Origin of the sequence: Methanofastidiosum sp. (genome assembly GCA_035362715.1) — an archaeon.
Classification (GTDB): domain Archaea; phylum Methanobacteriota_B; class Thermococci; order Methanofastidiosales; family Methanofastidiosaceae; genus Methanofastidiosum.
On record DAOSDU010000007.1, the window covers coordinates 57672 to 100895 of the forward strand.

A 43224-nucleotide genomic window follows, 5' to 3' on the forward strand; every position below is an offset into this window, starting at 1 on the left:
GTGGAAATAATGCCGGGCATACAATAGTAGTTGGGGATAAAACATACAAGTTTCACCTAATGCCATCTGGGGCAGTGCACAAGAAATCCCTTGTTCTTGGAAATGGGGTAGTAGTTGATCCAAAAGTACTGATTGAAGAAATTGAAAAATTAAAAAAAGATGGATTCAATCCAGATATATCAATCAGTGACAGAGCAAATATAATAATGCCCTACCACAGAATCTTAGATGGTATTGAAGAGAAAATGAAAGGAGCCCTTGCAGCTGGAACAACAAGAAAAGGTATAGGCCCTTGTTATTCTGACAAAATATCTCGTTTTGGGATTAGATTTTCTGACTTATTAGATTTAGAAGTCTTTAGAGATAAACTTAATTTAATTGTTCCAATTAAACAGAAAATATTTGATGCATTTGGTGAGGATGTTAATCTTAATATTGAATCCATATTTAATGAATATGTATCTTATAGGGTTTACTTAAAAGACTACATAAAAGATACCTCCGTTTTCTTAAATAATGCCTATGATCAAGGCAAGAATATACTAATGGAAGGAGCGCAGGGTACACATTTGGATATAGATCATGGCATTTATCCGTTTACTACTTCCTCAAATACAAATGCCGGAGGTATATGTACGGGCAGTGGAATATCTCCTAAAAAGATTGATAGAATTGTAGGCATAACGAAGGCATATACTTCTAGGGTGGGAGAAGGACCTTTTCCAACTGAACTTCTCGATAAAGAAGGAGAATATTTAAGGGAAAAAGGAAAAGAATTTGGGACAACGACTGGCAGACCAAGACGATGTGGATGGCTTGATTTAGTTTTAGTTAAATATTCCTGCCTCTTGAATAATTTCTCAGGACTTGCAATAACTAAGATAGATGTATTAACCGAAATGAAAAAACTTAAGATCTGTTACGCTTACGATTATAAGGGGAAAATTATCCACGATTTCCCGTCAAATATGAAAATACTATCGGAGTGTAAACCTCTCTACGCTGAATTTGATGGGTGGGAAGAATTTGATTGGAAAAAGATAAAAGATGCGAAATCTTTGCCAACACAACTTCAAGCATATACCAAATATATTGAAGAGCAGACTAAAACACCCATTTGTATGATCTCTTATGGCCCAAAAAGAGATGAAACTTTAATAATAAAAGACTTTTTTAGGGGAGTTTAATTGTTTGGCCTTTTTGACAAATTTAAATATAAAATGGCAATTGTTGTTAGAGATGATTTGAAATTATCAAAAGGAAAATTATCTGCTCAAGTAGCTCATGCTGCAGTAAGTTGTGCAATAAAATCAGAGAATAACAAAAATAAATATTTTTCTGAATGGTTTTCTGAAGGGCAAAAAAAAGTTGTTTTGAAGATTGATGATTTAGATTCACTCCTTAAAGTATTCAATGAGGCAAAAAGCGTTGGCCTGACAACTGAACTAATCAAAGATGCGGGATTAACAGAAATCCCACCTGGAACAATCACTGTTTTGGGTATAGGGCCAGCCCCAGAAGATGAAATTGATAGGATAGTGGGGGATCTGAAACTTCTATAGAATACCAATACAAAAGCTTATATAAATATTTTTTAAAAATTCATCTTAAGCAGTATTGGAGGTAAAAAAATGAATAAAATAATTATGGTCTTATTAACATTGATATTTGCGATATCTCTATTTGTTTCCCCTATATTGGCCGCAGAAAATACGTCTCCAGAACTTCAAAACGGAGTTCTTTTGTACACTTTCAAGAATAACACATTTTCTTATAAATTTCAAGTAGAATATAAAGACGCTGATGGAGATCTACCCAGATATATGTTTGTCTTTATAAATGGGTCAAGAAGAGAAATGATTAAAGCAGATATAACTGATAACAATTCGAAGGATGGAATATTGTATATCCTGCCTATGTCTGAAGATGAACTTTTCAAATTTGCGCCAAAGGCAAAAGAATGGGATATAGAATATTGGTTTAGAACAAATGATGGGAAAGGTCCAGTAAGTACTAAAATATCCAAGTTATTTGCATTAGACACTGAATCAATGGGGCTAAGTACTAGTAATTCTGCGGGTGGCGGAAGAGATGGAGGATCATCTAGTGGCTGTGGTTGCGTAAATAAAAACTCCAACCAATAATTTTATATATCTTTTTTTTAAACCAATGACAAGGTGAAATTATGGAGTTCTATATTTTCATAGCGATTGTAATAGGTTTGATAGCATTATTTGCAATAATAGAGGGACTTAGCAGGAAAAGAAATACTTTGAGTAAGCCTCCGTTAAAAGGCAACGAAAGAAATACCCAGTATGTACCACAATCAATTCCAAAAAAATAAAATAAAATATTATTTTTTTACTCTTTTCCTGATATATTTTGCTATTACGTATATTATTCCAAGAAGGATTAATATTGGTATAAAGAATCCGCCCAATATTATTATTCCAGCAACTGAAACTATGAATGCATCTATGGCTCTATCAAATGTGTTCTTTATGCCCCACTCATGGACAATCTTTTCAGGTTCATATAGATTTATATAAAATGTACCAAAAGTTGTTGTATTATCGAGATATTTTAATCTTCCCTCATAACTTTCTATCTCGCCTCTGATTCTCCCAAGTTGGACTTCAATTGCAAGAACGTCTTGTACATCCTTAGCCATATCTAGAAGTTCTGTGTACCTTTTTTCCTGATTTTTCAAGTTTTTTAATCTTGCCTGCAAATCTATATACTCTTCAGTAACATCGTATCCCGAAGTTTCTTTGGATTTAATCTTTCCAATTTGAACTAAAGAATCGCTAAACTCTTCAAATCTTTTTTCCGGTATCTTTATTGTAATATTACCGCTTTTTGTTTCTGAATCAGAAATCCACATATTCGAGTTTGTTACGTATCCTTCGTATTTATTGGCCAGTTCTTTAATTTTTGAGATAGAAGAATCAAAGTTTTCAACTTCTATATTTGCATTCCCATTTTTGACAACTTTTCGATCATTTGAATTTAATTCACTTGATTCCGTAGAACTCTGGTAAACAGTTTTTGAATAGGTATCGGTCTGAGGGGCACCACCGTAGCCTGGAGAGTAAGCAACACCTTCATCGTAAATAACTCTCTTGGAGTATATATTTGGTCCTAAAAAAAAAGTTCCTATAAAGAATCCTGAAATTAAGATTGCAATTACCCCAATTGCACCAAGTATCATAAAGGATTTTTTCATTTCATCACCAATAGAAACTTATAATGCTCTATATTTATATATTTCGATATGGTTCAATTTATATTGAACCTTTACTATTTAATTTTAAAGTCTTAAAGAAGTACTCCGATATAGTATCCCCTACTATTTTTACTAAAATATCCTTGTCTTCACTATAACCAAAAGCCCCAAGAGATATCTTTGCAGCGGCAAAATTCATATGCCCTCCTGCAGAACCCATTTTAGAAAAAGCCTTTGTAATTATCTTGCTGATATCAATAATCTGGTCCCTTGACCTAGCAGATACGTATACATAATCTTCAATTATCCCAATAACTATGGATACGGTAATACCTTCAAGTTTCAATAATAGATCTGCAGATTGAGACAATGATTCCTTATTACCTACATATCCAACATTGGAAATGACATATTTGTCGTAAAGCTTCTTGTTATTTATCGCCTTAGACAAAACATCAAGAGTATCTTGAGAAATATTGGGATTTTCAATAATATTCAAAAGTTCTTTATTAATCTTGGGTTTTAAATAATATACGGCCTCGGTATCTTCCTTCTCAAAATTTCGTTTAAAGTTATTAGTATCAACAAGAATCCCATACATTAATCCTGTGGCTAATTGCTCATTTACTTCGATACCAAAATCTCTCAAATAAGAAGTCATAATAGTGGCAGTTGCACCAACTTTAGGCCTTATATCCATGAATTCTGCATTTATTTTTTCTTCTTCAGTATAATGATGATCAATTATAATATCTGGTTTTATTTCTGATGGGAATATAGTCGTATTAGACAGATTTGGCATATCGATTAATGCAATTTTATCATACTCTCTTAAGACATATTTCTTATGTTCGGCTATCTTCTTGAAATCCCATTTCAAAAGTTCAACCATCAATTTGTTTCCTTCGTGACCAATTTCGCCACCATAATATATATCTACATTTACCTTCAAACTTTCTGCAATTGCTTTAAGGGCATAAGCGCTTGACATTGCGTCTGGGTCAGGATTATCATGCATTACAATTGCTAATGACTTGGATTTCTCAAGTATTTTTCTTAATATGTCTTTATTTCTCCAATAATTTGAGAGTTCAAGCTGGTTTATTATTATTTGTGCCATTGATCTATCTGGAGTAACAACAAAATCTGCCCCTAATTTTTTAATTCCTGAGATATGTTCTGAACTAGGGGCGTTAACAATTATCAAAGCTTCTTTATTGAGCTCTCTTGAAATTTTCAAAGCTTCAATATTGGTCTTATGGTCTGAAGTAGTTATAATTATTTCTTTAAATTTTGAAATATTTACCCCTATAAGGTTAAATGATTTAGTAAAATCAAATAGATAAGTTTTACAACCAATAGTTTCGGCCCTGCTCAAAGCCTGCATATTTTTATCTATGACCACTACTTCTTTGCCTCTCTTTTTAAGTACTAAAGATACGGCATATCCTATTTTACCGGCCCCAAAAATAAGAGACATAAGTCTAATTATGGGATGAAATATATATTCTTAACTGATTTAACCAAAATAATTATAAATGATACTAATATTTACAAGTTGAGGTATGTCTTTGGAAGGTTCAGTAGACGATGAAATTATAAAAATTTCACAAGAATTAAAGGCTTTGGAATCTGAGGCGGAATCATATAAAAAAGAGCTTTTGGCCTTAAAGCAAAAAAGAGATGAAAAGAACGCTCAAGTTTCTGATCTGATTAAGAAAGGCAAGGAAAACAAGGAACTTAGAGATAAAGCTAACGAGGAAACAAAAAAATATAAGGCACTACGTGAAGAAAATAGCTCTAAACTAAGAGTAATTTATGAATCTTTGAATAAAATTAAAGAAGCTACAAAGAACAAGGATATTACTTCCTCTTCAGAGATTGAAAAAAAGATTGACAATATTGAATGGAAACTCGAAACTGAAGTTCTTTCACTGGATAAAGAACGACAACTTGTTGACATCATAAAGGACTTAAAAAAAGACCTTAAAGAATCTAAAAATTATGAAGCTCTTTCCAAAGAAGCCCGCTTTTCTCGAAAAGATTTAGATACGTTGAAAAAAAATTCTGAGGAATACCATAAAAAAGTCCTAGAGCTTTCAGATGAATCCACTAAATATCATGAGCGTATGATATACTATTTCAATAGTTCTGAAGATATCAAAAAAGAAGCAGATACAACACACAAGAACTATATTGAAAAGAAAAAATATGTTGATGAACTATACGACAAAATAAGAGAACTAAGGGCTAAAATCAAAGGATTAGAAATTAATTCAAGAAAAACTGAGAAACAGGAAAAAGAGAAAAAGATAAAAGAAAAGAAAATAGAACTATCAAAGAAAAGTGAGGATATCTTAGAGAAATTTAAAAATGGAGAAAAACTCACCTTGGACGAACTTAAAATTCTCCAGGCTGGGGGAAATATTTGATAGCGGAAATATCTTTTGTCCCTATTGGAGTTGGAACATCTCTTAGTCGTTATATCGCAGTAGTTATAAAAAACATAGAAAAAAGTGGATTAAAATATCAACTCACACCTATGGGTACAATTGTAGAAGGTGAGTGGAATGAGATATCCAAGTTAATCGATTATTCGCATGACTTAATATTTGAAATGGGAATAGAAAGAATTATAACTAACATAAAGATTGATTATAGATTAGACAAGAAGTCTTCTATGCAAGATAAGTTAGACTCAGTCAAAAAGAAGATGGTAGAAACCGATGTTTGAAAAGAAAATATTGGTGCTCTCAGTTGATAGAGATAATGACCTGGGGGTAAAAACGGGTATCCAAGGGCCGATTATAGGAGAAAAAAACATCCTAAATGCAGCCATGGAACTTGGTATAGCCGATCCTACAGAATCAGATACAAATGTTCTTTTTAGGGCAATCCAAGTCTTTCGAAAATTGAAAAAAGAGGACACACCTTGTGAAGTCGTAGCCCTTACCGGTGATATAGATGTTGGTGTAAAATCTGATATAGTGCTATCCGATCAACTTGACCATGTTCTTAAAAAAATAAAAGTAAAAGGTGTAATTCTTGTTACAGATGGGCGTGAAGATGAGAATATCTTACCGGCCATTCAATCAAAGGTGCAGATAATATCCATAGATAGGATAGTTATACAACAAAGTGAAACAATTGAAGAAACATACTTTATTCTTCATAGATATATAAGGGAGGTCATGGAAGACCGAAAACTTGCAGGGCTTTTACTAGGGGCGCCTGGACTAACCTTCCTTCTTTTTGGCGCAGCTTTTTTATTGGGAAAACCTCAGATAGGTTGGTTTGGATTTTTATTTATTCTAGGAATCTATCTGTTCTTCAAGGGATTTGGGATTGACAATTTCTTAAAGAAAGAGTTTTCTCCAAAAAGGGTAGGATTTGTTTTTTACCTAATTGCTGTATTATTAGGTATTATTGGTGTATGGCAGAGTTATTACTATCTCCTTCAATTTCCAACTTGGCAAAGTATACCTTTAGTAATTGCGACAATTCTATCAAGAATCGAACTCATTTACGTTGCTTTTGCAATAGCGATGTTCGGTAGATTTCTAGAAGCTTACTCTACAAATAAGAAGGAAGTAATGAGTACACTTGCACTAACATTTTTCACAGCAGTATTCTCATTTATCCTATATCAATCTGCTAAGTTTATCCTAGGCTCTATATCCCTAGAAATTCTAATGGTTTATCTGTTTATAGCAGGCGGATTGACTGTCTTATTCATGAGATTAACTGGGAAATTAAAACTAAAAATTATGCCTGAAGCTTGCAGTTAGCAAGTTCTTGTAATTTTTCTATACCACTTTCCATGCCAATACCATAGAGTATATCCCCTTCGTTCAATTTGAAGTTTTTCTTTGGGGAGTAAATGTAGTCTTTATCTCTCTTTATGAGAAATATGTATATGCCTGTCTTACTTTGTAGTTTTATTTCTTGGAAAGTTTTATCTATAATAATGGAGCCTGAGCATATCTTTACCCTAGCAATGATCTGATCAGTTTCTTTCATTGCCTCTTTAAATATTGGGTGAGCATCAATTCCCCTAGTTACAATATCGGCTATTTCAGAAGCTGCGTCAGCAATAGCTTCAGTTGCTTCAGTTATATGAATCAGACTTAGTAGGTCTTCAGGATTACTGACCTTAGACGCCTTTTGAAGTATTTTTCTACCCATTTCATAGTTCAGTTTATCTACAATCTCTTCAAGTTCCATTACTTCCTCTGCAATGTATTTATTATTGTATAGAAGGGCAGTATATGATAGGGCAACCATCAATTCTGAATTATTTTTCATCTGCGTTAATATATCTGCCATACCAGTTTCCATTATATCACCACTTTGTTTTTATGCCACTACATATACTCTTTAATATTTCAAGACCGGTATTACTGCCCCTTGCAATGAGTATATCTCCATCTTTAATAACAAATCCTTTAGAAGGGTTATATTTGATGGAATCTTTTCTTTTTACAGCGATTATATATGTTCCTATTTTAGATCCCAGTTCTGCCTTTTTTAATGTCATGTGCGATAGTTTTGATTTAGGAGATACTTCATATTTTTCTATTTGTTCTTCAGCGTCTTCAAGCGCCTCGTAAACGATTGGATGTATTTTCATATCTCTTAAGATAATATTGGACAAATCTCCAGCTGCATTTGATATTTTTTCGGAGGCAGAGGCAAATTGCAAAACAGCTGAAATTCTCTCTGCATCTTCAACGCTTCTAGCGGCTAGCATTGCTGTTATTCTTATCCTATAATTTAGCTCATCCATCCTGCTCTCAAGTTCGGTAACGTCCTCTGCTATTTCCTTATTTTTGAAAAGGATTGAAGAATAGGCTAGGTCGACCATTAGTTCAGAGATATCTTTCATCTCAACTAAAAGATCCTTTACACTTACCGGCTTATACTTAAAAGGTTTTGATACTTTGCGTCTTTTGCCCATTATTTTTCTCTCCTAAAAGAGTCTAAACTGGTTTATTTTAATTAATATTTAAGGATTTCGAATATATTTATAAATTCTCATATAGAGATTCTACAGGGGGCCTGTGGTCTAGTGGATATGGCGCAGGGCTTCGGACCCTGAGATCGTGGGTTCAAATCCCATCAGGCCCGCCTTGTTCCATTAAACTCATATTTTGTCTTCTTCTTTTGAAGCGACAATATTCATATCGTCTTCAAGTTCTTTTATTTTCTTTTTGTCCTTAATTATGCCTGCAATTATTATGGAAAATATTGCAACTCCTAAGGCATTTGACAGTGTCATAGGTATTATTACTATTTTTACAGTTTCTAATGCCAAATCAAAAGGTTTTGCAAGGATTAATGTAATCCCCATGTGATATAACTCTACTATAGCCGCAATAATTGTGGCTTTGTATGCCCCAATAAATTCCTTTTTTTTGTATTGATAGATTAATCCGCCAATAAGACCTGCCGAGATGGTGGCGACTGAACAAGGAAGAGCTGTAAAGCCACCTCCATAGAATCTGTTTATCCCACCTATTAATCCTGCGCCAAGACCAATAACTGGTCCACCTACTAAACCTGCAACTAATGGCCCTATATCCCTTATATTTGCTATAGCGCCAGAAGGAAGTTCTATCCCTGAATAGTTCCCAAATATTGAAAAAGAACCAAATATGAGTATCATAACAATCTGATTCTTATATGTAAATCTTTTATCTATAACAACTTCTTTAAAATGATTAACGGAACTCACAACCACGGCTATTACAGTAACCATGACTGATACCTCGTTAATTAAAACAAAAAGAATATCCATGATTTCTTCAGGGTTCACAGTGATAAAAACAAAAGTCAATTTAAAAAACTTATTGTAATTTTTGCAAGTTTCGTAACCTTTATGTTAAAAAATAGTAGTAACGAATGGATACCAATATATTAAATAATATATGGCATTAATTTAATATTTTGTGTTAAGTAATGCAATCTTTTCAAATATCTTTTTTTCAGTTTCTATTCTATTATTGATATCCGTTATTTCAAAATACTCTATTATGAAATCTTTATCATATTTTCCGAGGGGAACGGGCTGGCCTAAAATCTGGATAATCTTCTCTTTTTTTTCTTCATTCAATATAATTCCTATCTTATTAAATCCATTTTTTATACCAAACGTTAAAGCTTTAGATATCTGTTTTTCTCCAGATAGTCTGATCAAATACTCAAGTGAAAAATCGTCAGCAAAGTTTGATTTATTCTTAAATGCTTGAGTTGTCTGGTACAAAGCCATAGTTATATGATTGACTCCATATACTTTACTTACGTCAAAAATAGCATCTGCCCCATTTTTCTTTAATATTTCAATTAGTTTTTGTGCATCTTGAATTTGGGATTCAAATACCAGTAACATGATTATACTATCTTCTCTTTTCTTAAAAAATTATCGTTGTGCATTGTTAATAAAGTTTATAATTGGTAATACTTTATGGAAATCTAAAAGAAGTATTGTTTATCATTATTAACCGAAAACTATATATAGTAGTTAACAAAATTAGTATTTACTGGATAACCCACATGAAAGACAATGATTATCCATAATGATAATCCGTGAGCGATATTACAATACCACTATTGAAGTATCCAGACAATAGATATGAAGTGTCCATATAATATCTGAATAATATTATGGGGGTATAAGGATAATACAAGAAACACATCAGGAAGATACCCAGATAGGTTATAAGAGATATCTGGATAACCGAAACTCTTATATAGATATATCTCCTAAGTATTATACAGATGCTAGAGGGACACTAATGAAACTCATATCAGTACAAATACCAGAAGCATATATGAACGGGTTGGACGAGTTGGTTAATTATGGATACTTCCCTAATAAGAGTGAAGCCATAAGATCAGCGATCAGAGACATGCTAAAGAACGAACTTGGTGGGTTTAGATCACTTAGAAATGAAGGCATATCTGGAAAAATAAAGTAAATAATAAAAAATAATTTATATAATTGGGGGTTTTATATGAAAGGCATCTTGGAAAATGCTTCAAGATATACTCAAACTAATAACTTTGAAGAAACTGCAGCGGAATTAGAAGGCATTGGGCACGCTAGGATAATATGTGCAGGATGTGGCGGTGCAGGCAATAATACAATAAATAGACTTTCAATGCTCGGAGGAGTAATGGGCGCCGAAACAATTGCCTTGAATACCGATAGGCAGCACTTAGAAAATATTCAAGCTGACAAAAAGTTTGTTATTGGAAAAGAGCTTACAAAAGGTCTTGGAGCAGGGGGAGACCCTAGCATTGGCTGGGAAGCCGCTCAAGAGGATAGGCATAAATTAAAAGATCTTTTTAAAGACGCAAATTTAGTTTTCGTCTCTGCAGGTATGGGAGGCGGAACAGGAACGGGGAGTGCCCCGGTAGTTGCTGAAGTTGCTAAAGAATGTGGCGCGTTAGTTGTGGGGGTAGTAACCTTACCTTTTAGAATGGAAGGATCTCACAGATTTGAAAAGGCAATTCAAGGACTTGAAGCCTTTAGGCGATATGCAGATACAGTTATCACACTAGATAACAATAAGCTACTTCAACTTGTTCCGAACATGCCAATTGACTATGCATTTAGCGTATCTGACGAAGTTCTTGCCGAGATGGTTAAAGGAATCACAGAGACTATTACACAACCAAGTCTTGTTAACTTAGATTATGCTGATGTAAGAACAATCATGCAAGATGGTGGAGTTGCTGTAATCGGAGTCGGTGAATCTAATACGAAGAATAGAGTTGAGGAAGCAGTCCACGAAGCAATGACCTGCAAACTATTGGATGTTGACTATAAGAATGCAAAAGGTGCACTTGTTCACGTTTCAGGCGGTAGCAATATGACCTTAAACGAGGCCAACAGAGTCGGAGAAATTGTTAACTCAATTATGGATCCTGAAGCAAAGATTATTTGGGGTGCAAGAGTTGACGAAGGTCTAAAAGATTCGATGAGAGTAATGCTCATCATGACTGGAGTAAAATCACCGTTCATATCTGGAAGAGCTGCAGATGGAGACATAGAACTACAACCGTTTGAGAGAGACGCAAGAAGGAAAAGAGTGGGCGGCGGAGAAAGCTTTGGGCGAAGCATCGACTGGGCTAAATATGGAATAGATGATCTATTTAGCTAAAATAGTTATTATTTCATTTTATTAAATATATTCTAATTTTCTTAATTATAAAAAAATTTTATTTTAATAGATTTAACGACCTCCAACGCCGCCTCCACCGAAGCCACCGCCACCACCAAATCCGCCTCCGCCTCCAAATCCTCCACTACCGCCACCGCCACTGCTGGGGGGCGCGTAGGATGAAATTGGAATAAAAGACCTATTTATCGCATGGTAAGGAACTACATTTACGTCTTGTATGTTTACATTCAGAGCTTTCATTGCAGCTTCTACTTTATCCCCTACTCCAAGTGCAGTTCCATATACAAGCCATTCTCCCCACATGAGGATATCATCTGGAGAATATTTTCTCATCAATGCGAGGTCGGATAAGAACTTAGTAAAAGCATCCCATTCAAGTTTTTCTTTATAGCTGTCATTTTTCCATAACCCAAATAGTGTTGTTGGAAATGCCATAGCGATTATAGATTGGATAACAATTATTATGGAAGCAATAAGAGAACTTGATGCATTAGTTGCAAAAGGTATGAATATGAGCATAATAATAGAAATGACTACAAAGAGTATCCCAAAAAGCAATACTGGGAGAGGTCTAGTTCTTCCCTCAACTATATAGTTTTTAATAATCATTCTGTCAGTAGATTTCACATTTGTAATGCCGTTTAGGGATGATTGATAGCTTAACATAGTTTTTTGGTTCATAACATCCTTTCTTGCACTCTTAGCTAGGGAGGATATTGTTTCAGTATCAACAACTCCATCAGACCCTACTTTTTCAATAAACTCAATTACCTTAGTTTCAAAATGATCTAGGTCAGTTTTATCTTTGAGTTTAATTGTGATATATTTTGGATTCTCCTTCTCTTTTATCTCAATTTTATGTCTTTTATGAAGGTCCAAAAGTGTTGCGTAGAAAGCATTCATATCAAAAGTATTTGCCTCACCTTTAAACAGAAGATTGACTACCCAAGGTTTCAATTTATCGTTAGGAACAAAGCTCAAAAATTCCGGCACTGTAAAGCTTTTTTCTTTTCCACGTCTGTAATAAATATATAAGAATATGAATGGAACTATTATAAGCAGTAGACTTGTTAAGGCGTAAAGAAACTTTGCCGCATAAAATGGTACAGTATAGAGTAAATTAGCCATTTCTGTTTTCTGTCTAACTCCACTTATATTTTCTGGGAAACCGTTTATGGTATTAATATATTCTGGCTTTAAGAGAAGTTCGATTTCTAAAAGTTCATTCTCTGGAGAAGTTCCAGTAATAATAATATAGTTTTGATCTTCTGAAACTTTTAAATTAGGTGGATGTGGATAGACTTTTACTATACTTTCTTTTGCAATCATTATCTTAAAATTTTTTATTGGTATATGTTCTCTCTGGAGTTTTAGATTCAAATGACTGACTTCACTATCGTATTGAATAGGTGGGTGAAGGATGTAAGTGTATTCTATCTCATACTTGCCTTTATTAAAGTATGAAGGATTGTATGCGCCCACTTCATTTGTATACGCCAAAGAGTCTATGGTATAACTGTGGGATTCATCTCCAAATAATCTCACATCACCTTTGTAATCTTTAGCATAACCGATAGTTCCAGAAGGATACTTTACGTTTACAAATTCAATATAGGACCTTCCAAGTCTTTCAAATGAAAGCATGTCATCCCAGTATCTGAAAAGCATCCTATACTGCCCAGAATTTTTTACTTCGTATGTATATCTCTCAGATAAAGTGCCATCTGAAAGAAAAGTAACCTCATAGTTATCCACTACGAGGTCGCCCTCAAAAATGATTGGGCCTTTAGGCAGTAGCAATAGTGCAGTTGCGCCTATCAAAAGCGTAACTAGCACTAGTACTGTAATCTGTTTTGATTCAGCCATATTTCCATCTTCTAAAACTCAATTTTTGGCCTTGTTTCAATAGCCTCTTCAAATTTAAGGTATTCTAGTTTTATGAGTCCGATGATTCTTCCAACTATGTTTGAGGGTATTGTATCAAGCATAGTGTTAAACTGTTGGGCTATGTTATTGTAGGTATACCTTTGTCTTGCAATTTCATCTTCTACAGTTTTTACTGATTCCATTAGGTTAACTACTGTAGTTGAAGTTTTAAGATCTGGATAGTTTTCTGCTACTGCAATAAGTCTTCCCAATATGCCCGCACTTTGACGATCAATTTCACTTATTGCCTCAGGAGAAGCGCTTCCAATACTTGCACGGTATTTTGTAATATTCTCCAATGTTTCTTTCTCAAACTTTGCGTAACTCTTTACAGCACCCAATAGCTGGTCAATCATATCAAGACGCTTTTTTAGGGCGACTCTTATCTGCCCAAGAGTTGCTTCAGCTGAATTCTTCAATGCAAAAAATCTGTTGTAGATGCCAACAAATATCCCAATAAGACCAATTGCTATAACAACTACAACTCCAAGTATTAACAAAATTGATAAGTCCATAAAATCTCCAACTACACTTTGATTATGGTATTTAAGTATCTTTCGGAGAATAATTCTTAGTAATTTCAAAAAATAGAACGGATTATGGTATTATTTCAGGCCCAAAATATTTTTCATATTCAAAGTCTTTGTAGCTGATTAGCTCTTTGTCAATAAGTTCTTTAATTTCAGGCATTTTATTTTTTAGCTCTATTACAAGATGTTTAATTGTATTACATATTAATGCATTTCCATCTTCTGGCCATAATTTTAGGTGCTGCCAGTAGAGGCATCTCCCGCCACAAATATTCTTAATCTCACAATTCTTGCATCTTTCTGCCATTGGAAATTTTTTTAATTCTGTGGGGTCAGAATCTAAATCACCACAAACAAAATCTTGAATCCAAGTCATGATTGGGCAAGCCACCAATTTTCCATCTGTGCGTATAGCATACCCACTATGGCCTGCACCACATCTTAGAAATGTTTTCTCGCCTTTGAGAAGGCTCTCAACTATTCCAATGAATGGATAAAGTTTTAGGACTTTTTGAGTCCTCATCTGACTTACCCAATAATCGATAAGCTTTGTGATAGAACTGTTGTATTCTTTTACAAATAAACTAAATTTTTCTTTATCATAATCATATGCGTAAAAGCCTGCATCTATCTGCCAATGGACGGATGAAAAGCCACTATCAATCAAATGTAAGACTTGTTCAAAAATATCTGGTGATTCTGGGTTTAAAGTCATCCTGCCAATAATCTCTCCAGAATAACCTTTTTCTTCTATTTCTGAAATATTCTTCATTACTAAGTTGTAAGTTCCTTTACCTCTATTCGAATCAGTTCTCTCTTTATCGCCATCAATAGAAACTAAAATCCTACCAATTTTATCTAGATATTCTATCGGAAGTTTGTCCAAAAGCTTTCCGTTCGTCTGCATTCTAAAAGGCACATCAATATTATCAATGATTTCCTTGATTTTATTTATTTGGAGGAGAGGTTCCCCTCCATAGAAGATAATTACAGGATTTTTATCCTTATTAATAAATTTCTTAAGAGCATTCACATCGATTTCGCTAGATTCAGGTGCAGATAAATCAAGAGTGACTTTTTGTTCAATATCTGCATCAAAATCATTCATTGATTTTTCGTAACAGTATCTGCACTGTGAATTGCATTTCGTTGTCAGTATGATGTGATAATGCATAGGTCAAATCTTAATTAATTCGTTTAAATTACTAATGTATACAAAATTATAAGGATAATATTCACGTTAATTTTATAATGAATGTTTCTACTAATAAATAAAGATATCATAACAGTGTTAGCATGAGTAGAAAAAATTCAAGAATCAATATAAAGAAAATAGTTCCATTAGGATTACTTAACAAAATCAATCGAAATCAATTTGGGTATAAGAGTCTTGGGATTATATTTTTCTTTGGATTAATCACTTTTTTAATATGGCTCTTCAACAGGATGGGTGGGAATTTTCAATTCTTATTAGTTATTGCTAAAGTATCGGCATTGATTGGAATATGTTTATTATCTTTAACAATTTTTTTATCCCTAAGATGGCATTTCATGGAATCATTTTTTGGGGGCCTCGATAAAGTCTACAAAGCTCATCACTTTTTAGGGCAGATTACAATGATTGTGATACTACTGCACCCTCTTTTTTTAATTATCAGAGTCTTTCCCAACCTGAATTTAATATCAATATACATTGTCCCTGGATTGAATATTCCTTATACGTATGGGATTGTTTCTTTTATCCTCCTTGTTATTCTTTTGGTATTTACTCTTGTAATAAGGCTACCTTACAAAATCTGGCACCTCACACACAAGTTTATGGGAATCGTTCTAATATTCGCTACCTGGCATGCATTAGTTGCAGGGCGAGATATAATTCAATATCCAGTACTTAGAATATGGATTCTTATGTTCTCATTAGTCGGAATTATTTCATATTTCTATATGCTATTTTTCTATCAATTAATTGGCCCTAAAGTAAGGGCCGAAGTTAAAGATGTCAAGATCATGGGGGATATAACTGAAATTAAATTTGAAACACTTGGCAAAAAAATGAATTTTAATCCTGGTCAATTTATCTTTATCAAGTTTTTAAATCTTGAAAAATCATTTGAAATATTTCCATTTTCTATATCAAGTTCTACGAATGATGAGTTGATTAGAATCTCGGCAAAAAAATCAGGAGATTTTACTTCTTATCATCTACCAAAAGTAAATGTTGGGGATAAGGTATATTTATACGGGCCGTATGGTAGATTTGGCGAGAAATCTCTTTTTGAAAAAAAGGATATGATATGGATTGCAGGCGGGATAGGAGTAACTCCTTTTCTTAGTATGTTAAAATATAAAGATTTACCAAAAAATAATAAGATTGATTTTCTATGGTCCTGTAAAGATGAAACGAATGCAATCTACGATAAGGAAATAAAAGAAATTATCAAAAATAAAAATAACATCCGATATAGGATATGGGCCTCAAACGATCTCGGAAGACTTTCTGCACAAGATATAATTCAATTATCAGGTGCCAAAGAGAAAATCACTAATAAATTAATTTTTATATGTGGCCCCAATGAAATGATGATGGAACTTGCAGATCAATTTATCAAACTGGGCGTTAAACCAAGAAATATAATTTTTGAAGACTTCAATCTTATTTAGGATTTCATGCTAGACGTGGAGACTTTAAATTTTAGTCTTTTTAACTTTTAAACTAATCTAGGAATTATTACAAAAGAATTCTATTATCCATCGCTTTATTTCGTCTCTAGATTTCCTAAAAGCATTTAATTTATCTTCATTTGTTCCTTCTACACTGGAAGGGTCTTCAAATCTTTTGTGCATGTAATTTTTCGCACCAGGAAAAAATGGGCATGTTTCTTTAGCATTATCACAAACTGTAATCACGTAATCAAATTGCATGTTCATAAAATCTTCAGTACTTTTTGAATAATGAGAGGATATGTCAATTCCTATTTCTTTCAAAGCTTCAATGGAGAATGGATTTATCCTAGTAGGTGCCGAGCCTGCACTATATGCCTCAAAGGCGTTCTCACAAATATTATTCAATAGGCCTTCAGCCATTTGTGATCTAGCTGAATTATGTGTGCAAACAAAAAGAACTTTTTTCTTCATATTAATCCAACAATAACTAATCTAACTAATGTATTATAAGATTATTCAACGTAAAATATATATTGCTATGAGATGATAATCTTAAGGATCAGTATTATTTATTCAAGGGCCAACTGGCACTGTTTACAATATGTAGCTGAACACTCAGGATTATCAAATTTCCATTTAAGGCCCCAATCTTTAATTTCTTGAATTATGTGGATAAAATCTTCTCCACTTTCAGTTAGAGAATACTCACATTTTATTGGTACTTTAGAATTATCTATATTTTTTTTGATAAGTCCTTGATCTTCTAGTTCAGAAAGCCGTAATGAGAGAATTTTAGGCGTTATTCCTCTTAAACCCCTTTTTAATTCATTAAATCTCTTATCTTTAGTCTCACCTCTATATAACTCTAATAAAATTAGAAGAGACCATTTTTTGCCCACAATATCAAGTGTTTTGAAAATAGTGCAGTCGATCATGGTATCAAACCAGAAACTTACTAGTTTATATAAGTATCTATTATATACTTAGTATAGAAAAGATATTGGTGTTAAAATGGTAAAGAGAGAAATAATCAATATTAATGAGGAAAAATGCAATGGATGTGGGATTTGTGTTCCCAATTGCCCTGAAGGAGCGCTTCAAATAATAGATGGCAAAGCGAGATTAGTTAGTGATCTATTTTGTGATGGACTTGGAGCCTGCATTGGAAACTGTCCAGAAGGTGCTATATTTGTTGAAGAAAGAGAAGCTGAAGAATACGATGAAAGAAAAGTAATGCAGAATATAGTAAAACATGGAAAAAATACTATCAAGGCTCATCTTCAGCACTTAAAGGATCACGGTGCAGATAAATATCTAAAACAGGCAAAAGATTTCCTTGAAGAGAAAGGTATAGAAAATCCTATTAAGGAAGAAAGTCATCTACATAGGACATCTTGTCCAGGTTCAAAAATTATGGAATTCTCAAAAGAAGAAAATAAAGTAAATGAGACAGGAAAGAGGTCCTCTCAACTTAGACAATGGCCAATTCAACTTCATCTGGTCTCACCAAATGCACCTTATTTTCTTGGCAAGGATGTTTTACTTGCCGCAGATTGTACAGCCTTCTCGATAGGTGATTTTCACAAAGATTTCCTTAAGGGTAAGACATTAGTAATAGCATGCCCAAAACTTGATTCAAATAGAGATGTCTATGTAGAGAAAATAAAAAAGATGATAGATGAGGCAAAGATTAACACATTAACAGTTTTAGTAATGGAAGTCCCGTGTTGCTCTGGTCTTCTTCAAATAGCCAAGAAGGCTTTAGATAGTGCAACTCGAAAGATTCCGATAAAATTAATAGTAGTTGGGATCAAAGGAGATGTAATAAAGGAGGAATGGATATAATGGAGAAAGGATTTTGGAAAGATTTGAACAAAACTATGCAGTTTCCAAAAGAGGGCATTTTTAGTACTGTATTGGCATTGTCCAAAACATACAACTATACATTGATGTGTCTATCTGCTGGGACAAATATAGACACACATACTTCAACTAAGGCGGGGATTGTACAAGTTTTAAGTGGAACAGGTACCTTTACACTTGTTGATGAAGAGATTGAAATGACCCCGGGGGTATTTATTTTCATGCCTAAGAATGCACCCCATTCTCTCAAAGCTAAGGATAATCTGGCAATATTATTGGGTTTAACAGATTAATTTATTTTTCCTTTTTGTAAAGAAAACCTATATATAATAATAAAACAAAGATATTTGCGAGGAGTAAAAATGGAAGGCGATAGAGTATCTCATCATGAATCTGTAAAAAAAATGTATAAGAAAATTAAAGATGACAATATAACAAATATTTGGGATAGATACGAGGCTCAAGGATTTGGGGGAGACCCAGATAAAAGATGTCCTTTCTGCCAAGGTGGAGTTCGATGTGACCTTTGCTCAAATGGTCCATGTCGTTCTGACGCCTCAATTGATAAAAGAGGGGTCTGTGGGATTACCGCAGATGGCATGGCAATGAGAATGATGCTTTTGAGGAATGTATTGGGTACTTCGACTTACCATTATCACACCGAACAAACAATAAAAACTCTAAGGGCAACTGCCAAAGGCGAAACTCCTTTTCAAATAAAAGAGCCAGAAAAATTAAAATCATTTGCTAAACGACTTGGAGTGGATACAAGTGGAAGCATTAACGAAATTGCTTTAAGATTTTGTGATTTTGTTGAAGAGGACTTTAATAGAAAATATTCTGAGCAAAGCAAAATTGTAGAAATATTAGCTCCGCCAGAGAGAAAAAATGCATGGAAAAAACTTGGGATATTTCCAGGGGGCGTCCATGGAGAAATGATGTTTGCCACGAGCTCATGTTTAACAAATGTAGATGGATACTATGTAAGTTTAGCCTTAAAAGCAATGAGAATTGGAATAGCCATGGCTTACCAAAGTCAAATCATAAATGAGTTTACTCAAGACATTCTTTTTGGGATTCCAAGACCTCATAAAATGAGGGTAGATCTGGGAATTTTAGATCCAGACTATGTTAACGTTTTACCCAACGGCCATGAACCCTTCTTGGGATTTGCAATGATTCAGCTTGCAAGAAAAGAGGAATGGCAGCAGAAGGCAAAGGCTGTAGGTGCCAAAGGTCTAAGAATAATAGCAAATATTGAAACAGGCCAAGAAATAATCCAGAGGTGGGAGATGGACGATGTTTTCTATGGATTCACTGGCAACTGGATTATGCAGGAAGCAGTAATGGCAAGTGGTTGCATTGATATATTTGTGGCAGATATGAACTGTTCAATGCCTATTGACCCGATATATGCGAAGAAATACAAATTCAAATTAGTACCTGCAAGCGAAGTTGTAGCATTTGAAGGCATTACTGAAAGAATGGATTATCTCCCAAATGAAGCAGAGAATCAGGCTGCATCACTTTTACAAATGGCAATTGACAACTTCAAGGAGAGAAGGAGTTCAATTGATCCAGTTGTAGGCCTCCCAACGAAAGAAGCTATAGTTGGATTTTCAACTGAAAGTATAGTTGAAGCATTAGGTGGAACAATTGAACCTCTATTAAATGCAATTAAAGATGGTACAATAAGGGGTGTCGCTGGAATGGTTTCATGCACTTCTTTGAGGGATTCAGGCCAGGACGTTCACACAATAAAAATGGTAACTGAGTTGATAAAGAGGGATATACTAGTTTTATCTCTTGGTTGTGGAAATGCTGCGGTACAGGTTGGTGGGCTCTGTAGCTTAGAGGCTAAAGACAAGGCAGGCCCAGGACTAAAGAAAATATGTACTCTCTTGAATATCCCTCCAGTATTAAGTTATGGAACATGTACTGACACAGGAAGGCTTGCAGATTTAATTGGTGTAATTTCTAAGGCTTTAGGAGATGTACCTGTACCAGATTTACCCGTTGCTGCAGTTGCACCAGAATATATGGAGCAGAAGGCAACTATAGATGCGATATTTGCATTGGCATTTGGATTATATACCTATGTCAACCCAGTTCCTCCTGTAACAGGTGGCCCAAATCTTGTAAAACTTTTGACCGTCGACTGCAAAGATATTACAGGCGGGATATTAAACGTTGAGAAAGATCCGATTAAAGCATCTGACGCAATCCTTTCTCACATTGAATCGAATAGAAGAAAACTAGGGATATAACATTAAATACTAAAATTTTTATATTTAATTATCCTTTTATTTTTGGATGCAAGATGATAAGGATATTCCGGTAATTACAAAAAATTCAAAAGAGACACATAAAGTCTCGACTCCTGAAAGAAAAAATGTTCAAGGAAGAAGGGATTCGTGGCTAATAAAACAACTTGACTACTATGAACTCAACTATGCTCAAAGCGATATAGACGAGATAAAGAAGAGAGTTTTTCTAATTCAGGAAAATATAATTCCCATACAAAGATTACTTCTTGATTACCCTGAAAGATGGCCAAGAATTTATAGTACTTTAGAGCTGTTCAGAGAAAAGGCAAAAATAGATTGGGAAAAAAGAAACGATGAAATGGATTATCATGTTATATCTGATAAAGAAAGAGAATACTTAAAGAAATCTTTGATGCTCACAAATCTTAAATTATCAAAGCTCAACGTTCCCTTGCCTTCTTCCATATTCAATGCAATTTATAGATTTATTGAAGATAAAGACTTTGAATATCTTTTAGATAAAAAATCGATATCATATATTTTAACACTCACAGAAAGAGAAGACCCTCCGCCAAACTGGGATAAAAAGCTTTATAGATTCTTGAGAAAATATTTTAGAAAAGAAATCATGAGATAAATATCTTAGAAAGCGAAAGTTATTTAATCGACTGTCTTTTTTATTGGTCAGATTTAAATGACCAAAAAGAATCTTAATGTTCTTGTGTTTTCTATTATTAGTTTTTTTATAGTATTATTATGGTTTATTGCGTTTCCAATCGATACCTCATTTAACGGGGGCAAGCTATTATTTGAAGGAACTTATCTTTTCTTAGTTGTAGTAATGCTATTTCATGTTCTTAAATTGAATATCCGAACATTTACATTTGGTTGGGCAATGTTTTCTTATGGATTATTGGTGGACTTTCTAGATGAATTCACTATAGAATCTGAACTCTTCAATACTTATCTAGAAGGAATCTTAATTTCTATTGGTCTTTTCATAGTTGTATTTGGATTTTTTAAATCTGTTACAATAGAAAAACGAGAAACAGATGAAATAAAGGATTTGAACAATACATTGAAGCTCTTAAATAAAATATTAAGGCACGATATATTAAATAATATTTCAGTGACTCTGATGTCATTAGAGATGCTAAATACTAAAGATACAAAACTCAAAGATAAGGCCATTAAAGCAATGAATAAGAGTGTAGACCTGATCAATAAGGTACGGGAATTTGAAAATGACATCTCTTCTGATAATGATATTAGTACCTATAATCTGAAAGAGATAATTGATGAAGTAGTAAAGAATTACGATGTTAATATTAATCTCCACGGCAACTTTAAAATTAAAGTCAAGAATACATTTTCTTCAGTTATAGATAATATTATTAGAAACGCCGTTGTTCATGGAAAGGCGGATAAAATTGATATCTATTTTTCTAAAAAGGGTGATTATGAGATAAAAATAGTAGATAATGGAAGGGGCATTCCAGACGATAATAAACAAAAGGTCTTTGATGAAAATTTCAGTTCCGGTGAAAATAAAGGTACTGGTCTTGGTCTTTACATAGTAAAAGAGCTTCTCAAAAGATCTAACGGCGAAATTAAGGTAGAAGACAATAAACCAAAGGGAACAATTTTTACAATTAGTATTAAATCTGATAATATCAAATAGAAGATTAATCATCCATATTAATTAGCTGTATGCTGCCTTGATCATAAATCAGGTAATGGTGGAATCCTCCATTTTCTTCGGTTGTATGCAGGGGGGACCCTCCGCCCCCAGTGATTATATATCTAGTATTGTCTCTTATAGTTTGATAATACATATGAATATTACCAGAAAAAACATTACTAATCTTATTATCTTTCATGATTTGCATAAATTCTTCTCCATCTTTCATATTGTGTGATCCAGAAGGTCTTGGGTCAAAAGGAGGTACATGTAAAAAGACTAATTTATTCCCATCATATTTTAATTCATTTTCTAGAAATGATATATTCTCTTGATTTAAGGTATCCGTTGAATCGTCGAGAATAATAAATTTTGTGTCCATATAAATAAAACTATAGAACGTCTCACCATAATATTCTTTATACAATGAGCCGTTTTGAATATCGCTATCATGATTTCCTATTACGGTATAAACAGGAGTGTCATAATATCTCATTAATTCTTCAAATTCTTCAAAATATTTCTCTTCTTCATGGATTACAAAATCACCGACATGCATTACGAAATTAACGTTTTTAGAATCTATATCTTCCATAATCTTCTTGAAGGCTCTAGGGTATGGGTCCTTGGAACTGTCTTGTCTTGAATCACCAACAACTGCAAATCTTAATGTATTTGATTCTGGTAATTTGATAACGTAAGAGTTTCGAGAGAGAGGCGTGAGGCTTAAAATTATTTTCTCATTTGGATTAATTAATCTAGATTTGCCTTTGCTTTGGATTATACTATCTTTTTTTATGTTTAATACTATAATCTCTATTTTTTTTGGAAGGATAGAATTGTTATTTATGCTGAGTGACATGGAAGGCGATTTAGACCAGATTACATTATTTTCTCTAATAAATCCTCCCTTTACGTCTAATAAACCCTCTCCTAGAGTTATTGATCTGTAGCCTATTGAAACTGAAATTATAATAATTGCTAAGATTAAAAAAATTAGTATTTTCTTCACGATACTATTTGCGATTACATATATTAATAGTTTTCCTATGCCATTACTCTATAATTATAAATTTAATGGCCTAAGATTTACAAAAATGGATTTATACGATAGGGTTATATTGCTGAATTTGTATTAAGTTGGATAAGTACATCAGTCATACTTTGAAAGTCTTCTCCTCTTAGCTTCAAAACTTTCGTTGCATGAAGTCATCACATGGTCTTTGTAATAAGTTCTAAGTTTATCTAAATCTTTTTTCTTTTCTTCAATCTGTTCCTTTATAGACGGGTCCTGTTTTGAAAGATATTCATTTTTTAACTCGATAAGTTCCTTTTCAGCATCTTTTATTTTTTGTAAAGTATCCGATACAATATGGTCTGATTTCATTTTATCACTTATCTGCTTATTTTATTTAAAAAATATTAAAATAAGATAAAATAAGAAATTTATATATTTTTGGGAGAAATTTAAGGGTTCAATGTGTCAGATTATCTATTATATTTCATCCATGCGTTAGCTAGTTTCATCCCAGTCTTCAATATATCATCTAGATTATCATTTGATGCTTTAGTCTTTGAACTTGTTCCTGTTGCACCCAACAGCTGGCTTAGAATGTCGTTGGATTGGCTAGATCTAGAACTTCTAGTCGATGTTTGCAATCCTGAATTCAATAGTAGATCTAGGATGTCATTTGATTGAGTATTTTTTGAACTTGTTCCAACACCCAACAGCTGGCTTAGAAGGTCATTAGATTGGCTAGATCTAGAACTTGTACCTGTCGCTGCCCCCATTAGCATACTTAGAAGATCATCCGATTGAGTATTTTTTGAACCTTGAGTAGACATTTGTAAACCTGCACTTATTAGCTCACTTAGTATATTTTCTTTTGTTACATTTGATGCCCCAAACTTCTGAATAGCCATCTGCACACCTATTTTTATTAGTTGAGCTAAGATTGCTTCTTTTAACGTTTTGGATTGGACTACTTCTTGAGTTTGTGCTGAAGAAATAGCATTAGATGCAATATTTTTTATAATAGCTTCAATGCCAGCTTCGTTCATTATGCCAGCATCGTCTGCTGCGGCCATAATAGAAGATAGAAGTTTTTCTCCATCAAATTCCTCTTTTTTTCCATTGCTTCTAATAACGTATGTCATACACATATGGTAGGAATTCAATACATTTAAACTTAATGGATATATTTCTAATCACTATTTCTTAAAAAAAAATATATTTAATAGATAATACATATATATTTTAGTATTTCTAGAAATATTTACTGCTTTGCTCTATCAAACTCTCTCCATGTGTCAGATATTCTCTTTTCAACTCTGTCTAAGTCTGCCAGAATCATGTCTTTCAATGTTTTTGTTTCTACTTCCTTTTTACCTCTTGAAAAGGCTATGACTGTAGCAGAAACATTTTCGATTACATCGTCTACCCATCTTCTGTTCATTAAGCCTGCTTCTCTTGCCGCAGAAACAATCGAATCCTTTAATTTCTCTTGATCAAATCTTTCTCTTCTTCCATCTTTTTTAATAACATTTGTCATACATCCATAATTAAATACTTTAAATTATTTAAATTTTACGATGTGTTAACCTCTAACAAATGAACAAAAGTAATAAATTGATTTAGGAATATTTAAATAGAATAGTTGATACATAAATTATCAAATAAGAGTGGTTAAATGAAAAGAGAAGTATGGAACAGCAAGATAGGTTTTTGGCTTGCGGCCACAGGTTCTGCAATGGGGTTGGGTAATATATGGCGTTTTCCATATATCACTGGGGAAAATGGGGGTGCGGCTTTTGTTTTAATCTATCTAGTCATCGTTTTCACTATAGGTGTTTCAGTGATGTTAGCTGAATTTGCAATTGGCAGATCTTCAAAGCTCAATCCTGTAGGGGCATTTATGAAATTAAAAGGAGGGACTTGGCCAATTGCAGGTTGGATGGGCGTATCTGCAGGATTCATTATTCTTTCTTATTACTCAGTAATCGCTGGATGGACTATAAAATACTTCATAAGCTCATTTACAGGTTTGATATCTCCAAGCATAGATACTACAAATTATTTTCAAGAATTTATTGCAAATGGCCCCCAAGTTGTTTTATTTCAAGCAATTTTTATGATAATTACAATATATGTTGTTTACTTGGGAGTTGAAAAAGGAATTGAAACCTGGTCTAAAATTCTAATGCCCACACTTGTTTTAATCATATTATTGTTAGTAATTAGGGGAATTACATTGCCAGGGGCAGCTGCAGGGATTAACTTTTATTTAAATCCTGATTTCTCAGAGATATCTGGGAAAACTGTATTGGCAGCTCTTGGTCAAGCCTTCTTTTCTCTTTCTCTCGGTATGGGGGCAATGATAACTTATGGGAGCTATATACCACAAAAAGTGTCTTTACCAAAGTCTGCATTTGCTGTTACATTCCTCGACATGTTAATTGCATTTCTAGCTGGATTTGTGATATTCCCTACTGTATTTACTTTTGGAATAGAGCCCGGGGCTGGTACAGGACTCATTTTCATAACATTACCTTCAGTATTCGGATTGATTCCAATAGGTCAAATTTGGTCTGGCTTATTTTTCTTATTATTATTTATTGCAGCTCTAACTTCAGCAATAGGGTTACTTGAAGTTGTTGTGGCTTATTTTATAGACGAAAGAAATTGGTCAAGAAGAAACGCATCTTTAATATTAGGTCTTGCGATATTTGTTTTAGGGATTCCTTCTGCCCTTTCAAACGGTGCAGTTCCTCTTAATATATTTGGAATGGGATTCTTGGACGCAATGGATTTTTTAGCATCTAGTATACTTTTACCTCTTGGAGGGATATTTGTTACTTTATTTGTAGGTTGGGTAATAAAAGAAACAGCAATAAAAGAAATAAATTTAGAAGGTCAATTCAGATTGGAAAAAATCTGGATTTGGATATGTAGGATTATCGCACCCATATCCATTCTTTTAATATTCTTGGCTGGATTAGGCCTATTCTGATTATATTCATTGATTTTATATATTTTTGTGATTTTTTGTTTATTATTTTTTTTTATTAAGATATTTATAATATATACTGCGATTTTTTCAACATTAATAAAAATACTTATAAATTCTTTTTTTATTATTTACTGCAAGGAGGGTTATAATGGAAAAAATAAAGTTGAAACATAAATTATCTATAATAACGAGTTCTAAAAAAAGAAGTATGGCAATATCTTTAGTGGGCATTGCATTGATATTTGCATTATTTGCTTCCCCCTTATTTGCCGTACTGCCTCCCCAATATCTTTATGGGAGTATCACAGTAAATTCAAATCCAAGTGGCGCCAGTATATCTTTAGTAACTCCTGATGGAATGTATGTAGGATCAACTCAAACAACACCTTATACTTTTACAAACATAACTCCTGGCTGGTCTACAATATCTCTCTCTTTAGGGGGATACCAAAATTGGACAACTCAGGTATATGTAAATGCTGGAGAAAACGAATATGTTTATGGAAGCCTGACACCCACATATAATCCGAATGCCACAGGATCTATAACTGTGACTTCGCAGCCTGCCGGCGCCATAGTTCAATTAATTACTCCTGCTGGGCTATTTGTTGGCCCATCTATAAAAACACCCTATACTTTTACAAACATACCTGTAGGCATAAGTTCAGTGACAATTTCAATGAACGGTTACCATGATTGGTCTTCTAATCTTAAAGTTCAAGCAGGTCAAAATACAAATATAAATGCAGTATTGACCCCAATTGAAAGTAAAGGTTCAATATACATCACTTCTTCGCCTACAGGGGCTACAATTGGCGTTGATGGACAGTGGTGGGGCACATATAGAACAACGCCCAATACAGTCATGGATCTAACACCTGGCCATCATGTCGTACAGCTTTCAATGGAAGGATATCAGATGTGGTCCACAACTGTGGATGTAAGCGCTGGAGGAACAATATATGTTCAGGCTACTTTACTGCCAGAAGATATGCACGGTGCCCTTAGTATCACTTCGGATCCTTTAGGTGCAACAGTATCTATAGAAACACCACATGGGATGTATATTGGAGAAGTAATTAGAACCCCATACCTTTTAGATAGAATAGATATTGGGTACAGTACAATTACATTCTATAAAGAGGGATACGAACCATTAACAAAGAGGGTATATGTAAAGGCAGACGGAGTAACTTACGTCGATGCAGAGCTAAAACCTATTCTTTTTAAATAAAAATATATTTTTATTTTATATTCAATATATCATTTAACTTTTTTAATAAGCTTCATTCTCAAGAAAAGAATGTCCCTCAAATCACAAAGATTCTCATCGGGACTATGGGGAGGCATAGATGGCTAGTCCTTTAGCCGTATTACCATAATCTTAGTCTTTAGAGATCTCTCCACCATGCTTTTGATATACATTTATCGCATGTTGAAGTTCTTTCGTTCCAACAATCATCGCAACAAACATCTCCACATACTAAACACGTATGTGTATGCGTCGTTTCACCGCATTTTCTACATTCTTTTTGTTCAGAAACATAAACCCATTTGCCAATAGAACTCATTTTTACCACTCCTAGATGTCCAACCGTTAATTAATTATGGGCTTTACATAACTATAAGGATTTGTAAAAAAACATGTAAAACATGTAAAAAGTTACGCCAAAAAAAGTTCTCTGCCCTTGTTAGTTAACTCGACAACCTTGTTTCTACCCTTAATCGAAACTATAAGATAGTTTGACGTTGTTAGAAAACTCATTCTTTTGCCAATGGTTGGTCTTGTTATATTGATCTCCCTACCTATATCTGAAAAAGTAGGCTTAACTCCAATTAAGTTCTTGTTATAAACGAATGTCAGGATTTCCAGCATATTGTCGGGGAGTTTTTCTTTTTCTACAGGGGAGATGTCTGATGTCTCCTTTTCTATAAGCTTCATTTCAACATTGCTGAATAATTCTGAGTCGGCCGAAATGATTACTGTAATACCCCTAAGGTATGCGATCTCCCTCAGGTGATGTACAAAAGATAATAATTTAATAAATCCATTTTTGGAAAGTAGATAATCCAACCTATCTATCAAAACAAAGCTTTTTCTGGGTATGTCCTCTAAGTATTTTTCAATTTCTGTAAGATCTGGAGAAAGAGAATCTCTTTTATCTTTTTCTGAAATCCATAAATAGTTGTACTTCCCTTTAATCTGTCCAATATACTCTGATTCAGCGGACCTTGTAAGGATGTACCCAGAGTACCCAACTTTCAGCAGATCATTAAAGGCTTCAATTGAAAATAGACTTTTCGTTTCTTTTACAAGATAGATTTTTCCCGTTTCTAGATTGAACTTCATCAACTGACGTTTCATCTTTTCTTCAGTTAGCTTTCTCTCAGTTATATCCCTTACAATACTCAAGACTACAGTTTTTTTCTTAAGTTTGATAATTTTGCTGCAGATTTCAACTGAGATTGGCTTATACTCCTTTGTCACAATCTCCGTTTCAAAACAATAGTAGCTTCTCTTCTTAAGTTCCTCAAACATTTCATTTAGCATCTCAACATATTCTGGCGGATGAATGTCGCTAGGGGACATATTTAGAAGTTCCAGTTTGTCATATCCTAAAAGGTCAGATGCAATCTGATTTGTTTCAATAAAATTCCCATCAAGTTCATGGATAAATATGGCATCACTTGCATTGTTAAAAACTGTTCTGAATTTTTGCTCGCTTTCCTTTAATGCTTGTTCTGAGTATTTTCTTTCTATTATGTGGCCCAATTTTTCTACTATGGCAAGAATTAATTTTCTTTCGGCCATTAGAAAAGGGCCTTCTTCAAGGTTTGGTTTTTCTTCAAGATAAAAAACTTCAAGTTTTCCAATATTATTTTTATAATAGTTTATTGGAGCATCCAACTTCCACTTTGTTTCTCTAAAATTCGTTGATTTAAATTCTTGGCCATCCAGATTAATCCTCGCACATGCTATTTCCGGATATTTCAAACCAAGAGGTATTTTTTCTACGATTTTTTGGAATAATTCCTCGAGAGGCATATTTGGTTCTTCATTTATCTTTGAGATGTCGTATAGGCAATTTAGTTCTTTTACCCGCTCTTTTAAGTTGTTAAGAAGATTATCCTTTTCTTCTTCAAGCTCCTCTAATCTATTTTTTATTTTTTCAAGGTCAGCCACCTTCGAGCGCTGTACTCTTAGCTCTTCAATAAGCTCTTCTTTTGATTTGTCTTTCTCTCGTTTCAATCTATCACTTCAGTATTAATGGCCGAAATCCATCTCTGTTTTTTCTGTTTCGCATTAAATATGCCAACTACTTTAAAAGGATTTATATTAGAGAATAAAATAAAATTTAGTACAAATACGTTAAGATAAAAATTAAAAAGTTAGTTATTTTTATATTGAAGGAGTATTCCTATCGCATACACATAAGGGGCTACTAAAATAGAAAATCATTATTACTTTGATAAGAGCGACCCTAAAGATCTAGAAGAAGTTTCAATACTGCAATAAACTCTAAAAGAAGGAACTGAATTTCAATTAATAGAATTTGAGTTAAATGGAAAAAAAGTAATTACTTATTGTGAAATCACTGTGATAGAAGATTGAAATCATTCCAGTAGCAACAAGCAGAAACTTGTGAAACACATACCTTCATTAGGGACTACTTTTAGTTCATATCCTGCATTTTTGGCAGTCTGGTATACATCAATTCCCACACCTTCCATCGAGGGTCTAGCTATGCGTCTGTAAACACATTTTCTCTTGTCAAAAAGTGTTGGAGTTTGAATTTGGTCTGCTGTGCATTCATCACAAAGCTTACATGTTCCAGCCCCATAGGCAAATGCCTTGTATAATCCATTAAGAAAAGCTTCTCTTTCCAGTTCGGCCATAAGCTTCTGAATACCTCTCCATTCCATCCTGTCTTTAATTTCTCCAAACTTTAATATCAAGGCTTTATCGTATTCTTTCAATCTTTTCCTTGTTTCCTTGGGTGGCTGAACGTAAGGTGGACAAGTATATTTCTTTCCATATTGTGTACATCCAAATTCACATTTTTGTCTCACCCAATCATTAACAGAAATATCCTCGATTGGAATTATTTTTACAGAGGTTGCACCCCTATCTAAAGCCATCTGAATTAATTTATCGTATATTTCTTTCAATTTACCACTTTTATTATTAAAAAATTAAGATTTAAATAGTTTCCTAGGTTATTTATATTTCAGTAAACGGAAAAGCCCTTTAGATGGTTTATAAACCTTGTCAGGAAATTTTCCGACAAGTTTCCAGACACATCCGTTGACAGTTTTTGGATGAAAAGTGGGATCTGACGCCTTAATCTTTGAATGTAGTTCTGACCAGTGAAGGCCTTCTGGATTTTTCTCAAGTAATTCAAATGCTTTTGCGTATATACGTTCAGTGACTTTGGATGATTGCATACTTGGATTTAGTTTTTTTAACATACTAGGGTTATTTATTTTTATACTAATAAATATTTTGTTGAAAGTTAGCCAAATTGGATATACACTCATCTCATAATATGAAATAGCATTAATTATAAAAACAAGTTCGACAATTTTAGGGTGGTGATTATATGGAAATGCCGCAAAATGTAATAGAATTGATTCAACAACAGCATTTAGCTTTCGTTTCAACATCAACTACAAATGGGGTTCCAAATGTATCTCCAAAGGGTAGTATCTCAGTAATAGATAGAGAAAGATTAGTTTTTGCAGAAATTGCCTCACCCCGTACAATATCAAATCTGAAGAGTAATCCGAATGTTTCTTTGTATGTGCTTGATAGGGAAACTAACAAGGGAGTACAGATAAAGGGGAAGGCAACTTTAATGAATACGGGCCCTGTATTTGAGAACGTATCTAAAGCATTAAAGGAGAAGATGCCACATCTGCCTCCGGCAAATTATGCAGTATTAATAGATGTCAAAGAAGTGTTTCCTTATAAAATGTAATTTATTTTTTTTATTTTGATTCTGAACTAGATACCTCTATTGATATCTTTAATGTAAAGAGAGTCCATTTTGACACTTTTTTAGTATTTGCAAATAATTGTTCCATCAGACATTAAATGGCACATTCCAATTACTTTGTCGAGAGAAACTACAAATCCGATTCCCATTCCAGGTTTATCCAATTCGCCAGATTCTCGTATAGCTTTTAGAATATCATCGGTCTGTGTTTTACTTACTACCGTTAATATTATTTCTTTTTCTGGCTCTATAGGGATTCCTAGTATTTTCTGTTGTTCGTGGATTCCAGTACCTCTCCCAAAAACAACAGTTCCTCCCTTTGCACCTGCTTTAATTGAAGCTTGAATTATCAGTTCTGAGCATCCTTTTTTGACGATAGTCACTATAAGGTCGCAACCTTTATGTTCATCCTCCATTTTTAACCTCCTTTATAACGAATTATTAACCCAAATATCATTAATGGTATTATTGGGGCCAACGCTATTAGAGAAATAAGGCCAAATCCATCTATTAACGGATTCCTTCCTTCCATAGCAGAAGCTGCGCCCAAAGACATAGCCATCAAAAAAGTAACTGCCATAGGGCCAGTCACAACACCTCCTGAATCAAAGGCAATGGCTGTGTACTGCTTATCTGAAACTAATGTTAGTAAGATCACAATACTGTAACCTATCAAAATTATAGTAATTAGGGCTACACCATAAACAAGTTTGGCCATAGCGAGAGATACAAAAAAAGCTACGCTAAACGATAAAATTTTTTTTACCATATTCCTTCCTAGAAAACCGTTAGAAGCTTTTTCAATTTCATTACAAATTATTATTACTCCAGGGTCTGCATAAGTAACTAAAAATCCCATTAAAAATCCTAAAGGTATCAACAACCAGTTAGATTGGAGATTACCAAAATACACCCCTATACTATTTCCTGCAGGGAGAAAAGCAATATCTATTCCTTGAAAAAAAAGAATCATGCCCACAAAAGTCAGAAAGATACCCTTAAGGAGATTTTTTGTATACTGCTTTGGTAGTTTAAGTAAATATTTCTGAAATATTAAAAATAATACCGATAGGGGTAATAATACAAGAACTACTTCAATTATAATTTCTTTAAGATTTTCAATAAATCCTATCAAGCGTATAATACCCCCAACATCATTATACTTATGACGGGTCCAATTGAAGAAAGGCCGATAAGTCCAAATCCATCGGATAGAGCTGATTTTCCTCCTAAAACGGAACTAATTCCTATTCCTAAAGATAAAATAATAGGCACAGTAACTGGGCCAGTTGTAACCCCTCCAGCATCAAAAGCTATGGCTACAAATGTGGAAGGAGTAAAGAAGGATAAAGCAATTATGAAGATATATCCTGCTATAAATAGATATGAAAAGCTTATTCCATAAATAATCCTCAACACTGCCAATGATAAAAAAATACCAATTCCGACACTTATTGAAAGAAACAAAATAAGTTCTGGAATGCTACCTCCAGATGCATACTCTACCTGATTAACAAGTACCCTTACTCCTGGTTCTGCTATTGTGGTAATAACACCTATTATAAAACTCATTATTATTAAAAAGCTTAAAGAGCCCCTCATAGGCAATTCTGACCCAATAGCTTGACCAAAAGGCAAGAAGCCTAAGTTAATCCCTAGAAGAAACAGAGTAATTCCACTTATTACCATTATAGATCCTAATATAAATCTTGGTATTTCTGACTTTGAGATAAAAATCAAAAAGAGGAGGACCACCATTGATACTGGACCTACCGAACGAATTACCTCCAATAGCTCTTTTTTAAGATCTCCAGTCATAATACCCCTTAGTTTGTGTGTTATCCTTCATTTATATAACTTCTTCTTATTTTTTAATTTTTAGTTATTTTTGGGGAAAATGTAAAAGTATATCATATTTATTTTAGTTATTCAATAAATAAAAAGAAATTTCAATTCTTTGACTTAAGCATATAAAAAAGTAGAGCTAAATATCGCGTAATTACGCCTATTGCTATAGCAATAATTAATACTAGTTGTTATTTCTTCTTGCATTAATTTACCTCCTTGATAGCTATAGAGAATAGGTATTTGTCTTAATTCCTATTGCAGGCCTAGGATAGAAATCTATAAATAAACACCCAAAATATTGTTTTTAGTGAGACAATGGAAATACATTTTGAGCAGATGGGTGAAAATCACAGAAAGGACGTAATAGATATTTTTAACTATTATATTGAAAATGGATTTGCCGCATATCCTGATACAAAACTTCCTTATGAATTCTACGACATGTTTCTTATTATCACAAAAGGCTATCCGGCGGTAGTAATTAAATCTAATAATAATGAAGTAATAGGATTTGGATTCATACATTCTTATAGCCCTTTTTCAGTGTTTAGAGAAACTGCTGAAATATCATGCTTTATTAAAGAAGAGGCAACTGGCCAGGGGATTGGAAAAAAGACTTTAGAGTATATAGAATCTGAAGCTGAAAAACTGAACATATCTAAGATATTGGCAAGTATCTCGTCATTAAATGAAGGCAGTATTAATTTTCACGCAAAAAATGGATTTATAGAATGTGGAAGATTTATAGAAGTTGGTAAAAAATTTGATAAATATTTTGATATTGTTTGGATGGAAAAAATCTTATAAATTTTTTATTATTTTTCTAACATATTTATAAATTAATTTATTACCTGATATCTGGTGCCCAAATGAAATGCCCTATGTGTGGATATGAAACATCTTTGAACTATTGTCCAAATTGTGGTACATATCCATTGGAACAAGATAAGATGCCCTGCCCTTCATGCGGTCATGAAAATAGCAAAGGATTATTTTATTGTTCTAGATGTGGCACCTCTATAATGACATATACAAACACTGATAAATTAAATATTGGCTCAGATGGTGGCACAGAAACGTATTATCAAAAACTTGAAAGAGATGAAAATAATATAAAGAAAGTCAAGACCGTAACTTCTATTCTTCTTGGGGCTATGCTCTTGCTTGCTATTTTTTATTATATTGGATTGGTAAATATCCCAGATAGTCCTCTAGAACATCAACTCCCCCAGTCGTATAATGCTATTATAACAACTAAGATTAGAAATATTGACGCTGAAGTGGGGGAAACACAGCTATGGATGGCCTTGCCAGTCAACTGTGGAACTCAGCAAAATGTATCTGTTATCAGTATAACTCCAGAACCTGATCACATCATCCTAGCCCCCGAGGCGTGTACAAGGATAGGCTACTGGGATTTTAATAATTCGCTACCAACTAATTCTACCCTCATAATAACTCAAAACATATCTTTTACTGCAAATCCTTTCACAACTCCAATAGATTCTTCTAAAGTAGAATCTTATGATTTCTCTTCAAGCTTGTATAAAGAATACACAAAGCCAAGTCAAAGAGTCGAGTCTGATGATCCCGCAATTGTCGCCATGGCAAGAACGGTAGTCGGAAATGAAACAAATCCTTATAAAAAAGCGGATCTTATTTATGGCTGGATTGTAAAAAACATTACTTACGAGATACAGGAGCAGGAGTTAGGTGCAAGATACGCATTCTACAATAGAAAAGGCGATTGCACTGAATTTGCTACTCTTTTTGTTGCAATGTGCCGGTCTCAAGGAATTCCTTCAAGATTAGTTCATGGTTATCTTTATAGTTCTGATATCTCTGCGGGGCACATGTGGGCCGAATTTTATTTGCCGTCCTACGGGTGGGTCCCTGCAGATCCAACAGGCGATCATACAACAAAAAGCAGATTTTTCTTTGGGCGTCTTGGAAGCAATGTCTTAACACTCTCAAAAGGAAATGTTGGGATGTCGCCAAATTATCCAGGAGCTAATCCTTTTGCATTTAGCTATATTGCCCATTATAAAAGCTATAATTCTGGTAAACTAATTTTTGAAAATAATGTTGAACTAACGAGAAAGTAATCTAGTTATAAAAAATTGTTATCGAGGCATGTTAGAAATTTGATGGCATTTCTTTTAGTTCCACTATAACCTTTTGGCAGATATCCTAGTATTACATATACTTCTTCAAAAATTTTTTAGTATCTTCAGTGTCCATCCAGCCCTGATCTAGTTGTTTTAAAATCTTTTCAATTGCACCTACCTGCTTTAAAAATCGACGTTTAGTAACTTCATTTTCAATTTCAACTTGTGCAAATCCACAAATTATTGTTAATGGATTTCTTATATGGTCTATTAGATGAGCAAAATATTCTAGATTTTCATCAAGCTGTTTTTGGGCTTTTTTACTTTCTGTAATATCTGTAATAACTTCTATCATGCCTTTATTAAAATAAGTTGGATCAATAGGGCTAATCCTAATATGGCAGTTTATTAATTCTCCACTATTCTTTTTCCATATTGTTTCAATTTCCCTATATTCTTCGTTAGACCATTTGTCATATAATACATGCCCAACTTTATTATATTCTTCTTCATTGGGGTATAAAAATCCTAGATTTTTATTGGTTAATTCTTCGAGAGAGTAACCTGTCATTTCAATCATGCTGTTATTGCACCATATTATCTGTCGATCTTTGACTAGTTTTATCCCTACCGGGGCCGCTGTTAATATACTTCTCAATGTTTCCTCACTTTCCATTATCCTTTTCTCAGCCTCTTTTCTTTCAGAAATGTCAAATATTATCCCTCGTAACCCAATAGGTTTATTATTATGCATAATTGCGCTAGAATGAATTATAATTGGAAAAGTGCTACCATCTTTTCGTAAGGCTGTATACTCAAAACCACTTGATTTTTTCCCTTCAAATATTTTCCTTATGTTGTCTCTTCCCAAATCTCTCTCTTCAGGGATTAATAATTGCATTGCATTCAATCCTTTTTCAAAATCCTCTTTAGTGTAGCCCATAATACTAAGTGCATTTCTGTTTACAAATGTTAGATTTCCATTTTCATCAGTTTCAAAAATTATTTCTGGTAAAGAATTTGCTAACTCTCTATATTTTTCTTCGCTCTGTTTTAACAAATCTTCAGCTCTTTTCTGATCTGTTATATCCATTACTGACGTTATATATCCTTTATCCGGTTTATTTGGATCTAAAAGACTCATTTTTTTTTGGATGTCTATTATCTTTCCATCCTTTCTTTTCCATCTAGTATCGATTTCCTTTACATTATCACTGGCAAAATTCTTGTTGTAATAACAACCCGCTTTTTCGTAATCTTCATCTGAAAGATATAAAAATCTAGTATTGTTCCCAATTATTTCATCTAAGGAGTAACCAGTAATTTGGCTCATCATGTCATTACTCCAAATGAATTTTCTATCTTGGATGAGATTGATACCTACGGGGCTAGATTCAAAGATCCCCTGGAGGATGTTTTCTTTATTTTTCAAAGTATTCTCCGTTGACTTCTTTGTAGTAACATCGTTTATAATGAAGATATGTATCCCCGACTGGATATTTGCAACAGCATGATATTCAACATTAATTTCTCTTCGATCTTTTTTTAAGAGAATATACTCCCCTTTTTGATTGCCTTCATTTAAGAAGTTCATCCATGTTTTTTCCCCCATTTCTATATTCCTTTCAGGGGTGAGGTCTCCTATTTTTTTATTCATTAATTCTGTTTTACTGTATCCTAAAAGATCGCATGCACTTGGATTTGCGTCTATGTATCTGAATTCATTGTCTATCAAAAGTATGGCATCAAAAGTATTTTCAAAAATATTTCTGTATACGTCTAGGGTATGATCGTGACTGTCCTTATTTACAAAATTTAGTAATTTTTTCACGATAATACCTAATTAGACAGTAAGTATTTGCGAATAATTTACAATATTGATTTGCTTGTGAGATAATTTATAAAAGTATTTATTATAATTGTATAAATCGCAAATCATATAGAAATAGTTGTTTTAATTATGAATTTATATTTAGAATAAAGGCAATTATCTTAAATCAAATTGCCAGATAGCTCTACCTTCTTCTTCAATTATGGAGACTTTGCTTTCTATATTTTTAATCATAAGGCCAAGCCAGAAGTGACAAGCACATATACCGATATCAACATCAGGATGCTCCCACTTGATGTGTCTGTAACCAATGGGCATTGATATTGAAATTGTTTTAAAATCTGAGGACACTTTAAATCGCCAGTGTTGGCTGTTGGCGCCTGAAGGGGCTTTCCTAGCAAGATCAAATGCATATAGAATATCTTGAGGAAGTGAATCTTCAGTTAGTCCATTTTCTAAAAAAGCGCCGACAGGTTTTCTTTTGTAACTCATAAATGATTCCGTTACTCTATCTGCCAATCTCAAGCCTTCTTTTTTCCAGTATCCTAACGGAGTAATACATATTGCGCGCTTGCCCTGAACTACGCCCTTACCATAACCCCATTTTGATTTTGATAAAGTATTGATTACTTTAAGATGAGGTAAAATTCTTTCCAATTCATCAAGTGAATAATGGCCATACCAGCAGGTGGCAAGACCTAAGCTCGTTGCATAGAGAATTGCCATCTCGCCAACGAAACCAGAAATTGAGATTGAAGGGATATCTGTGTCTGCTATAAATGCCATGCCATCGGGGGGCGATACAAAGCCGGTGTAAAGTCTTTTGCTAGAATCTGCATTGAAAAAACTAATCGAAACATCATGCTTGAAAGGAACGTTCATATTTGCTATGAAGTTCTTGAGGTGGGACATAGCTTCTTTATCAACTTCCAGAACCTCATAGCTTCGAATGGAGCGGCGGGCATTTATTGCAGATTCCCAATTAACATTCTCAATCATTTCTGTCACCCTTACCAGCCAAGAATTAATGTCATTCAAATTTTCTTGTATACTTAATCCATTTTATCCCTTCAGGCGTTATATCTGAGATGTAATAATTTAAATATCCCTTGATCTCGCCTTTAACTTCTTTACATACAATAATGTTTTTTCCAAGATTATAGTGGATGGCATTGTTAACTTTGCCAATGTCCCATTTTAGAATACGTGATAATTCCTTACTATCTATGACAAAACTTCCTTCCTTCAATTTTTTAGCATACAGAAATTCCAATACCTCTTCTGCATCTTTTCCTATATCTATAATATCTGTTATATTATCCCCCCATAATTATTAGCAATCACTATAAATAGTCATAACTTGCTTTTATTACTTGTGTTAGTTTGATGAAAAAAGTGCGGGGGAAGGACACGTTTATTTATTCCCAGTGCGTTAGGATAATGTATATATCACAAATGCCTATTCTCAATTTATGGGAATTTACAAAGAAAAGGTTTTGCTTTCGAAAGAAGAGGGGCGTTTGATTAATTCAGACATAACTGACTCCAATATTAATACAATTAGAGAGTTCAAAAGCTACCTGATTGCGGGCAGAATAGGCATCCTAAGGACTCTCCGCTATATGATAGATTTGAGGCTCATATGCCAGAGATACAAGGACAAGGACTTTGCAGCATGGAACTCCAAGGATATAATCGAGGTCATGGAAAAGGTCGAGATTGAGGACATCTCTGACTCATCCAAGAATGAGTACAGGAGGACATTGAGGAAGTTCTTCAAGTGGTTGAAAGGGGAAGACTGGCCTGAACTAAAAGCCCTAAAAGGAGAGAAAAAGCACTCAAGAAAGCCACAGATCCTCTCGAGGGAGGAGGTACTAAAGCTGATTGAATCAGCAACAAATCTCCGGGACAAGGCGGCAATTGCATTGCTTTATGACTGTGGCCTTAGAATTGGTGAGCTTGCATCAATCACCTTCAAAGACCTGACATTTAACGACTATGGCGGAAAGGTAAAGGTAAGGGGAAAAACTGGAGAGCGATTGGTTCCGTTTGTTATGGCTGAGCCCTACATAAAAAACTGGATTCAGATTCACCCCAACGTCCATCCTAACGAATCGCTTTTTGTCGGAACTGGGAACAAGAACTTTGGGAAGCCCCTCTTCTATGAATCATACAAGAACATGCTAAAAAGAGCAATAAATAACTCCAAAATTGAGAAGAAAGTAACGCCGCATATTCTAAGGCACACCAGGGCAACTCACCTGGCATCAAAATTGACCGAGTCTGAAATGTGCCACTATCTTGGATGGCAGCTTGGATCTGAGATGCCCAAGGTCTATGTTCACCTTTCCGGGAGGGACATCGATAAGGCCATCTACAGCAAGGTTTATGGCATTAAAACTGAGGAGTCCATGGACGATGGAAACATAAGGCCAGTAGTATGCCCGAGGTGTAGGGAGAACTGCGGCCCAACTTCAGAGTACTGCTATAGATGTGGCATGCCATTAAAAGAAGAGAAAGTATTTGAGATGGAGAAGAAGAACAGGATACTAAGGGAAGAGTTCATCAATGAAACAATGGAAGACAGTACAAAATTACAGACTTTCAAGAAGATTATGGAGCTAATTGAAGCAATAGACTCAGACCCAGAAATAAAAAATGAGTTTAGGAATATGGCGGGCAAGGTAAAATAAGGGATAGCGCTGGGGATTATTGCTCGTTGATTTTAATTATTTTTATTTTCTTATTAAAGGATCCTTTAACATTCCCAACTTCTATTAAAAGATAGGGCCAATTCGTTTAATAGGATCTGGCCTTAAAAATAAACTTTTTCCCTATTTTCCCTAATTTTTTCCATATCCTTAAATATATGGAAAATGACTTGATGTATGATGACTTTCTTAAATGATACTATTTTTGCATATCTAGGAATGTCAGTTTTTGGCACAGTTGGGTTTTTACTCACTTTCAATATATTTAGAGCTCATCGTTACGATAAGTTGGTTTGGCTACCTTGGCAATCTTTGAACAGTAAAAATGGTGCAAGAGTATATTTTGCATTTATCGGAATACCTTTCAATATTTTTTATACTATTTTCCTATTTGCACACCCTCTTCCATTAGGGTATTTACTAGCAGGGCTTTGGATTGGATTTCAAATAGCCTTCTTCTACTGGTACTGGCACACCAAAGAGGATCCTCTAAATCGTTTCCACCACGAGCAGAAAATTTGGGAGGATCCAAGGGACAAAAAGAAAACGGAGCCAAAATAAATGACATCTGACTTCAAACCCGGCAAGGCTTACCTAATAGAAGGTAAGGGCGTAGAGCAAGTGAAAGATGAGATCAAGGAGTGGTTCAAAGGCAATAAATTAGAAATAGTCATTGATAAAGAAAACGAAATAGGCGCAGATAAAAAGAATTTCATGTTTAATTATGAGGTATGGATCCACCTTAAACTGATGCCTTCCAATAAGGGTACTATTGTTGTATTCAGCGATGAATTTAATTATTTCTATTCTGGCTTTTTTGTAAATGGATTCCTTAATTTAATAAATCTTGGTTTAGGATTTTATATGCAAGAACTTAGAAAGAATCTAATCAGATATCTCCTCAATAAAAACCAAATTAAAATAGATTTTCAACGGATATCTTTCAACTTCTTTCCATTTAGTCTAGCAACGTTTATTATCTTTGGATTATTGATTATTTACAGTCCTATGTATGTTTTCAGAAGTATACTTATCAACATTATTGATATACAAGTTATTACTTTAATAGTTTTGATTTTATCGGTATTAGGATTATACCTGATTCATTTGCGCAAAAATCGAAAAAAGGCAAACCTTCCAGAATACTACGTAGAAGAGTATAAGGGAGAGATTGAGATTGATTGATATTTTTAGATCTAAAGAAAATATTGCTTTTGGAATTGTGTACGCGTTCCTTTTGTGCATGCTGTGTTATTCCATCTACAACTTTTTCCAAACTGGCGTTATTAAAAATATTATTTTTTCACTCTTTTTACTTTCACTCTTCCTGAGTTGGCATCTAAAGTCAAAGTACACTGGAGAAAAACAAAAATTATTCCGCAATATCCTATATATGTTTCTTTTAGTATTTGTTTGCATAGTCATTTTTCTAAGTAAACTGGGTTTGGATTTCCCTGGATTCCTGTTGATTTCATACTTTGCAGGATTATTTTTGTATATGATCATCATGCCACCATTTCTAGAAAAATATTCTACCAAAAATAGATTCATAATATTGTTAGTTCCAGGTGCAATAGTATTTCTTATATTCTTTTTCTCTCCTTTTTTCTTATAACTTTTTTATCTAATATTATGAAGCGCATATATAATTAAAATGAAAATCCTAAAATACATTCTAAACCCTTTTTACTCATGCCAAGCGAGTACAGATTCAGATTGGTAGAAAATAAAGATATAGAGCGCAAACGGATCAGATTGAGCTCATGGGGAGAAGTTATTGGAACGCTCTTGGGGATAAGAATATATGAAGACAAAATAATAGTGTCCATCTCCGTCTATGAAAGAGTTATCTATGATTTAGTTTTATACGAGGAGGAGTTCAATCCTATAAAAGAACAAATTAAAAACAGTGTGGGCAAAAGGATTGGGATATTAAGAACCGATTAAAACAGGTACTAATTTATTTCTCTTTTTTATTTCACAAATTATTTTGGCCTTAAAATTAAACCCTAAATACATTTTCACGCTAGGATAGCGATAATATACCTGGCCCTAAAATTAAGGCCATGAGCAACAACTTGACGCAAACTAAACTTGAACTTTTTTATAGGATGCAGGTCCAGAAGACCATACCCGAGTATGTGAGCATCAGGAAGATGAAGGTGCACGACAGGTGCATAAGAATAGTATCGACACGGGACCGTTGCGGCACTATAGTCTGCCCACACGTCAAGAGATTGCATGTCAGCAGATCATTCTCATACATCAGGTGCAACTATCCAGACAATTCAAAAAAACAAAGCCCAGGCCCCTGCAACATATGCCCGATGAAAAAGATTAAGGGCACTTGGCTGCCGGTGAGGACGGAATGCCGGGATACGGAGTGGCATGTGATGCCGAACAACAAGTTCTGGAACTGGCAGAAGGAATAGACTACTAAAAGATAATTTTTTAAGTTCTGGAAGTAAGAATATACAAATATAATTTTTATAGTGATTGCTATGTCAAAGGTTAACTTCTGTTGGAAATGCGGAAATAAAGTTTCTAAAAATGCTGTTTTTTGTAATCAATGTGGGTATGATTTAAGAAAAACTTCTGCGGATCATTGTACTATGGGGCTTGAATTACTCCGAGAAGGGAAATATCAAGAATCAATTTATTACTTTGACGTGGCATTTGAAGTTGACCCTACGATGTTTAATGTTCTAAACAATAAAGGACTTGCACTAGCATATTTAGGTAGATCTCAAGATGCAATTGATTGTTTTCAAAAGCTTATACAATTAAATCCCAATGATGATAATATTTGGAACAATTTAGGGAATATTTTCCAAGATCTCGATAGATTCAAAGAAGCAATTGACTGCTATAACAAAGCCATATCCATTAATCCAAATAACCCTGATGCTTTGAATAACATAGAGTTTGCTTATAGTGAGATGAGAAAATCTGAAAATGAGAAAAATAAAGGTAAACAACAGCAATTTCCTTCAAATACTAACAGGATAAATGAATTTTCCCCAGAAATAATCTCTTTGCTCCAAAGATATGAAATAGATATCTCAAAGCAAGTTACATTTGACATAGTAAAAAAGAAAAGGAAATACTGGGTAGAACTGCTGCATCCTGATAAAAATACAAACAAATCTGAAGAAACAAGAAAGATGGCCGAACATAAGCTAAAAGAAATGAATGATATCTACCGCCAACTAAAGGAATATTTTAAGAATACCTATACTTAATGATATTTTTACCTATATTCTTAAATAAAGGATAGTTTGAAATAATTATTATTTTTTTGTATATTTCAAGCCACCATAGATTAGTATTATCCCTATTACAATATTCAAAAAAGAACTATTCCTTAATGATTGAT

Annotated in this window: 50 protein-coding genes and 1 tRNA gene (1 of these 51 cut by a window edge); 26 read left to right on the top strand and 25 right to left on the bottom strand. The window is 33.8% G+C overall.

Annotated elements, in window-relative coordinates:
- From PLI06_05950 to PLI06_05965, 4 genes are all read left to right on the top strand, one after another.
- Positions 1-1187, top strand: partial view of an adenylosuccinate synthase gene (locus PLI06_05950; GenBank protein HOI77136.1) — the 3' portion only. The gene continues 100 nt to the left of window position 1, outside the view; only the last 1187 of its 1287 coding nucleotides appear in the window; its start codon lies beyond the left edge, outside the window; the stop codon is at positions 1185-1187.
- Between the two features lie 33 nt (positions 1188-1220).
- Positions 1221-1562 (top strand): peptidyl-tRNA hydrolase Pth2, encoded by a 342-nt coding sequence (gene pth2, locus PLI06_05955; GenBank protein HOI77137.1) that lies wholly within the window; start codon positions 1221-1223, stop codon positions 1560-1562.
- Between the two features lie 69 nt (positions 1563-1631).
- The gene (locus PLI06_05960; protein HOI77138.1) at positions 1632-2144 is read left to right on the top strand and encodes a hypothetical protein; all 513 of its coding nucleotides are present in this window, start codon (positions 1632-1634) and stop codon (positions 2142-2144) included.
- 41 nt (positions 2145-2185) lie between these two features.
- Positions 2186-2344, top strand: coding sequence for a hypothetical protein (locus PLI06_05965; GenBank protein ID HOI77139.1), 159 nt, complete (start codon positions 2186-2188; stop codon positions 2342-2344).
- A gap of 9 nt (positions 2345-2353) precedes the next feature.
- On the opposite strand, the gene PLI06_05970 is transcribed toward PLI06_05965, so the two are convergent.
- Both PLI06_05970 and PLI06_05975 read right to left on the bottom strand, forming a co-directional pair.
- Positions 2354-3226 (bottom strand): DUF4349 domain-containing protein, encoded by an 873-nt coding sequence (locus tag PLI06_05970; GenBank protein ID HOI77140.1) that lies wholly within the window; start codon positions 3224-3226, stop codon positions 2354-2356.
- Positions 3227-3284: 58 nt separating this feature from the next.
- Complete coding sequence (locus PLI06_05975) at positions 3285-4706, bottom strand: DHH family phosphoesterase (protein ID HOI77141.1); 1422 nt, start codon at positions 4704-4706, stop codon at positions 3285-3287.
- Positions 4707-4797: 91 nt separating this feature from the next.
- On the opposite strand from PLI06_05975, the gene PLI06_05980 reads away from it, so the two are divergent.
- Genes PLI06_05980 through PLI06_05990 form a run of 3 tightly spaced genes read left to right on the top strand, consistent with a single transcriptional unit; the run spans position 4798 to position 7014 of the window.
- On the top strand, positions 4798-5658 hold the full coding sequence (locus PLI06_05980) for a hypothetical protein (protein HOI77142.1): 861 nt from the start codon (positions 4798-4800) through the stop codon (positions 5656-5658).
- Complete coding sequence (locus PLI06_05985) at positions 5655-5960, top strand: MTH1187 family thiamine-binding protein (GenBank protein HOI77143.1); 306 nt, start codon at positions 5655-5657, stop codon at positions 5958-5960. The genes PLI06_05980 and PLI06_05985 overlap by 4 nt, the downstream gene beginning before the upstream one ends.
- Positions 5953-7014 carry a DUF373 family protein gene (locus PLI06_05990; GenBank protein ID HOI77144.1) on the top strand — a complete coding sequence of 354 codons (1062 nt, stop codon included), beginning with the start codon at positions 5953-5955 and terminating at the stop codon, positions 7012-7014. The genes PLI06_05985 and PLI06_05990 overlap by 8 nt, the downstream gene beginning before the upstream one ends.
- Here the strand turns inward: PLI06_05990 and PLI06_05995 are convergent.
- A complete protein-coding gene (locus tag PLI06_05995; GenBank protein HOI77145.1) occupies positions 6992-7564 on the bottom strand; it encodes a PhoU domain-containing protein in 573 nt (190 codons plus the stop codon). The two genes, PLI06_05990 and PLI06_05995, sit on opposite strands and share 23 nt — an antisense overlap.
- A 4-nt stretch (positions 7565-7568) precedes the next feature.
- A complete protein-coding gene (locus PLI06_06000; GenBank protein HOI77146.1) occupies positions 7569-8183 on the bottom strand; it encodes a PhoU domain-containing protein in 615 nt (204 codons plus the stop codon).
- Between the two features lie 97 nt (positions 8184-8280).
- Between PLI06_06000 and PLI06_06005 the strand changes: the two genes are divergently transcribed.
- A tRNA-Arg gene (locus PLI06_06005) sits at positions 8281-8353 on the top strand.
- A gap of 16 nt (positions 8354-8369) precedes the next feature.
- Here the strand turns inward: PLI06_06005 and PLI06_06010 are convergent.
- The gene (locus PLI06_06010) at positions 8370-9041 is read right to left on the bottom strand and encodes a LytS/YhcK type 5TM receptor domain-containing protein (GenBank protein ID HOI77147.1); all 672 of its coding nucleotides are present in this window, start codon (positions 9039-9041) and stop codon (positions 8370-8372) included.
- 123 nt (positions 9042-9164) lie between these two features.
- Complete coding sequence (cgi121, locus tag PLI06_06015) at positions 9165-9614, bottom strand: KEOPS complex subunit Cgi121 (GenBank protein HOI77148.1); 450 nt, start codon at positions 9612-9614, stop codon at positions 9165-9167.
- A gap of 406 nt (positions 9615-10020) precedes the next feature.
- On the opposite strand from cgi121, the gene PLI06_06020 reads away from it, so the two are divergent.
- Complete coding sequence (locus tag PLI06_06020) at positions 10021-10203, top strand: type II toxin-antitoxin system ParD family antitoxin (protein ID HOI77149.1); 183 nt, start codon at positions 10021-10023, stop codon at positions 10201-10203.
- 36 nt (positions 10204-10239) lie between these two features.
- Positions 10240-11391: a cell division protein FtsZ gene (gene ftsZ / locus PLI06_06025; GenBank protein ID HOI77150.1), complete on the top strand. Its 1152-nt coding sequence runs from the start codon at positions 10240-10242 to the stop codon at positions 11389-11391.
- A gap of 72 nt (positions 11392-11463) precedes the next feature.
- On the opposite strand, the gene PLI06_06030 is transcribed toward ftsZ, so the two are convergent.
- The 3 genes from PLI06_06030 to PLI06_06040 all read right to left on the bottom strand — a co-directional run bounded on the left by PLI06_06030 (position 11464) and on the right by PLI06_06040 (position 15042).
- Positions 11464-13278, bottom strand: a complete 1815-nt coding sequence (locus tag PLI06_06030; GenBank protein HOI77151.1) for a DUF2207 domain-containing protein — start codon at positions 13276-13278, stop codon at positions 11464-11466.
- An 11-nt stretch (positions 13279-13289) separates the two neighbouring features.
- Positions 13290-13853: a LemA family protein gene (locus PLI06_06035; protein HOI77152.1), complete on the bottom strand. Its 564-nt coding sequence runs from the start codon at positions 13851-13853 to the stop codon at positions 13290-13292.
- A gap of 82 nt (positions 13854-13935) precedes the next feature.
- A complete protein-coding gene (locus tag PLI06_06040) occupies positions 13936-15042 on the bottom strand; it encodes a TIGR04084 family radical SAM/SPASM domain-containing protein (protein ID HOI77153.1) in 1107 nt (368 codons plus the stop codon).
- A gap of 122 nt (positions 15043-15164) precedes the next feature.
- On the opposite strand from PLI06_06040, the gene PLI06_06045 reads away from it, so the two are divergent.
- Positions 15165-16529 carry a ferric reductase-like transmembrane domain-containing protein gene (locus PLI06_06045; GenBank protein HOI77154.1) on the top strand — a complete coding sequence of 455 codons (1365 nt, stop codon included), beginning with the start codon at positions 15165-15167 and terminating at the stop codon, positions 16527-16529.
- Between the two features lie 57 nt (positions 16530-16586).
- On the opposite strand, the gene PLI06_06050 is transcribed toward PLI06_06045, so the two are convergent.
- Together PLI06_06050 and PLI06_06055 are read right to left on the bottom strand one after the other, a co-directional pair.
- Positions 16587-17003 (bottom strand): arsenate reductase ArsC, encoded by a 417-nt coding sequence (locus PLI06_06050; GenBank protein HOI77155.1) that lies wholly within the window; start codon positions 17001-17003, stop codon positions 16587-16589.
- Between the two features lie 98 nt (positions 17004-17101).
- Positions 17102-17467 carry a helix-turn-helix domain-containing protein gene (locus tag PLI06_06055; protein ID HOI77156.1) on the bottom strand — a complete coding sequence of 122 codons (366 nt, stop codon included), beginning with the start codon at positions 17465-17467 and terminating at the stop codon, positions 17102-17104.
- Positions 17468-17543: 76 nt separating this feature from the next.
- Between PLI06_06055 and PLI06_06060 the strand changes: the two genes are divergently transcribed.
- The 5 genes from PLI06_06060 (at position 17544) to PLI06_06080 (ending at position 22343) form a co-directional block, all read left to right on the top strand.
- A complete protein-coding gene (locus PLI06_06060) occupies positions 17544-18377 on the top strand; it encodes a 4Fe-4S binding protein (GenBank protein ID HOI77157.1) in 834 nt (277 codons plus the stop codon).
- Positions 18368-18688 (top strand): cupin domain-containing protein, encoded by a 321-nt coding sequence (locus PLI06_06065; GenBank protein HOI77158.1) that lies wholly within the window; start codon positions 18368-18370, stop codon positions 18686-18688. The genes PLI06_06060 and PLI06_06065 overlap by 10 nt, the downstream gene beginning before the upstream one ends.
- A gap of 69 nt (positions 18689-18757) precedes the next feature.
- A complete protein-coding gene (gene cooS, locus PLI06_06070) occupies positions 18758-20662 on the top strand; it encodes an anaerobic carbon-monoxide dehydrogenase catalytic subunit (protein ID HOI77159.1) in 1905 nt (634 codons plus the stop codon).
- A 46-nt stretch (positions 20663-20708) separates the two neighbouring features.
- Positions 20709-21299: a hypothetical protein gene (locus PLI06_06075; GenBank protein HOI77160.1), complete on the top strand. Its 591-nt coding sequence runs from the start codon at positions 20709-20711 to the stop codon at positions 21297-21299.
- Positions 21300-21356: 57 nt separating this feature from the next.
- Positions 21357-22343: a HAMP domain-containing sensor histidine kinase gene (locus PLI06_06080; GenBank protein HOI77161.1), complete on the top strand. Its 987-nt coding sequence runs from the start codon at positions 21357-21359 to the stop codon at positions 22341-22343.
- 4 nt (positions 22344-22347) lie between these two features.
- Here the strand turns inward: PLI06_06080 and PLI06_06085 are convergent, their stop codons facing one another.
- The 4 genes from PLI06_06085 to PLI06_06100 all read right to left on the bottom strand — a co-directional run bounded on the left by PLI06_06085 (position 22348) and on the right by PLI06_06100 (position 24895).
- Positions 22348-23355, bottom strand: a complete 1008-nt coding sequence (locus tag PLI06_06085) for a metallophosphoesterase (GenBank protein HOI77162.1) — start codon at positions 23353-23355, stop codon at positions 22348-22350.
- 141 nt (positions 23356-23496) lie between these two features.
- A complete protein-coding gene (locus PLI06_06090) occupies positions 23497-23730 on the bottom strand; it encodes a hypothetical protein (GenBank protein ID HOI77163.1) in 234 nt (77 codons plus the stop codon).
- Positions 23731-23831: 101 nt separating this feature from the next.
- A complete protein-coding gene (locus PLI06_06095) occupies positions 23832-24500 on the bottom strand; it encodes an ATP cone domain-containing protein (protein HOI77164.1) in 669 nt (222 codons plus the stop codon).
- A gap of 119 nt (positions 24501-24619) precedes the next feature.
- A complete protein-coding gene (locus tag PLI06_06100; GenBank protein HOI77165.1) occupies positions 24620-24895 on the bottom strand; it encodes an ATP cone domain-containing protein in 276 nt (91 codons plus the stop codon).
- A 138-nt stretch (positions 24896-25033) separates the two neighbouring features.
- Here PLI06_06100 and PLI06_06105 point away from each other — a divergent pair, with 138 nt between their 5' ends.
- Positions 25034-26353, top strand: coding sequence for a sodium-dependent transporter (locus PLI06_06105; GenBank protein HOI77166.1), 1320 nt, complete (start codon positions 25034-25036; stop codon positions 26351-26353).
- 148 nt (positions 26354-26501) lie between these two features.
- Positions 26502-27587, top strand: coding sequence for a PEGA domain-containing protein (locus PLI06_06110; protein HOI77167.1), 1086 nt, complete (start codon positions 26502-26504; stop codon positions 27585-27587).
- A 157-nt stretch (positions 27588-27744) separates the two neighbouring features.
- Here PLI06_06110 and PLI06_06115 read toward each other — a convergent pair whose 3' ends face one another.
- From PLI06_06115 to PLI06_06130, 4 genes are all read right to left on the bottom strand, one after another.
- Positions 27745-27924 (bottom strand): hypothetical protein, encoded by a 180-nt coding sequence (locus PLI06_06115; GenBank protein HOI77168.1) that lies wholly within the window; start codon positions 27922-27924, stop codon positions 27745-27747.
- Between the two features lie 92 nt (positions 27925-28016).
- The gene (locus PLI06_06120; protein ID HOI77169.1) at positions 28017-29603 is read right to left on the bottom strand and encodes a PAS domain S-box protein; all 1587 of its coding nucleotides are present in this window, start codon (positions 29601-29603) and stop codon (positions 28017-28019) included.
- A gap of 365 nt (positions 29604-29968) precedes the next feature.
- A complete protein-coding gene (locus PLI06_06125) occupies positions 29969-30523 on the bottom strand; it encodes a DUF2284 domain-containing protein (GenBank protein HOI77170.1) in 555 nt (184 codons plus the stop codon).
- A gap of 48 nt (positions 30524-30571) precedes the next feature.
- A complete protein-coding gene (locus tag PLI06_06130; protein ID HOI77171.1) occupies positions 30572-30823 on the bottom strand; it encodes a hypothetical protein in 252 nt (83 codons plus the stop codon).
- Between the two features lie 131 nt (positions 30824-30954).
- Here PLI06_06130 and PLI06_06135 point away from each other — a divergent pair, with 131 nt between their 5' ends.
- Positions 30955-31332 carry a pyridoxamine 5'-phosphate oxidase family protein gene (locus PLI06_06135; GenBank protein ID HOI77172.1) on the top strand — a complete coding sequence of 126 codons (378 nt, stop codon included), beginning with the start codon at positions 30955-30957 and terminating at the stop codon, positions 31330-31332.
- Positions 31333-31412: 80 nt separating this feature from the next.
- On the opposite strand, the gene PLI06_06140 is transcribed toward PLI06_06135, so the two are convergent.
- From PLI06_06140 to PLI06_06150, 3 genes are read right to left on the bottom strand one after another with little or no spacing between them, the layout of a single operon-like run.
- Positions 31413-31766, bottom strand: coding sequence for a P-II family nitrogen regulator (locus PLI06_06140; GenBank protein ID HOI77173.1), 354 nt, complete (start codon positions 31764-31766; stop codon positions 31413-31415).
- 2 nt (positions 31767-31768) lie between these two features.
- Positions 31769-32482, bottom strand: coding sequence for a DUF1538 domain-containing protein (locus PLI06_06145; GenBank protein HOI77174.1), 714 nt, complete (start codon positions 32480-32482; stop codon positions 31769-31771).
- Positions 32482-33168, bottom strand: coding sequence for a DUF1538 domain-containing protein (locus PLI06_06150; protein ID HOI77175.1), 687 nt, complete (start codon positions 33166-33168; stop codon positions 32482-32484). Before PLI06_06150 ends, PLI06_06145 begins: the two co-directional genes overlap by 1 nt.
- A gap of 345 nt (positions 33169-33513) precedes the next feature.
- Here PLI06_06150 and PLI06_06155 point away from each other — a divergent pair, with 345 nt between their 5' ends.
- Positions 33514-34005, top strand: coding sequence for an N-acetyltransferase family protein (locus PLI06_06155; protein HOI77176.1), 492 nt, complete (start codon positions 33514-33516; stop codon positions 34003-34005).
- 62 nt (positions 34006-34067) lie between these two features.
- Complete coding sequence (locus PLI06_06160) at positions 34068-35303, top strand: transglutaminase domain-containing protein (GenBank protein HOI77177.1); 1236 nt, start codon at positions 34068-34070, stop codon at positions 35301-35303.
- 91 nt (positions 35304-35394) lie between these two features.
- Here PLI06_06160 and PLI06_06165 read toward each other — a convergent pair whose 3' ends face one another.
- From PLI06_06165 to PLI06_06175, 3 genes are all read right to left on the bottom strand, one after another.
- Complete coding sequence (locus tag PLI06_06165; protein HOI77178.1) at positions 35395-37137, bottom strand: PAS domain-containing protein; 1743 nt, start codon at positions 37135-37137, stop codon at positions 35395-35397.
- 156 nt (positions 37138-37293) lie between these two features.
- Positions 37294-38136, bottom strand: a complete 843-nt coding sequence (locus PLI06_06170; GenBank protein ID HOI77179.1) for a nitroreductase family protein — start codon at positions 38134-38136, stop codon at positions 37294-37296.
- A gap of 31 nt (positions 38137-38167) precedes the next feature.
- Positions 38168-38410 (bottom strand): hypothetical protein, encoded by a 243-nt coding sequence (locus PLI06_06175; GenBank protein HOI77180.1) that lies wholly within the window; start codon positions 38408-38410, stop codon positions 38168-38170.
- A 199-nt stretch (positions 38411-38609) separates the two neighbouring features.
- Here PLI06_06175 and PLI06_06180 point away from each other — a divergent pair, with 199 nt between their 5' ends.
- From PLI06_06180 to PLI06_06200, 5 genes are all read left to right on the top strand, one after another.
- Complete coding sequence (locus PLI06_06180) at positions 38610-39830, top strand: tyrosine-type recombinase/integrase (GenBank protein HOI77181.1); 1221 nt, start codon at positions 38610-38612, stop codon at positions 39828-39830.
- A gap of 198 nt (positions 39831-40028) precedes the next feature.
- Positions 40029-40409 carry a hypothetical protein gene (locus PLI06_06185; protein ID HOI77182.1) on the top strand — a complete coding sequence of 127 codons (381 nt, stop codon included), beginning with the start codon at positions 40029-40031 and terminating at the stop codon, positions 40407-40409.
- Entirely contained in the window at positions 40410-41033 is a 624-nt protein-coding gene (locus tag PLI06_06190; GenBank protein HOI77183.1) for a hypothetical protein, read from the top strand.
- Between the two features lie 507 nt (positions 41034-41540).
- The gene (locus PLI06_06195; protein ID HOI77184.1) at positions 41541-41795 is read left to right on the top strand and encodes a hypothetical protein; all 255 of its coding nucleotides are present in this window, start codon (positions 41541-41543) and stop codon (positions 41793-41795) included.
- A gap of 554 nt (positions 41796-42349) precedes the next feature.
- Positions 42350-43090: a tetratricopeptide repeat protein gene (locus PLI06_06200; protein ID HOI77185.1), complete on the top strand. Its 741-nt coding sequence runs from the start codon at positions 42350-42352 to the stop codon at positions 43088-43090.
- Positions 43091-43224: the final 134 nt, after the last annotated feature.

Bases quoted from the DNA above. Each gene is read 5' to 3' on its own strand.
- PLI06_06080 (HOI77161.1), top strand. From the start codon at position 21,357: ATGACCAAAAAGAATCTTAATGTTCTTGTGTTTTCTATTATTAGTTTT.
- PLI06_06065 (HOI77158.1), top strand. From the start codon at position 18,368: ATGGATATAATGGAGAAAGGATTTTGGAAAGATTTGAACAAAACTATG.
- PLI06_06200 (HOI77185.1), top strand. From the start codon at position 42,350: ATGTCAAAGGTTAACTTCTGTTGGAAATGCGGAAATAAAGTTTCTAAA.
- PLI06_05995 (HOI77145.1), bottom strand. From the start codon at position 7,564: ATGGAAACTGGTATGGCAGATATATTAACGCAGATGAAAAATAATTCA.
- PLI06_06185 (HOI77182.1), top strand. From the start codon at position 40,029: ATGACTTTCTTAAATGATACTATTTTTGCATATCTAGGAATGTCAGTT.
- PLI06_06050 (HOI77155.1), bottom strand. From the start codon at position 17,003: ATGAAGAAAAAAGTTCTTTTTGTTTGCACACATAATTCAGCTAGATCA.
- PLI06_06195 (HOI77184.1), top strand. From the start codon at position 41,541: ATGCCAAGCGAGTACAGATTCAGATTGGTAGAAAATAAAGATATAGAG.
- PLI06_06020 (HOI77149.1), top strand. From the start codon at position 10,021: ATGAAACTCATATCAGTACAAATACCAGAAGCATATATGAACGGGTTG.
- PLI06_05960 (HOI77138.1), top strand. From the start codon at position 1,632: ATGAATAAAATAATTATGGTCTTATTAACATTGATATTTGCGATATCT.
- PLI06_06095 (HOI77164.1), bottom strand. From the start codon at position 24,500: ATGACATACGTTATTAGAAGCAATGGAAAAAAAGAGGAATTTGATGGA.
- PLI06_06180 (HOI77181.1), top strand. From the start codon at position 38,610: ATGGGAATTTACAAAGAAAAGGTTTTGCTTTCGAAAGAAGAGGGGCGT.
- PLI06_06105 (HOI77166.1), top strand. From the start codon at position 25,034: ATGAAAAGAGAAGTATGGAACAGCAAGATAGGTTTTTGGCTTGCGGCC.
- PLI06_06190 (HOI77183.1), top strand. From the start codon at position 40,410: ATGACATCTGACTTCAAACCCGGCAAGGCTTACCTAATAGAAGGTAAG.
- PLI06_06100 (HOI77165.1), bottom strand. From the start codon at position 24,895: ATGACAAATGTTATTAAAAAAGATGGAAGAAGAGAAAGATTTGATCAA.
- PLI06_06155 (HOI77176.1), top strand. From the start codon at position 33,514: ATGGAAATACATTTTGAGCAGATGGGTGAAAATCACAGAAAGGACGTA.
- PLI06_06045 (HOI77154.1), top strand. From the start codon at position 15,165: ATGAGTAGAAAAAATTCAAGAATCAATATAAAGAAAATAGTTCCATTA.
- PLI06_06040 (HOI77153.1), bottom strand. From the start codon at position 15,042: ATGCATTATCACATCATACTGACAACGAAATGCAATTCACAGTGCAGA.
- pth2 (HOI77137.1), top strand. From the start codon at position 1,221: ATGGCAATTGTTGTTAGAGATGATTTGAAATTATCAAAAGGAAAATTA.
- PLI06_06140 (HOI77173.1), bottom strand. From the start codon at position 31,766: ATGGAGGATGAACATAAAGGTTGCGACCTTATAGTGACTATCGTCAAA.
- PLI06_06060 (HOI77157.1), top strand. From the start codon at position 17,544: ATGGTAAAGAGAGAAATAATCAATATTAATGAGGAAAAATGCAATGGA.
- cooS (HOI77159.1), top strand. From the start codon at position 18,758: ATGGAAGGCGATAGAGTATCTCATCATGAATCTGTAAAAAAAATGTAT.
- PLI06_05970 (HOI77140.1), bottom strand. From the start codon at position 3,226: ATGAAAAAATCCTTTATGATACTTGGTGCAATTGGGGTAATTGCAATC.
- PLI06_06030 (HOI77151.1), bottom strand. From the start codon at position 13,278: ATGGCTGAATCAAAACAGATTACAGTACTAGTGCTAGTTACGCTTTTG.
- PLI06_06130 (HOI77171.1), bottom strand. From the start codon at position 30,823: ATGTTAAAAAAACTAAATCCAAGTATGCAATCATCCAAAGTCACTGAA.
- PLI06_06160 (HOI77177.1), top strand. From the start codon at position 34,068: ATGAAATGCCCTATGTGTGGATATGAAACATCTTTGAACTATTGTCCA.
- cgi121 (HOI77148.1), bottom strand. From the start codon at position 9,614: ATGTTACTGGTATTTGAATCCCAAATTCAAGATGCACAAAAACTAATT.
- ftsZ (HOI77150.1), top strand. From the start codon at position 10,240: ATGAAAGGCATCTTGGAAAATGCTTCAAGATATACTCAAACTAATAAC.
- PLI06_06110 (HOI77167.1), top strand. From the start codon at position 26,502: ATGGAAAAAATAAAGTTGAAACATAAATTATCTATAATAACGAGTTCT.
- PLI06_06075 (HOI77160.1), top strand. From the start codon at position 20,709: ATGCAAGATGATAAGGATATTCCGGTAATTACAAAAAATTCAAAAGAG.
- PLI06_06035 (HOI77152.1), bottom strand. From the start codon at position 13,853: ATGGACTTATCAATTTTGTTAATACTTGGAGTTGTAGTTGTTATAGCA.
- PLI06_06055 (HOI77156.1), bottom strand. From the start codon at position 17,467: ATGATCGACTGCACTATTTTCAAAACACTTGATATTGTGGGCAAAAAA.
- PLI06_06170 (HOI77179.1), bottom strand. From the start codon at position 38,136: ATGATTGAGAATGTTAATTGGGAATCTGCAATAAATGCCCGCCGCTCC.
- PLI06_06090 (HOI77163.1), bottom strand. From the start codon at position 23,730: ATGAAATCAGACCATATTGTATCGGATACTTTACAAAAAATAAAAGAT.
- PLI06_06150 (HOI77175.1), bottom strand. From the start codon at position 33,168: ATGACTGGAGATCTTAAAAAAGAGCTATTGGAGGTAATTCGTTCGGTA.
- PLI06_06000 (HOI77146.1), bottom strand. From the start codon at position 8,183: ATGGGCAAAAGACGCAAAGTATCAAAACCTTTTAAGTATAAGCCGGTA.
- PLI06_06135 (HOI77172.1), top strand. From the start codon at position 30,955: ATGGAAATGCCGCAAAATGTAATAGAATTGATTCAACAACAGCATTTA.
- PLI06_06115 (HOI77168.1), bottom strand. From the start codon at position 27,924: ATGAGTTCTATTGGCAAATGGGTTTATGTTTCTGAACAAAAAGAATGT.
- PLI06_05975 (HOI77141.1), bottom strand. From the start codon at position 4,706: ATGTCTCTTATTTTTGGGGCCGGTAAAATAGGATATGCCGTATCTTTA.
- PLI06_05965 (HOI77139.1), top strand. From the start codon at position 2,186: ATGGAGTTCTATATTTTCATAGCGATTGTAATAGGTTTGATAGCATTA.
- PLI06_05990 (HOI77144.1), top strand. From the start codon at position 5,953: ATGTTTGAAAAGAAAATATTGGTGCTCTCAGTTGATAGAGATAATGAC.